Annotated in this window: 52 protein-coding genes and 3 tRNA genes (1 of these 55 running past the window's edge); 9 read left to right on the top strand and 46 right to left on the bottom strand. The window is 72.8% G+C overall.

What is annotated here, in order from left to right:
- The 8 genes from lepB to proS form a co-directional block, all read right to left on the bottom strand.
- Window positions 1-48 carry the beginning of a signal peptidase I gene (lepB, locus tag ACWGKU_RS12335; protein ID WP_452191421.1) on the bottom strand. It extends 969 nt beyond the left edge of the window, so 48 of the gene's 1,017 nt are visible here — the first part of the coding sequence; its start codon is at window positions 46-48; its stop codon lies beyond the left edge, outside the window.
- Window positions 49-125: 77 nt separating this feature from the next.
- On the bottom strand, window positions 126-476 hold the full coding sequence (gene rplS / locus ACWGKU_RS12330; protein ID WP_030306736.1) for a 50S ribosomal protein L19: 351 nt from the start codon (window positions 474-476) through the stop codon (window positions 126-128).
- Window positions 477-630: 154 nt separating this feature from the next.
- Window positions 631-1,449 carry a tRNA (guanosine(37)-N1)-methyltransferase TrmD gene (gene trmD / locus ACWGKU_RS12325; RefSeq protein WP_452180719.1) on the bottom strand — a complete coding sequence of 273 codons (819 nt, stop codon included), beginning with the start codon at window positions 1,447-1,449 and terminating at the stop codon, window positions 631-633.
- A 161-nt stretch (window positions 1,450-1,610) separates the two neighbouring features.
- Window positions 1,611-2,210 (bottom strand): ribosome maturation factor RimM, encoded by a 600-nt coding sequence (gene rimM / locus ACWGKU_RS12320; RefSeq protein ID WP_401048421.1) that lies wholly within the window; start codon window positions 2,208-2,210, stop codon window positions 1,611-1,613.
- 164 nt (window positions 2,211-2,374) lie between these two features.
- Complete coding sequence (locus ACWGKU_RS12315) at window positions 2,375-2,614, bottom strand: RNA-binding protein (RefSeq protein WP_030056773.1); 240 nt, start codon at window positions 2,612-2,614, stop codon at window positions 2,375-2,377.
- A 2-nt stretch (window positions 2,615-2,616) separates the two neighbouring features.
- Window positions 2,617-3,045 (bottom strand): 30S ribosomal protein S16, encoded by a 429-nt coding sequence (gene rpsP, locus ACWGKU_RS12310; RefSeq protein ID WP_045700219.1) that lies wholly within the window; start codon window positions 3,043-3,045, stop codon window positions 2,617-2,619.
- 341 nt (window positions 3,046-3,386) lie between these two features.
- The gene (locus ACWGKU_RS12305; RefSeq protein WP_049650398.1) at window positions 3,387-3,965 is read right to left on the bottom strand and encodes a hypothetical protein; all 579 of its coding nucleotides are present in this window, start codon (window positions 3,963-3,965) and stop codon (window positions 3,387-3,389) included.
- A gap of 571 nt (window positions 3,966-4,536) precedes the next feature.
- Window positions 4,537-5,949 (bottom strand): proline--tRNA ligase, encoded by a 1,413-nt coding sequence (proS, locus tag ACWGKU_RS12300; RefSeq protein WP_380543398.1) that lies wholly within the window; start codon window positions 5,947-5,949, stop codon window positions 4,537-4,539.
- A gap of 189 nt (window positions 5,950-6,138) precedes the next feature.
- Between proS and ACWGKU_RS12295 the strand changes: the two genes are divergently transcribed.
- Window positions 6,139-6,963 (top strand): class I SAM-dependent methyltransferase, encoded by an 825-nt coding sequence (locus ACWGKU_RS12295; protein ID WP_387736623.1) that lies wholly within the window; start codon window positions 6,139-6,141, stop codon window positions 6,961-6,963.
- Window positions 6,964-7,028: 65 nt separating this feature from the next.
- Here the strand turns inward: ACWGKU_RS12295 and ftsH are convergent, their stop codons facing one another.
- The 7 genes from ftsH to nsdA form a co-directional block, all read right to left on the bottom strand.
- Window positions 7,029-9,029 (bottom strand): ATP-dependent zinc metalloprotease FtsH, encoded by a 2,001-nt coding sequence (gene ftsH / locus ACWGKU_RS12290; protein ID WP_452180717.1) that lies wholly within the window; start codon window positions 9,027-9,029, stop codon window positions 7,029-7,031.
- Window positions 9,030-9,121: 92 nt separating this feature from the next.
- Complete coding sequence (locus ACWGKU_RS12285; protein WP_359900590.1) at window positions 9,122-9,646, bottom strand: GNAT family N-acetyltransferase; 525 nt, start codon at window positions 9,644-9,646, stop codon at window positions 9,122-9,124.
- Between the two features lie 125 nt (window positions 9,647-9,771).
- Complete coding sequence (gene ffh, locus ACWGKU_RS12280) at window positions 9,772-11,337, bottom strand: signal recognition particle protein (protein ID WP_380354239.1); 1,566 nt, start codon at window positions 11,335-11,337, stop codon at window positions 9,772-9,774.
- A 196-nt stretch (window positions 11,338-11,533) separates the two neighbouring features.
- Window positions 11,534-14,020, bottom strand: a complete 2,487-nt coding sequence (locus tag ACWGKU_RS12275) for a [protein-PII] uridylyltransferase (RefSeq protein WP_452191419.1) — start codon at window positions 14,018-14,020, stop codon at window positions 11,534-11,536.
- Window positions 14,021-14,251: 231 nt separating this feature from the next.
- Window positions 14,252-14,590: a P-II family nitrogen regulator gene (locus ACWGKU_RS12270; RefSeq protein WP_380543410.1), complete on the bottom strand. Its 339-nt coding sequence runs from the start codon at window positions 14,588-14,590 to the stop codon at window positions 14,252-14,254.
- Entirely contained in the window at window positions 14,587-15,993 is a 1,407-nt protein-coding gene (locus ACWGKU_RS12265) for an ammonium transporter (protein WP_401054360.1), read from the bottom strand. Before ACWGKU_RS12265 ends, ACWGKU_RS12270 begins: the two co-directional genes overlap by 4 nt.
- Window positions 15,994-16,318: 325 nt before the next feature.
- Window positions 16,319-17,773, bottom strand: a complete 1,455-nt coding sequence (nsdA, locus tag ACWGKU_RS12260; protein WP_380354225.1) for a transcriptional repressor NsdA — start codon at window positions 17,771-17,773, stop codon at window positions 16,319-16,321.
- A 637-nt stretch (window positions 17,774-18,410) separates the two neighbouring features.
- Here nsdA and ACWGKU_RS12255 point away from each other — a divergent pair.
- Window positions 18,411-19,103: a bifunctional DNA primase/polymerase gene (locus ACWGKU_RS12255; RefSeq protein WP_452179765.1), complete on the top strand. Its 693-nt coding sequence runs from the start codon at window positions 18,411-18,413 to the stop codon at window positions 19,101-19,103.
- Between the two features lie 200 nt (window positions 19,104-19,303).
- On the opposite strand, the gene ftsY is transcribed toward ACWGKU_RS12255, so the two are convergent.
- From ftsY to ACWGKU_RS12230, 5 genes are all read right to left on the bottom strand, one after another.
- Window positions 19,304-20,557: a signal recognition particle-docking protein FtsY gene (gene ftsY / locus ACWGKU_RS12250; RefSeq protein ID WP_452179764.1), complete on the bottom strand. Its 1,254-nt coding sequence runs from the start codon at window positions 20,555-20,557 to the stop codon at window positions 19,304-19,306.
- A gap of 47 nt (window positions 20,558-20,604) precedes the next feature.
- Window positions 20,605-24,231, bottom strand: a complete 3,627-nt coding sequence (smc, locus tag ACWGKU_RS12245) for a chromosome segregation protein SMC (protein ID WP_452179763.1) — start codon at window positions 24,229-24,231, stop codon at window positions 20,605-20,607.
- A gap of 155 nt (window positions 24,232-24,386) precedes the next feature.
- Window positions 24,387-24,590: a hypothetical protein gene (locus ACWGKU_RS12240; protein ID WP_045702518.1), complete on the bottom strand. Its 204-nt coding sequence runs from the start codon at window positions 24,588-24,590 to the stop codon at window positions 24,387-24,389.
- Window positions 24,591-25,014: 424 nt separating this feature from the next.
- Entirely contained in the window at window positions 25,015-25,314 is a 300-nt protein-coding gene (locus tag ACWGKU_RS12235) for an acylphosphatase (RefSeq protein WP_359900575.1), read from the bottom strand.
- Between the two features lie 148 nt (window positions 25,315-25,462).
- Window positions 25,463-26,806, bottom strand: a complete 1,344-nt coding sequence (locus ACWGKU_RS12230; protein ID WP_452179762.1) for a hypothetical protein — start codon at window positions 26,804-26,806, stop codon at window positions 25,463-25,465.
- Between the two features lie 320 nt (window positions 26,807-27,126).
- On the opposite strand from ACWGKU_RS12230, the gene ACWGKU_RS12225 reads away from it, so the two are divergent.
- Entirely contained in the window at window positions 27,127-28,047 is a 921-nt protein-coding gene (locus ACWGKU_RS12225) for a hypothetical protein (RefSeq protein WP_452179761.1), read from the top strand.
- A gap of 9 nt (window positions 28,048-28,056) precedes the next feature.
- Here the strand turns inward: ACWGKU_RS12225 and mutM are convergent, their stop codons facing one another.
- The 10 genes from mutM to ACWGKU_RS12175 all read right to left on the bottom strand — a co-directional run bounded on the left by mutM (window position 28,057) and on the right by ACWGKU_RS12175 (window position 37,940).
- On the bottom strand, window positions 28,057-28,935 hold the full coding sequence (gene mutM, locus ACWGKU_RS12220) for a bifunctional DNA-formamidopyrimidine glycosylase/DNA-(apurinic or apyrimidinic site) lyase (RefSeq protein ID WP_401053822.1): 879 nt from the start codon (window positions 28,933-28,935) through the stop codon (window positions 28,057-28,059).
- 54 nt (window positions 28,936-28,989) lie between these two features.
- Entirely contained in the window at window positions 28,990-29,781 is a 792-nt protein-coding gene (rnc, locus tag ACWGKU_RS12215; RefSeq protein WP_452179760.1) for a ribonuclease III, read from the bottom strand.
- A 20-nt stretch (window positions 29,782-29,801) separates the two neighbouring features.
- Window positions 29,802-29,975, bottom strand: a complete 174-nt coding sequence (gene rpmF, locus ACWGKU_RS12210; RefSeq protein WP_030056747.1) for a 50S ribosomal protein L32 — start codon at window positions 29,973-29,975, stop codon at window positions 29,802-29,804.
- Window positions 29,976-29,977: 2 nt separating this feature from the next.
- The gene (locus tag ACWGKU_RS12205; RefSeq protein WP_401053820.1) at window positions 29,978-30,622 is read right to left on the bottom strand and encodes a YceD family protein; all 645 of its coding nucleotides are present in this window, start codon (window positions 30,620-30,622) and stop codon (window positions 29,978-29,980) included.
- Between the two features lie 173 nt (window positions 30,623-30,795).
- Entirely contained in the window at window positions 30,796-32,010 is a 1,215-nt protein-coding gene (locus tag ACWGKU_RS12200; protein ID WP_452179759.1) for an ATP synthase F0 subunit B, read from the bottom strand.
- Window positions 32,011-32,196: 186 nt separating this feature from the next.
- Window positions 32,197-32,688 (bottom strand): pantetheine-phosphate adenylyltransferase, encoded by a 492-nt coding sequence (coaD, locus tag ACWGKU_RS12195; RefSeq protein WP_452179758.1) that lies wholly within the window; start codon window positions 32,686-32,688, stop codon window positions 32,197-32,199.
- 49 nt (window positions 32,689-32,737) lie between these two features.
- On the bottom strand, window positions 32,738-33,322 hold the full coding sequence (gene rsmD, locus ACWGKU_RS12190) for a 16S rRNA (guanine(966)-N(2))-methyltransferase RsmD (RefSeq protein WP_387693655.1): 585 nt from the start codon (window positions 33,320-33,322) through the stop codon (window positions 32,738-32,740).
- Window positions 33,323-33,412: 90 nt separating this feature from the next.
- Complete coding sequence (locus tag ACWGKU_RS12185; protein WP_359900557.1) at window positions 33,413-33,946, bottom strand: hypothetical protein; 534 nt, start codon at window positions 33,944-33,946, stop codon at window positions 33,413-33,415.
- Window positions 33,947-34,049: 103 nt separating this feature from the next.
- On the bottom strand, window positions 34,050-36,269 hold the full coding sequence (gene recG / locus ACWGKU_RS12180) for an ATP-dependent DNA helicase RecG (RefSeq protein WP_452179757.1): 2,220 nt from the start codon (window positions 36,267-36,269) through the stop codon (window positions 34,050-34,052).
- A gap of 39 nt (window positions 36,270-36,308) precedes the next feature.
- Window positions 36,309-37,940, bottom strand: a complete 1,632-nt coding sequence (locus ACWGKU_RS12175) for a DAK2 domain-containing protein (RefSeq protein ID WP_452179756.1) — start codon at window positions 37,938-37,940, stop codon at window positions 36,309-36,311.
- 282 nt (window positions 37,941-38,222) lie between these two features.
- Between ACWGKU_RS12175 and rpmB the strand changes: the two genes are divergently transcribed.
- Window positions 38,223-38,408 (top strand): 50S ribosomal protein L28, encoded by a 186-nt coding sequence (rpmB, locus tag ACWGKU_RS12170; protein ID WP_014138233.1) that lies wholly within the window; start codon window positions 38,223-38,225, stop codon window positions 38,406-38,408.
- Window positions 38,409-38,562: 154 nt separating this feature from the next.
- Here the strand turns inward: rpmB and thiD are convergent, their stop codons facing one another.
- The 3 genes from thiD to ACWGKU_RS12155 all read right to left on the bottom strand — a co-directional run bounded on the left by thiD (window position 38,563) and on the right by ACWGKU_RS12155 (window position 41,652).
- Entirely contained in the window at window positions 38,563-39,423 is an 861-nt protein-coding gene (gene thiD, locus ACWGKU_RS12165; protein ID WP_380543448.1) for a bifunctional hydroxymethylpyrimidine kinase/phosphomethylpyrimidine kinase, read from the bottom strand.
- A 24-nt stretch (window positions 39,424-39,447) separates the two neighbouring features.
- The gene (locus ACWGKU_RS12160; protein WP_401056421.1) at window positions 39,448-40,473 is read right to left on the bottom strand and encodes an ATP-dependent 6-phosphofructokinase; all 1,026 of its coding nucleotides are present in this window, start codon (window positions 40,471-40,473) and stop codon (window positions 39,448-39,450) included.
- 213 nt (window positions 40,474-40,686) lie between these two features.
- Complete coding sequence (locus ACWGKU_RS12155) at window positions 40,687-41,652, bottom strand: thiamine-phosphate kinase (protein ID WP_380543450.1); 966 nt, start codon at window positions 41,650-41,652, stop codon at window positions 40,687-40,689.
- Between the two features lie 209 nt (window positions 41,653-41,861).
- On the opposite strand from ACWGKU_RS12155, the gene ACWGKU_RS12150 reads away from it, so the two are divergent.
- The gene (locus ACWGKU_RS12150) at window positions 41,862-42,095 is read left to right on the top strand and encodes an Lrp/AsnC family transcriptional regulator (protein WP_359900545.1); all 234 of its coding nucleotides are present in this window, start codon (window positions 41,862-41,864) and stop codon (window positions 42,093-42,095) included.
- 82 nt (window positions 42,096-42,177) lie between these two features.
- The gene (locus ACWGKU_RS12145; protein WP_359900543.1) at window positions 42,178-42,696 is read left to right on the top strand and encodes a DUF3515 family protein; all 519 of its coding nucleotides are present in this window, start codon (window positions 42,178-42,180) and stop codon (window positions 42,694-42,696) included.
- A gap of 83 nt (window positions 42,697-42,779) precedes the next feature.
- Here the strand turns inward: ACWGKU_RS12145 and ACWGKU_RS12140 are convergent, their stop codons facing one another.
- From ACWGKU_RS12140 to ACWGKU_RS12130, 3 genes are read right to left on the bottom strand one after another with little or no spacing between them, the layout of a single operon-like run.
- Window positions 42,780-43,925: a D-alanine--D-alanine ligase family protein gene (locus ACWGKU_RS12140; protein WP_452179755.1), complete on the bottom strand. Its 1,146-nt coding sequence runs from the start codon at window positions 43,923-43,925 to the stop codon at window positions 42,780-42,782.
- A gap of 56 nt (window positions 43,926-43,981) precedes the next feature.
- Window positions 43,982-44,965 carry an NAD(P)H-dependent glycerol-3-phosphate dehydrogenase gene (locus ACWGKU_RS12135; protein WP_359900678.1) on the bottom strand — a complete coding sequence of 328 codons (984 nt, stop codon included), beginning with the start codon at window positions 44,963-44,965 and terminating at the stop codon, window positions 43,982-43,984.
- A 14-nt stretch (window positions 44,966-44,979) separates the two neighbouring features.
- Entirely contained in the window at window positions 44,980-45,810 is an 831-nt protein-coding gene (locus tag ACWGKU_RS12130) for a lysophospholipid acyltransferase family protein (protein ID WP_401054002.1), read from the bottom strand.
- Window positions 45,811-46,038: 228 nt separating this feature from the next.
- Here ACWGKU_RS12130 and cofC point away from each other — a divergent pair, with 228 nt between their 5' ends.
- Window positions 46,039-46,722: a 2-phospho-L-lactate guanylyltransferase gene (gene cofC / locus ACWGKU_RS12125; protein WP_401054001.1), complete on the top strand. Its 684-nt coding sequence runs from the start codon at window positions 46,039-46,041 to the stop codon at window positions 46,720-46,722.
- 108 nt (window positions 46,723-46,830) lie between these two features.
- Window positions 46,831-47,052 carry a hypothetical protein gene (locus ACWGKU_RS12120; protein ID WP_359900536.1) on the top strand — a complete coding sequence of 74 codons (222 nt, stop codon included), beginning with the start codon at window positions 46,831-46,833 and terminating at the stop codon, window positions 47,050-47,052.
- A gap of 211 nt (window positions 47,053-47,263) precedes the next feature.
- Here the strand turns inward: ACWGKU_RS12120 and ACWGKU_RS12115 are convergent, their stop codons facing one another.
- From ACWGKU_RS12115 to ACWGKU_RS12070, 10 genes are all read right to left on the bottom strand, one after another.
- Window positions 47,264-48,043, bottom strand: a complete 780-nt coding sequence (locus ACWGKU_RS12115; protein WP_359900534.1) for an HU family DNA-binding protein — start codon at window positions 48,041-48,043, stop codon at window positions 47,264-47,266.
- Window positions 48,044-48,176: 133 nt separating this feature from the next.
- On the bottom strand, window positions 48,177-48,524 hold the full coding sequence (locus ACWGKU_RS12110) for an SCO5555 family protein (protein ID WP_380354200.1): 348 nt from the start codon (window positions 48,522-48,524) through the stop codon (window positions 48,177-48,179).
- 182 nt (window positions 48,525-48,706) lie between these two features.
- Window positions 48,707-49,303, bottom strand: coding sequence for a 3-isopropylmalate dehydratase small subunit (gene leuD, locus ACWGKU_RS12105; RefSeq protein ID WP_401055301.1), 597 nt, complete (start codon window positions 49,301-49,303; stop codon window positions 48,707-48,709).
- A gap of 3 nt (window positions 49,304-49,306) precedes the next feature.
- On the bottom strand, window positions 49,307-50,731 hold the full coding sequence (gene leuC / locus ACWGKU_RS12100; RefSeq protein ID WP_380543465.1) for a 3-isopropylmalate dehydratase large subunit: 1,425 nt from the start codon (window positions 50,729-50,731) through the stop codon (window positions 49,307-49,309).
- A gap of 323 nt (window positions 50,732-51,054) precedes the next feature.
- Window positions 51,055-51,129, bottom strand: a tRNA-Gln gene (locus tag ACWGKU_RS12095).
- 66 nt (window positions 51,130-51,195) lie between these two features.
- Window positions 51,196-51,268: transfer RNA gene (locus ACWGKU_RS12090), tRNA-Glu, on the bottom strand.
- Window positions 51,269-51,305: 37 nt separating this feature from the next.
- Window positions 51,306-51,377: transfer RNA gene (locus ACWGKU_RS12085), tRNA-Gln, on the bottom strand.
- Window positions 51,378-51,615: 238 nt separating this feature from the next.
- On the bottom strand, window positions 51,616-53,115 hold the full coding sequence (gene gltX / locus ACWGKU_RS12080) for a glutamate--tRNA ligase (RefSeq protein WP_401055058.1): 1,500 nt from the start codon (window positions 53,113-53,115) through the stop codon (window positions 51,616-51,618).
- The gene (locus tag ACWGKU_RS12075) at window positions 53,108-53,908 is read right to left on the bottom strand and encodes a fumarylacetoacetate hydrolase family protein (RefSeq protein ID WP_359915358.1); all 801 of its coding nucleotides are present in this window, start codon (window positions 53,906-53,908) and stop codon (window positions 53,108-53,110) included. The genes gltX and ACWGKU_RS12075 overlap by 8 nt, the downstream gene beginning before the upstream one ends.
- Before the next feature lie 274 nt (window positions 53,909-54,182).
- Window positions 54,183-54,401 carry a hypothetical protein gene (locus tag ACWGKU_RS12070; RefSeq protein ID WP_359915360.1) on the bottom strand — a complete coding sequence of 73 codons (219 nt, stop codon included), beginning with the start codon at window positions 54,399-54,401 and terminating at the stop codon, window positions 54,183-54,185.
- 636 nt (window positions 54,402-55,037) lie between these two features.
- Here ACWGKU_RS12070 and ACWGKU_RS12065 point away from each other — a divergent pair.
- The coding region (locus ACWGKU_RS12065; protein WP_452181040.1) for a nitrate- and nitrite sensing domain-containing protein at window positions 55,038-55,937 on the top strand (900 nt) is incomplete at its 3' end.

The following is a 55,937-nucleotide window of genomic DNA, read 5'->3' as shown; positions in this document are numbered from 1 at the left end:
GGGTGCGGGACTGCCGTCGCGGTCCGCGGGTGGTTCGTGCGTGCTCATCGGGGGGTGAGCTTACCTTGCGGTCGTTCGGCCCCCTCGGAGCGTTCCGATCCCCGGCGAGGCCGGGGGCCGGTGGATCAGCGGTCGCGCTTCTCCTTGATCTTCGCGGCCTTGCCGCGGAGGTCACGCAGGTAGTACAGCTTGGCGCGGCGAACCGCACCGCGGGTCACGACCTCGATCTTCTCGACGACCGGGGTGTGCACCGGGAAGGTGCGCTCCACGCCGACGTTGAAGCTGACCTTGCGGACGGTGAAGGTCTCACCGATACCGGCGCCGTGGCGGCGGATGACGACGCCCTGGAAGACCTGGACACGGGAGCGGTTGCCCTCGATGACCCGGACGTGAACCTTCAGGGTGTCACCGGCGCGGAAGGCCGGAATGTCGCTACGCAGCGAGGCCGCGTCGACAGCAGCGAGCTTGTTGCTCATGTTGCTCTCCATCGCAGGCGCCACGGGCCGCCCACGGAAAATCGTCACAATGGGGTTTGCTGCGGGCCGCATCGGCTGACGACGATCCCCCCGTGGCGAGGGCGCCGGTCCACGTGTCCCCTAAGGAAGGGAACCAGCGACAGACAACAGCCGCCTATTCTTCCACATCACCGGCCACGGACCGAAATCGGCCGAGCCGCTCGTCCCAGGCCAGGCCGAGGATGCTCAGCGCCTCCCGCTCCTTCTTGTCGAAGGCTCCGTACTGCCAGCGCTCGACCAGGTCGGGCCGGTTCGCCAGGGTCCTGGCGAAGGCCTGCTCGCGGCGCCAGCGGGCGATCCTGCCGTGGTTGCCGCTGAGCAGCACGTCCGGCACCGTCCGGCCGCGCCACTCGGCGGGCTTGGTGTAGACCGGGCCCTCCAGCAGGTCGGCCATCGCGCCCGGCGCGAAGGAGTCGTCGCGGTGGGACTCGGCGTTGCCGAGCACCCCCGGCAGCAGCCGGGCGATCGCCTCGACCATCACCAGCACGGCGACCTCGCCGCCGGCCAGCACGTAGTCGCCGATCGAGGCCTCGACCACCGGCATCCGGGTGGCCGCTTCCTCGATCACCCGGCGGTCGATGCCCTCGTACCGGGCGGGGGTGAAGGCCAGCCACGGGCGCCCGGCCAGTTCCTGGGCGAGCTCCTGGGTGAACGGTCGCCCGCTCGGCGTCGGGACGATCAGGGTGGGCACCTGCCCCTCGGGGCCGCCGTCGATCACCGCTTCCAGCGCCTCGCCCCACGGCTCGGGCTTCATCACCATGCCGGGGCCGCCGCCGTACGGGCTGTCGTCGACCGTGCGGTGCACGTCGTGGGTCCACTCGCGCAGGTCGTGGACGTGCACGTCCAGCTGGCCGCGGGCGCGGGCCTTGCCGACCAGCGAGACGTCCAGCGGCTCCAGGTACTCGGGGAAGATCGTGACGACGTCGATCCGCATGCCGCTCCGCGCGCCGCCGGACCCGGCGTCGTCCGCCCCGGCGCCGCTCGTGACCGCACCGCTCGTGACCGCACCGCTCGTGACCGCACCGCTCGTGACCGCACCGCTCGACACGGCGCCGTCGGCCGCCGGAACGTCCGCCCCGGTGTTCTCCTCCGCGGTCACTGCGACTCCTCCGAGCCCTCGGCGTCGTCGGCACCCTCAGCGGTCTCAGCGCCCTCGGCCGAGGAGGTCCCCGCGACGTCGGCCTGCTCCGGGTCGATCAGCCCGGGCGGCGGGGTGATCACGGCGCGCTGGTTCTCCAGATCGATGGTCGGCACGATCTGGCTGACGAAGGGCACCAGCACCTCCGTCCCGTCGGCCTTCCTGACCGTGAGCAGGTCCTGGTAGGGCAGGTGGAGGACCTCGGTCAGCTCGCCGACCAGGGTGCCGTCCAGCAGCACCACGTCCAGGCCGATCAGCTGGTGGTCGTAGTACTCCTCCGGGTCCTCGGGGCTCTCCTCCGGGTCGACCTCGGAGATGAGCACGGTGCCGCGGAGGGCCTCGGCCGCGTTGCGGTCCTTGACGCCGGCGAAGCGCAGCAGCAGCCGGCCGCTGTGCACCCGGCCCGACTCGACGGTCAGCGGCCCGACCGACGCGGGGTCGGTGAGCACGACGGCACCGGGGCCGAGCCGGAGTTCCGGCTCGTCGGTGCGGACCTCGACACTGACGTCCCCCCTGATGCCGTGGGCACGGCCGATCCTGCCGACGACGAGCTGCACGGTGATCGTTCTCCTGGAGTTCCTGAGCCGAAACGAAAAGCGACGGCGACGGGCTGCGAAGCGATGATGCGAGGGAAATGCGGAGGGAAATGCGAAAAGGCCGACCGGGACGACATGCGTCCCGGTCGGCCTCACAAGCCCTGACGGCTGAACGAGCAGCAGCGTCAGCGAATGTTGTCCACGTCGACCAGGTCGACCCGGACGTTGCGACCGCCGAGGGCGCCGACCACGGTGCGCAGAGCGCGCGCCGTACGGCCGCCCCGGCCGATCACCTTGCCGAGGTCATCGGGGTGCACTCGCACCTCGATGGTGTTACCCCGACGCAGGTTGCGCGAGCGCACCTGCACCTCGTCGGGGTGCTCGACGATGCCCTTCACCAGGTGGTCGAGGGCGTCCTCGATCACGATCAGGCCTCGGCGGCGGCGTCGGCCTCGGCCTCGGCCTTGTCCGACTTCTTGGCCTTCGGGGTGATGGCGACACCGGTGGTGGCGTCCTCGAAGCCGGCAACGGCCTTCGCGAACAGGTGCGAGAAGTCCTCGACCTTCGGCTCGGCGACCTTCAGCGGCGCCGGAGCCGGCAGGCCCTTGAACTTCTGCCAGTCGCCGGTCAGCTTCAGGATGGCGAGCACCGGCTCGGTCGGCTGGGCGCCGACGGACAGCCAGTACTGGGCGCGGTCGCTGTCGACCTCGATCTTCGAGGGGTTGTAGGTCGGCTGGTAGATGCCGATCTCCTCGATCGCGCGGCCGTCACGCTTGGTGCGGGCGTCGGCGACGACGATGCGGTAGTGCGGGGAGCGAATCTTGCCGAGACGCTTCAGCTTGATCTTGACTGCCACGGGAGTGGATTCTCCTGGTGTTGACGTGGGTGAGCGGGCTCGCCATCGCGTGGGGTTGCGCGGCGGACCGTTCAAGGGACACGCCAGCCGTAGGAGAGAGGGGTCCTGCTCGGCTGCCGAGTACTCAGCTGTCCATTCTGCCACATCGGCGAGAACCGCCTGCACGCGGGACCGGGAGCCCGGTCAGAGCTCGACCGGGAGCCCCCGCTCCCGGTCCAACCCGAAGACGTCACCGCTGTCCTGCTGTACCGCTCATTCGGTACCGCTCACTCTGCTCGCCCGGTGTCGCTCATTCCGGCCGGACCGCTGCCCGCACAGCAGCCCGCCGGGACGTCGAACGACTAAGCGATCTTGAACGGCTGCTGGCACGCGCCGCAGACGATGGACGCCTGCGCGAGCACCGACGGAACGACCCGGACGTTGCGCCCGCAGCCGCAGACCGCCTTGACCCGCACGCCGCCCCCGGAGGAGCCGTGCCGGGCCGCCGGGCCGCGGAAGGCGCGCGTCGCGCCGTCGCCGGCCACCGCCTCCTGGTGCGCCCCGAGGGCACGGTCCAGGCGCTCGATGGTCTCGGCGTACCGCTCCTGCGTCTCCTTGAGCATGGTCACCTGGGAGAAGCCGCTGCTCGCGTGCGGCTCGACCGGGTGCGCCAGGCCCAGCTCGGAAGCGAGCATCAGGAAGCGCCGGTTGTGGTAGCGGCCGGCCCGCGAGGTGTCCCGGATGTCCCGGGCCGCGGCCAGACCGTGGGCGGCCTCGTGCAGGAGTCGCTCGAAACCGAGCCGTGTCCCGCAGGCCGAGGAGGACTCACCGATCAGCGCCTCGGGCGAGGCGAGGTCGGGGAGGTCCTGGTGGTAGGCCTGGATGTCACTCCAGGCGGCGGCCAGTTCGGCCGCGAGAACGAGGGGCTGTGTCGTGCTCACGCTAGACCAACGATGGAGTGCGAGCCGATGTTCCGCATGTTCTCGTTCCCGGGGAATTCACAGGGAACTCCCAGGAATGCAAGGCCGCGCGCGAATTGCGCGTTCCGGATCTGACGCAAGACCAACCCCCTGCCGGTTTCGGCCCGTCGCGAGGTCGGCGGGCCTGGTTAATTTCCGTCCGGGGAGCGGGCTGTCGCCACCCAGGACGTACGGCCCGTGGGCCTGCCGGATTGACAGGGCCACGGGCCGTACACCGTACCGCTATTCCGTTAATACCGGGAGTTGACCGGCCAGTAGGGATGTCCACCGCGGGGACGCACCGGAGGAGTTACCGGATTCTTACCCTTCCGCATTCCGGGCAAATGTCGCCGCTGTCGGTCATTACCCGCGGACGACGGACGTCCGGCGGACATCAACAGGACATCCACCGAACACCGAACGCCCGTCGGGGCGCACCCGTGACGGCCGCACGCCCGGAACGGACGCACGCCCGCAACAAGCGCGCCCCCGGAGCGGACCCGAACCCGGGACAAGCGCCCCCGGACGGACGACGGCGCGCCCCGGACGGACGTCAGTACGCCCGGGCGACGATCGCGATGTTGCCCTCCTGGTCGTCCGCCGCCGGCACCGAGCCGTCGGCCGCGACGATGCAGCGCACCGTGACGCCCTGCTCGGCCAGCTTGGCCTCGCCCTCCGCGCCGAGCTCGGCCCAGGAGATCCGGCCCCAGCCGGTCGCGGCGGCCTCGATGGCCTCGTCGATGGTCTTGACGTCGACCGTGCGGGACTCGCGGCGCTCGCGGGACTGGCGCAGCAGCAGCGCCTGGTCCTCCTCCAGCACGCCCGGGACCAGCGCGACGAGGGAGTCGATGGAGACCGGCTCCTTGCCGCCCGGGATGCGGCGGGCCAGCATCGCGGTGCCGTTCTCCAGGTCGCGCGGGCCGACCTCGATGCGCAGCGGAACGCCCTTGAGCTCCCAGTCGACGGCGCGGCGGCCGAACGGGGTGTCGGTGCGGTCGTCGACCACCACCCGGATGCCGGCGGCCTCCAGCTGGGCACCGATCTCGCGGACCTTGGCGATGACCGCGTCGTCGCCCTTGATGGCCAGCACGACGGCCTGGACGGCGGCCAGGCGCGGGGGCACCCGCAGGCCGTTGTCGTCGCCGTGGGACATGATCAGGCCGCCGACCATGCGGGTCGAGACGCCCCAGGAGGTCTGCCAGACGTACTCGCGCTCGGCGCCCTGCAGCTGGTAGGTGGTGTTGAACGCCTTGGCGAAGTTCTGGCCCAGCTCGTGGCTGGTGCCCATCTGCAGGGCCTTGCCGTCGCCCATCATGCCCTCGAGGGTGAGGGTGTTGATGGCGCCGGCGAAGCGCTCCTTGGCGGTCTTGCGGCCGAGCACGACGTCGATGCCGAGCACGTTGGTCATGAAGTCGCCGTAGACCTGGGTGTGGATCATCGACGCGTAGGCGCGGGCGTCCTCGTAGGTGGCGTGGGCGGTGTGGCCCTCCTGCCAGAGGAACTCGGTGGTGCGCAGGAAGACGCGCGGGCGCAGCTCCCAACGGACCACGTTGGCCCACTGGTTGATCAGCAGGGGCAGGTCCCGGTGGCTCTGCACCCACTTCGAGAAGTACTCGTTGATGATCGTCTCGGAGGTCGGCCGGACGACGACCGGCTCCTCCAGCTGCTTGCCGCCGCCGTGGGTGACCACCGCGAGTTCGGGGGCGAAGCCCTCGACGTGCTCGGCTTCCTTGGTCAGGTAGGACTGCGGGATGAACATCGGGAAGTAGGCGTTCTGCGCGCCGGCCTTCTTGATCCGCGCGTCCATCTCCTGCTGCATCCGCTCCCACAGGCCGTAGCCGTACGGTCGGATGACCATGGTGCCGCGCACCGGACCGTTGTCGGCCAGCTCGGCCTTGTTGATGAGGTCCTGGTACCAGCGCGGGAAGTCTTCCGCCTGAGGGGTGAGAACGGGTGCCTTAGCCATGGGGCGAATGGTACGGGGCCCGGGGCCCCGGTTTCGAATCGGTATCACCGGACGGGGGCGCACCACCGCGACACGCGCGCACCACCCTGCACCCCTCTGGACGCCGGGCCCGACCCGCTGTTCGCTGGTGTGGGGCGGGACTTTGGGGGAGCCGTAGCAGCACACCGAAGGACCGGATGGGAGGCCGCCGTGGCTTCAGCTCGGACGACCGGCACGACCGCACGACCGACGGGCGCACGCCCGCACCACCCGCGGACCGGGGCCGCCCGCCCCGCGCGGGCGCGCGACTGGGCGGAGATCCAGGAACGCATGCTGGTGCCGCTCTACGAGGCGGTCTACGACCGGCTGGAGGTCGGCCCGGCGAGCAGTGTGCTGGGCCTGGGCTGCCGGTCCGGGCTGGCCCTGCTGCTCGCCGCCGGGCGGGGTGCCCAGGTCGCCGGGCAGGAGCCGCGGGAGGAGCTGCGCGAGCTGGCCCACGACCGTCGGCTGCGGGTGTGCGCGGGGGCTCGGACAGCGTCCGCCGTCCCCCGCTCGGCCCATTCGCTGGTGACGGTTTTCGAGCAGCTGCCCGGTGCCGCCGGGTCCGGCCCGGTGGTCGCCGAGGCCGCCCGGCTCACTCTCCCGGGCGGGCACGTGGTGCTGGCCGCCTGGGGCCCGCCGGAGCGCTGCGAGAGCGCCGCGGTGCTGGACGTGGCCCGGCGGATGGCGGGCCGGACCACCGCGCGGGACCCGTTCGAGCTGAGCGCGCCGGGCGCCCTGGAGGACCTGCTCGCCCCGGCCGGGTTGCGCCCGGCCGGCAGCGGCCGGGTGAGCTGCCCGTTCGCGTACGCCGACCTCGACAGCGCCGTTCGCGGCCTGCTCTCCACCGGTCTGTTCGATCCGGCCGAGGAGTTCTCCGGCGCCTCGCTGGTGGCCAAGGAGTTGGAGGAGGCGCTCCAGCCGCATCTGCGCGCGGACGGCACGGTGCGGATGGAGAACCTGTTCCGCTACCTGGTCGCCGAGCGGCCGCGCTAGCAGGGGCGGGGAGACGCAAAACCGGGGGCGCTCGCCACTCTGGCGCGCGCCCCCGGCATCGGGCGTCACGCCCGGTCGATCGACTTCCCGTCGGAACCGTCGGAACCCTCGGAACCCTCGGAGCCTTCGGAACCCCCGGAAGACCCCGCCGAGCCCTCCGTGGCCGCCTCCCGCGGCACCCCCGCCGCCCGGTAGGCCGCCTCCTCGTCCAGTGTCTCCGCCTCCAGCAGCGCCGCCGCCAGCGCGTCCAGCCGGTGCCGCTGCTCGTTCAGGATCCGCACCGCGTCGCCGTAGCACTCGGAGACGATCCGCCGGGCCTCCTCGTCCACCGCGTCCAGGGTGGTCGGCGCGGCGGAGAGCCCGTACGCGCCCTGCGGGTCGGAGGGCACTGCGGTGAGCCGACCGACCCGCTCGCTCATCCCCCAGCGCCCGGCCATCCCGCGGGCGATGTTGGTGACCTGCTCCAGGTCGCTCTCCGCGCCGGTGGTGATCACCCCGTAGACCACCTGCTCGGCCGCCATGCCGCCGAGCGCGCCGATGATCCGGCCGCGCAGGTAGGGCTCGGTGTACGAGTAGCGGTCGTTCTCCGGGGTGGAGAGGGTGACGCCGAGCGCCCGGCCGCGCGGCACGATGGTGATCTTGCGGACCGGGTCCGCGCCGGGCTGGAGCATGCCCAGCAGCGCGTGCCCGCTCTCGTGGTACGCCGTCCGCTCGCGCTCCTCCTGCGGCATCACCAGCGGCCGCACCGCCCCGAGCTGGACCTTCTCCAGGGCGTCCGAGAGGTCCCGCTCGTTGACGGCGTCCTGCTCGCGCTTGACGGCCAGCAGCGCGGCCTCGTTGACCAGGTTGGCGAGTTCGGCGCCGGTCATCCCCGGCGTGACCTTGGCCAGCTGGTTGAGGTCGGTGCCGCCGGCCAGCGGGACGCTGCGGCTGTGGATGCGCAGGATCGCGGCACGGCCCTCCCGGTCGGGCGGGCTGACGGTGATCCGCCGGTCGAAGCGGCCGGGGCGCAGCAGCGCCGGGTCGAGCACGTCCGCCCGGTTGGTCGCGGCGATCACGATGACGCCCTCGGAGCCGGTGAAGCCGTCCATCTCGGTGAGGATCTGGTTGAGGGTCTGCTCGCGCTCGTCGTGCCCGCCCATGCCGCCGCCGGCGCCGCGCTGGCGGCCGATGGTGTCGATCTCGTCGATGAAGATGATCGCGGGGGCGACCTTGCGGGCCTCGGCGAACAGCTCGCGGACCCGGCTGGCGCCGACGCCGACGATCATCTCGATGAACTCGGAGGCGGAGGCGGAGAAGAACGGCACGTTCGCCTCGCCGGCCACGGCCCGGGCGAGCAGGGTCTTGCCGGTTCCGGGCGGGCCGCTCAGCAGCACGCCGCGCGGCATCTTGGCACCGAGCCGGCGGTACCGCTCGGGGTTCTTCAAGTAGTCGACGACCTCGGTGAGTTCGGCCTCGACCTCGTCGATGCCGGCCACGTCGGCGAAGGTGGTGCGCTTGCCCTCCTCGGCCATGACCGGCTTGGGCGGGGCCTTGCGGCCGAGCGGTCCACCGCCGAGTCCGCCGGCCATCCGGCGGGCGAGCAGCACCCAGATGAAGATCAGCAGCAGCATCGGGGCGAGCGAGAGCAGCAGGTTGGTGAGGAAGCTGCGCTGCTGGACGGGCGAGGTGGCGGTGACCTCGACGCCCTGCTGCTGCAGGGTGGCCCAGAGGTTGTCGCCCGCGAAGGAGGGCCGCTGGGTGTCGAACTCGGTGTAGTCGCCCTTGCCGCCGTCCGGTTTGGGCTGGGCGGTCTTGAGGGTGCCCTCGATCGCGTCGCCCTTGGCGTAGATCTTGGTGATGTTGCCCTTGTTCAGCTGGTTGTTGAACTCGGTGTACGAGATCGTGGTGGCGCCGGCGGGGCCGAAGAAGGACAGCAGCAGGTCCGAGATCAGGAACACCACGAGGGCGGTGAGGGCGAGGCCCACCCAGCCGCCGGGCATCCGGCGCTTGGGCGGCGGGGGCGGGGCACCCTCCGAACGCCAGGGCTGTTCGGGGGTCTGACGTGGCGGCACGGGTTCGGTCACCCATCGGACAATACGGACAGCTGCTCGGACGAGCCAATCGCAACGCCGCGCCCGGACCGCCGTACGCCCGCGCCAACCCCTCCCACCAGCGGCTATGCCGTTGCGCCCGGCCACTCCTCGGCGGTCAGGGCGAACCGCTCGTGGTCGCGCCAGTCGCCCTGGAGGAACAGCATCCGCGGGGAGAAGCCCTCGTGCCGGAAGCCCAGCCGCTTGGCCATCGCGACCGAGCGCTCGTTGTCCGGCTGGACGTTGATCTCCAGCCGGTGCAGCCCCAGCCCGTCGGCCGACTGCGGGGCGAAGCAGCGGTCCACGACCAGCCGCATGCCCTCGGTCATCCGGCCGGTGCCGTTGAACGGGAGGTAGGAGTCGTAGCCCAGCGTGGCGTTGCAGAAGCGGCTCATCACGATGTTGGCGACGTTCACCTTGCCGACCAGTCCGCCGGTCTCCCGGTCGAGGATCAGGAAGGTGCGCAGCCCGGAGCCCTGGCGCTTCAGCAGGTCGGGCAGTCCGTCCGGCTCGACCGGGTTCCACCGTCCGATGTGCTCGGCGGACCGCCGGACCGCCTCGGCGTACGCGGCCGTGTCGTCGGCCCTCGGGGCCCTGATCATCACTCGCATGTCCCCATCATCGGACACGCGATCGGCCCGCCGCCCGGAAACACCGGGCGACGGGCCGACCAGAATCGATCAGGGCCGACCACTGTTGATCAACGGATGACCAGAGGCGGCGGCACGTCCAAGGACTACAGCATGTCCTTGAACTCCTTGGGCAGCTCGAAGTCGGCCGGGCCCTTGCCCGCGCCGAGGCCGAACGCGCCGCCGTCCGCCGGACCCTGGCCGGCGCCCGGACCGAGCGCGCGGCGCTCGGCGGCCGCGGCCTCGTCCTGCGCCCGCTTCAGCGGGTTGCCGCTCTTGCGCTTGCCCTTGGCCTGCGGGGCCTTCTTGGCGGACTTCTTCCCGCCGCCGCCCATGCCGGGGATCCCCGGCATGCCGGGCATGCCCTTGCCGGAGGCCATCGCGGACATCATCTTGCGGGCGTCGAAGAACCGCTCGACCAGGTTCTTCACCTCGCCGACCTGAACGCCCGAACCCTTGGCGATGCGGGCCCGGCGGGAGCCGTTGATCAGCTCCGGCTCGGCGCGCTCGGCCGGGGTCATCGACTTGATGATCGCACCGACCCGGTTGACGTCCTTGTCGTCGATGTTGTTGATCTGGTCCCGGATCTGGCCCATGCCGGGCAGCATGCCGAGCAGCTTGGAGATCGAGCCCATCTTCTGGACCTGCTCCAGCTGGGACAGGAAGTCGTCCAGGGTGAACTGCTTCGGGCCGCCGCGCAGCTTGGCGGCGATCTTCTCCGCCTCGGCCTGCGAGAAGGTCTGCTCGGCCTTCTCGATCAGCGAGAGGACGTCACCCATGCCGAGGATGCGCGAGGCCATCCGGTCCGGGTGGAAGGCGTCGAAGTCGTCGACCTTCTCGCCGTTGGAGGCGAACATGATCTGCCGGCCGGTGACGTGCGCGACCGACAGGGCGGCACCGCCGCGGGCGTCGCCGTCGAGCTTGGAGAGCACCACACCGGTGAAGTCGACGCCGTCGAGGAAGGCCTGGGCGGTGGTGACCGCGTCCTGGCCGATCATCGCGTCGACGACGAACAGGACCTCGTCCGGGTTCACCGCGGCACGGATGTCGGCGGCCTGCTGCATCAGCTCGGCGTCGATGCCCAGGCGGCCGGCGGTGTCGACGACGACGACGTCGTACTGCTTCTGCTTGGCGTACTCGATCGAGTCCTTGGCCACCTGCACCGGGTCGCCGACGCCGTTGCCCGGCTGCGGGCCGTAGAAGGCCACGCCGGCGCGCTCGGCGACCACCTGGAGCTGGTTGACCGCGTTGGGGCGCTGGAGGTCGCAGGCGACCAGCAGCGGGGTGTGCTTCTGCGTCTTCAGCCAGTGGCCGAGCTTGCCCGCGAGGGTGGTCTTACCGGCGCCCTGGAGACCGGCCAGCATGATCACCGTCGGGCCGCTCTTGGCGAACCGCACCCGGCGGGTCTCGCCACCGAGGATCGCGATGAGCTCCTCGTTGACGATCTTGATGATCTGCTGCGCCGGGTTCAGCGCGCCGGAGACCTCGGCACCGAGGGCCCGCTCCTTGACCTGCTTGATGAAGGCCCGGACGACCGGCAGCGCGACGTCCGCCTCCAGCAGCGCGATGCGGATCTCGCGGGCGGTGGCGTCGATGTCCGCCTCGCTCAGGCGGCCCTTGCCCCGGAGGTTCTTGAACGTCGCTGCGAGGCGATCGGAAAGGGTGTCGAACACGTCGTCGCGGGTCCTCTGCGGCATCGGTATCAGTACGGTCGTCGCCCCCCAGGGTATCCGGCCGCCCCGGGTGAGGTCTCCACCCCCGGTCGGAACTCCTGCCCGTACCCGTGGCCGCACCCCTGCCCGCGTCCTTCCGCGGGCCCGGGCGGCCCGGCCCCGACCGGCCCCGACCAGCCCCGACCGGGCCCGGCACTCAGCCCAGCGCGGCCCGGACCGCCGCCGCCACCTCGCCGGCCCGCCCGGCGGTCAGCGGCCGCCCCGCCTCGTCGGTCAGGTAGAACGAGTCGACGGCCTCCGCGCCCAGCGTGGACACGTGCGCGGTGCGCACCCGCACGCCCGCCCCGTCCAGCGCCCGGCCGATCCGGTGCAACAGCCCGGGGGCGTCGTGGGCGCGGACCTCCAGCACGGTCGCGGTCGCCGAGGCCACCGCCGGCGCCACCGCGACCAGCGGCGGCGGGGTGGGGATGCCCCGGCGGCGCGGGGCGGCGGCGTCCCGCTCGGCGAGGCGGCGGGCGACGTCCAGCGAGCCGTCCAGTGCCCGGCGCAGGTCGGCCCGCAGCCGGGCCGCCTCCGGCAACTCGCCGTACTCGGCCGCCACCCGCCAGGACAGCACCAGCACCGGCCCGGCGCCCACCGGGTCCAGCTCGCGCAGCCCGGCCGAACGGACGGCCAGCCTGTGCAGCGCGAGCACCCCGGCGGCGGTGCCGAGCAGTCCGGGACGGTCCGGGACCGCCAGGTTCAGCTCGACGCCCATCGGCTCGGCGCCCGGCTCCGCCCCCTCCGACCGGGCCCGCAGCGACAGCGCCGGCTGCCCGGTCCGGGCGGCCTCGACCGCCAGCCGCTCCTGCTCGGCGGTCGGCGCCGCCTCGACCGGCGGGACTCCCGCCCCGGCCAGCCGGTCCGCCACCCGGGCCACCAGCCCGTCCACCAGCGAGGCCCGCCAGCCGCTCCACGCGGCCGGCCCGGTGGCCAGCGCGTCCGCCTCGGTGAGCGCGTGCAGCAGCTCCAGCTCCGGCAGGGTGGTGACCGCCTTGGTGATCGCCTCGACGGTGGCCGGGTCGTCCGGATCGCGCCGGGTCGCGGTGTCCACCAGGGTCAGGTGGTGGCGGACCAGTACCGCCAGGGTCTCGGTGTCCTCGGGGCCGAAGCCCATCCGGGCGCCGAGGTCGCGGACGATCACCTCGCCGGCCGCGCTGTGGTCCCCCGGCCAGCCCTTGCCGATGTCGTGCAGCAGCGCGGCGACGAGCAGCAGGTCCGGCCGGGCCACCCGGCGGGTCATCGCGGCGGCCCGCACCGCCGTCTCCACCAGGTGCCGGTCCACCGTCCAGCGGTGCACCGCGTTGCGCTGCGGACGGCAGCGCACCCGCTCCCAGTCCGGCAGCAGCCGGCGGACCAGCCCCTGCGCCTCCAGCGCCTCCCACACCGGGACGGCCGACTCCCCCGCGCCGAGCAGGGTGACCAGCTGCTCGCGCGCCTCGTCCGGCCAGGGCACCGGCAGCGGGCGGCACTCGGCGGCCAGTCGGCGCACCGTGGCGTACGAGACGGTCAGCCCGTTCTGCGCGGCGGCGGCCGCGGCGCGCAGCGGCAGCACCGGGTCGGCGGCGGGGCGGGCGCCCCGGGCGAGCACCGCCTCGCCGTCCTGCTCGACCACGCCCTCGGCGAGCGGCCGCCGCTCGACCGCGCCCCGGGCCACCGCGCCGGTGCCGCGTCCGGAGCCGACGAACCGGATGCCCGGCCGGCGCACCCGCCGGGCCCGGCCGCCGCGGGCCGCGAGCACCCGGTCCACCGCCCGCCAGGTGACGTCGCCCGCGTACGCGATGGTGCGGGCGGCCTCGTAGACCTGGCGCAGCAGGGTGTCGGCGTCCAGCACCCCGAGCCGCTCGGCGACCTGGTCCTGGTCCTGGAGGCTGAGCCGTTCGGTGGCCCGGCCGGTGACCAGGTGCAGGGCGTCGCGCACGTCGGCCAGCCGCTGTGCGGCGGCGTCCAGGCCTTCCCGGGGCGCGTCGGCCAGCCAGGTGGCGGCGATCGCGTCCAGCGCCACGACGTCGCGCAGGCCGCCGCGGGCCTCCTTGAGGTCGGGCTCCAGCAGGAAGGACAGCTCACCGTGCCGTTCGGCCCGCTCGCGGCCCAGCTCTCGAAGCTCCGGCAGGCGCGCGGGGGCACTCGCGCGCCAGTCGGTGAGCACCGCGGCGCGCAGGGCGTCGGTGAGCGCCCGGTCCCCGGCGAGGTGACGGGCGTCCAGCAGGCCGAGCTGGACCTTGAGGTCGGCGGCGGCGACCGAGCGGGCCTGGGCGACGGTGCGCACGGCGTGGTCGAGCCTGGCGCCCGAGTCCCAGACCGGGTACCAGATCCGCTCGGGCAGCTCCCGGGGGATCGGGCCGTCGTGCAGCAGCAGGACGTCCAGGTCGCTGCGTGGGGACAGCTCGCCCCGCCCGTACCCGCCGACCGCGACCAGGGCGACGCGGGGCGGGGCGCCGGCGGCCGCGAGCAGACCGGCCAGCCAGTCGTCGGCGAGCCGGGCGAGCGCCCGGCGGCGGGGGCGGCCGCCCGGGCCGGGGCCGGCCAGCAGCGCGGCCCGGGCGGCGGCCCTGCCCGCGAGGTCGAAGGGGTCCGCGGGGTCGCAGGAGCCACCCGGGACGACGGGGTCGGAGGGCTCGGAGGGGCTGGTCTCGGAGGTCATGCGCGTGGTCCCGTCCGTCGTGCTGCTGAGCCGTCGTGCTGGTGAACCGCCGTGCCGCGCGGGCCGCCGGTGCGGGCGAACCGTCGAGTCGCGCGGGCCGTCGTGTCGTGCGAACCGTCGTGCCGCCGCCCCGACCCTCCGGGCGGGCCGTTCGGCCGGCCGGAGGACGCCGTTGCGCCGTCGGGCGGACCCGCGCACCCGGGGGTGGCAGGTCCGCCGTCCGGCGCGGGGCTACAGGGCGTCCGGGCCGCGCTCGCCGGTCCGGACCCGTACGGCGGTGTCGACCGGAATGCTCCACACCTTGCCGTCGCCGATCTTCCCGGTCCGGGCGGCCTTCACCAGGACGTCGATCAGGTCCTCGGCGTCCTCGTCCTCGACCAGGACCTCGATCCTGACCTTCGGCACCAGGTCCACGGTGTACTCGGCCCCCCGGTACACCTCGGTGTGGCCGCGCTGGCGGCCGTAGCCGCTGGCCTCGGTGACGGTCAGGCCGTGCACCCCGAAGGCCTGGAGGGCGGCCTTCACCTCGTCCAGTCGGTACGGCTTGATCACGGCGGTGATGAGCTTCATCGGGCGTCGACCTCGGTCTTCTTCTCGGCGGGCTTCTCGGCGGGAGCCGCGGCGGCGGACCGCTCGGCGACGGGCTCCGCGGCGGCGGACCGTTCTGCGGCGGGCTTCGCGGCAGCGACGGCCAGGCCCGGCAGGGCCCGGGCCAGGCCCGCCCCCACGGCGCTGAAATCGTAGGCGGACTCGGCGTGTTCGGCCTGGTCGATACCGGCCACCTCGACCTCCCCGGCGACCCGGAAGCCGACCAGCCGGTCGACCGCCTTGGCCAGCAGCCAGGACAGCACGAAGGAGTACGCCGCGACCACCGCCACGCCCATCGCCTGCTTGCCCAGCTGCCCGATCCCGCCCCCGTAGAACAGGCCCTTGACGCCCTGACCGACCCCGCCGGTGGCGAACAGGCCGACCAGCAGCGAACCGATCGCCCCGCCGACCGCGTGCACGCCCACCACGTCGAGCGAGTCGTCGAAGCCCCAGCGGTACTTGAGCGAGACCGCGGCGCAGCAGACCGCACCCGCCACCAGCCCGATCGCCACCGCGCCGAGCGGGCTCACCGAACCGCAGGCCGGGGTGATCGCGACCAGCCCGGCCACCGCACCGGAGGCGGCGCCCAGCGTGGTGAAGGCGCCGTGCTTGAACCTCTCGTAGAGCAGCCAGCCGACCAGCGCCGCACCGGTGGCGACCTGGGTGTTGACCATCGCCATCGCGGCGACGCCGTTGGCCGCCAGCGCCGAGCCCGCGTTGAAGCCGAACCAGCCGAACCAGAGCAGCCCGGAGCCGAGCATCACCAGCGGCAGGCTGTGCGGGCGCATCGGGTCCTTCTTGAAGCCGATCCGCTTGCCCAGCACCAGGCAGAGCGCGAGGCCGGCGACGCCCGCGTTGATGTGCACGGCCGTCCCGCCGGCGAAGTCGATCACGCCGTTGCGGTCGCCCAGCCAGCCGCCGTGGCCGCCGTCGAAGAAGAAGACCCAGTGCGCCACCGGGAAGTAGACGATCGTCACCCAGAGCGCGATGAACAGGCCCCAGGCCGCGAATCTCGCCCGGTCCGCGACGGCGCCGCTGATCAGCGCCGGGGTGATGACCGCGAACATCAGCTGGAAGAGCGCGAAGGCGGTGACCGGGATGGAGCCGGTCAGCTCGTTGAGGCCGAGGCCGCGCATCCCGAGGTGGTCCAGGTTGCCGATCAGCCCGGCGAAGGAGTCGGACCCGAAGCTGAGCGAGTAGCCGTACAGGACCCACAGCACGCTGACGATGCCGAGCGAGAGGAAGCTCATCGCCAGCATGTTCAGCGTGCTCTTGGCCCTGACCATGCCCCCGTAGAAGAAGGCCAGCCCAGGGGTCATCAGCATGACCAGGGCCGCACTGATGAGCACGAAGGCGGTGTCGCCCGCGCTGAAGCCGTCCGGCATCGGCGTCTCCTCTGCGTCCAGGCCGACCCGCGCCCGGGGACCCGTCCCGTGGTGCCACCCGGGGTGTCGGCGTTGAGGAGGAGCGTGCCGAAGGCTGGTTTCGGCCAGTGCGACCGGTTGTTTCACCGCCGTGACGTGTGCGACGCAGGGGTTACGACTGCGTGAACCGCGGCCCCGCGTCCCCGCAGTCCGGCCGCGCGCCGTGCCACCGGCCGCCGGACATACCACCGACCGTGACGGCGGCGGCCGCCACGGTCGGTGGAGCATCCCTCGGAAGACCCTCGGCGGGGCCGGTCGGACCACCGACCGGCGGACCACCGACCGGTCAGACCACCGAGACGAACTCCGGGATGTCCTGGACCACCCGCTCCTTGAGCCGGCTCACCGCGTCCACGCCCTTGAACCGGGCCGCCGCGGCCTCAGTGGTCTTGCGCACCCGGGAGTTCAGCCGCTCCGAGCGCACCTTGGTGGCGATGTCCACCGCCTGCTCGGCCATCACCGCGGCCTGCTCGGCCTCCCTCTGCAGCAGGTGGACGCTGGCCATGCCGATCAGGTTGAAGGCGTACGAGCGCACGTGGTCGGCGTCCTGGCGGAACAGGTCGACCGCGCGCTCCATCACCGGCGCGGACATCGAGGCGTAGAGCTGCGCGTTGTCCGAGTGGTACGCGAGGTCGCGGAAGGAGTGCGCGTTCTCGGCGTTCAGCTCGGCCGGCGAGAAGAACTTCAGCCAGTCCGGCTCCTGGTCCCCGTCCCGGATGTCGGTGAAGGTGTCCTCGGCCAGCCGGACCGCCCGGGCGCAGCGGTTGACCTCGCCGATGGTGGCGTAGGCGCGCGCCTCCATCGCGTACAGCAGGGACTGCTGGCGCGGGGTGGCGGTGTCGCGGCTGCCGTACTGGGCCAGGTGGATGAGTTCCAGGGCGTCCTCGCCCCGGTTGAGGTGGATCATCTGGCGGCTCATGTCGGTGAGGATCAGCGCGCCGAACGGGCGGTCGCCCGCTTCCTTGGCCGCGTGCAGGGCGAGCACGTAGTACTTCTGCGCGCTCGGGTGCATCCCGACGTCGTACGACATCCACCCGGCCAGGTGGGCGAGTTCGGCGGTGAGCCGGAACAGCCGCCTGGTGGTGTCCTCGCTGTACGTCTCCTGGAGCAGGTCGGTGACCTCGTGCAGCTGGCCGACGACGGCCTTGCGGCGCAGCCCGCCGCCGTTCTGCGCGTCCCACTGCCGGAACATGACCGTGGTCTGCTCCAGCAGTTCGAGCTCGGGCTCGGAGAGCCGGCCGGTGAACGCCTCGCCGCCGTTGGCCGCGGTGAGGATCGGGGTGGGGACGCCGGTCGGGCCGGGGGTGAGCCAGCGCTGCATCGGCTCGATCAGCGCGGCGCCCGCGGTCAGCGCCAGCGAGGTGCCGAGGAAGCCCCGGCGGTTGAGCATGAGGTCGCTGCGGGAGTAGTCGCTGATCAGCTGGACGGTCTGCGGGCCGCTCCACGGCAGGTCGACGCCGCCGCCCACGGTCGAGACCGGGATCGCGGCGCGCAGGCCGAGGTCCTCGATCGAGACCACCGAGCCGAACCGCTCGGAGAAGAGTTCCGACATGATCTTGGGAATCGGCTCGCGGGGCTGTTCGCCGTCGAGCCAGCGGCGCACCCGCGAGGTGTCGGTGGACACGTGGTGGGCGCCGATCTGCCGGGCCCGGCGGTTGACCTGACGGGCCAACTCGCCCTTGGACCAGCCGCTGCGGGCGAACCACGTGGTCAGCTTCTCATTCGGTTGCTTCTCTGCCATGGGTAACGTCCCCATCCCGCCCGGCCCCTACCGGGGCCCCCGATCGTGACCGCCCGACGGTTGCGGGCTCTTGCCAGACGTGCCGTGCCTGAGGTGCTGCCGCGCCGCGGCGGCGCCGTACCACAGCGCCCTCGCACTGGTGTGCCATCGTTGCGGACGATCCGTCAGATTCCCAACTCCCGCTCCTCGACGGCCCGGGACAGACTCCTCGACGACATCCGCGTGCTGAACGTAATGCCCCGCGAGGGGCCCGCGGGAGCGGCCCTGGCGAAACGCCACCTTTCGCCACCCCCAGGAGTGAACCGAAGCCCGGGGGCACACGCTTCACTTAGGGAGTCCCGACGGCTCGGCATATGCGGGCCGCCACGTCCCCCGGCGCATCCCGGAGGACCCGGCGGACCTCGCAACCCACCGCAGCCACAGGCGAGTTCACCGTCCACTCGGGACGGCGACAGCCCCACGCACCCGACGATCCGGCATCGGCGCCGCCCCCACAAGGCGGCGCCCGAGGCGCACCGGCGGAACAGGCGCACACCACGCGCTGCGCGCCGCCACTGCACTACGCACCACAGAGCTGACAATCGACACACAGTCACCGTCCCGTAACCATCGGCAACGACAACCTGTTGGGGGAGGCATGGACAACCTGTTCGGCGAACTTCGACTGGGGCACCTGCGGCTGGCACCGCTGGGCGCGCGCCGCCGCACCAAGGTCACCGCGTCCCAGGCCGCCGCGGAGTACACCGGCCGCTGGGGCTGGGCGGTCGCCACCGGCGACCCGGTCACCGGTGCCCCGGTCACCGGCGCCACCGCCCCGACCCGCTGTCCCTGCGGCTCCCCCCGCTGCGCCGCGCCCGGCCCGCACCCCGTGCCCGGCCGCGGCGGCCGGGCCCGCGGCGGCCGCGCCGAGGGCTCGGTGCTGTTCCCCACCGGCCGCGCCTTCGACGTCCTGGACGTCCCCGAGCAGGCCGGGCTCCAGGCCCTGGTCCGGCTGGAGCGGATGGGGACCCAGGTGGGCCCGGTGCTCGCCGTCCCCACCGGCCGGCTCCAGTTCCTGGTCGCCGCCGGCACCGCCCGGCGCCTGCCCGACCTGCTGTACCGGATGGGCTGGGACGACGCCGCGCTCGACCTGGTCTGCCACGGCGAGGGCGGCTACGTCGCCGCCCCGCCCACCGTCCTCGGTTCCCTCGGCCCGGTCCGCTGGCTGCGCCGCCCCACCCGCGACAACGCGGGCTGCCCGCCCGAGGCCCGGCTGCTGCTCGGCACCCTCGCCTACGCCTGCCACCGCAGCCGCGAGCGCACCGCCGAGCCGGCCTGGATGGCCTCCTGACCCGAGCGGCCACCGCCGGGCCGCCGCGCCGGGGCCCGCTCCCCGGGCAGCCGTCCGAGCGGCCACCGCCGGGGCCACCGCGCCGGAACCGGCGCCCCGCCCGGATCCGGGCACGCGAAAGGGCCCGCCCCCCGAGAGGGGAGCGGGCCCTTCCTGCGCTCTTCGTACGCCCTTCGCGCCTTTGCGGCGCGCGCGGGGCGTCAGTCGCCGATCAGCGCGTCCACGAACGCCCCCGGCTCGAACGGAGCCAGGTCGTCCGCGCCCTCGCCCAGGCCGATCAGCTTGACCGGCACGCCCAGCTCGCGCTGGACGGCGACCACGATGCCGCCCTTGGCCGTGCCGTCCAGCTTGGTCAGCACGATGCCGGTGATGTCGACCACCTCGGCGAACACCCGGGCCTGGATCAGGCCGTTCTGGCCGGTGGTGGCGTCCAGCACCAGCAGCACCTCGTCCACCGGGCCGTGCTTCTCGACGACCCGCTTGACCTTGCCCAGCTCGTCCATCAGGCCGGTCTTGGTGTGCAGCCGGCCGGCGGTGTCGATCAGCACGGTGTCCACGCCCTCGGCGATGCCCTCCTTGACCGCGTCGAAGGCGATCGAGGCCGGGTCCCCACCCTCCGGGCCGCGCACGGTGCGCGCCCCGACCCGCTCGCCCCAGGTCTGGAGCTGGTCGGCGGCGGCGGCACGGAAGGTGTCGGCGGCGCCGAGCACCACGGTGCGGCCGTCGGCGACCAGGACGCGGGCCAGCTTGCCGGTGGTGGTGGTCTTGCCGACGCCGTTGACGCCGACCACCAGGACCACCGCGGGGCCCTCCTCGTGCCTGGTCGAGCGGACGGTGCGGTCGGCGTCCTTGCCGACCAGCTCGACCAGCTCCTCGCGCAGCAGCGCGCGCAGCTCGTCGGGGGTACGGGTGCCGAGCACCTTCACCCGGGTGCGCAGCCGCTCGACCAGCTCCTGGGTGGGGGCGACGCCGACGTCGGCGGTGAGCAGCGTGTCCTCGATCTCCTCCCAGGTGTCCTCGTCCAGGTGCTCCCGGGAGAGCAGCGAGAGCAGTCCCTTGCCGAGCGAGTTCTGCGAGCGGGACAGCCGCGAGCGCAGCCGGACCAGCCGGCCGGCGGTGGGCTCGGGAACCTCGACGGCGGGCGCCGCCTCGGCCTCGGCGGGCACGACCTCGGGGGCCTCGACGGCCTCGACGGCCTCGACGGCCTCGGGGGCCTCCGGCGCGCCGGCCTCCGCCGGGAGTTCCACCTCCTCGATGGTGCGGCGGGGCGCCTCGGTCGGCGGCGCGGACTCCTCGCCGACCTGGGGCTCCTGCGGGGTCGGCTTCGGCGCCGTGATGACCGGCGCCTGCGACTTCGGGGGCAGCTGCTGGCGTCGTCTGCCGGAAACGACGAGGCCGGCGATCGCGCCGACGGCGACCACGGCGATGACTACGGCAAGGATCACGTATTCCATAACTGCTCCAGTATCCGCGACCGGAGCCCGGATGGACCGCAGCCGCCCTACACCGACGCGGTTCGTCCGGCTCGCGGCCGGCGCTCCCGGTGCTCTTCGCGCAGCCGCTGGCTGATCACCTGCGAGATGCCGTCGCCCTTCATGGTCACGCCGTAGAGGGCGTCGGCCGACTCCATGGTGAGCTTCTGGTGGGTGATCACGATCAGCTGGGAGCTCTCCCGCAGCTCCTCCATGATCCCGATCAGCCGGCGCAGGTTGGTCTCGTCCAGCGCCGCCTCCACCTCGTCCATCACGTAGAACGGGCTGGGCCGGGCCTTGAAGATCGCCACCAGCAGCGCCACCGCGGTCAGCGAGCGCTCGCCGCCGGACAGCAGCGACAGCCGCTTGACCTTCTTTCCCGGCGGGCGGGCCTCCACCTCGACCCCGGTGGTGAGCATGTTGTCCGGGTCGCTCAGCACCAGCCGGCCCTCCCCGCCGGGGAAGAGCCGGGCGAAGACGCCCTCGAACTGGGCGGCGGTGTCGTGGTAGGCCGAGGTGAACAGCTGCTCGACCCGCTGGTCCACGTCCCGGACGATGTCCAGCAGGTCGCGCCGGCTGCGCTTGAGGTCGTCCAGTTGCTCGCCGAGGAACCGGTGCCGCTCCTCCAGCGCGGTGAACTCCTCCAGCGCCAGCGGGTTGACCTTGCCGAGCTGAAGGTAGGCCTTCTCGGCCGCCCGCAGCCGCTTCTCCTGCTCGGCCCGGACGTACGGGTACGGCTCCCCCGGCTCCTTCCCCTCCTCGGCGGCGACACTGGCGGCGACATCGGCGGACGGCGCCGCGGGCGAGGGCGGGACGGGCTGGTCGGGCCCGTACGAGGCGAGCAGTTCGCCGCCGTCGATGCCGAACTCCTCCAGCGCGCGGGCCTCCAGCTGCTCGATCCGCAGCCGCTTCTCGGCCCGCAGCACCTCGTCCCGGTGCCCGGCGTCGACCAGCTTGTCCAGCTCCTCCTTGAGCCCGCGGCCGTGCTCGCGGTGCTCGCGCAGCTCGTGCTCGCGCTCGGCCCGCGCCTGTTCGACGGCCACCCGCCCGGCGTCCGCCCGGGCCAGCGACACCTCCAGGCAGGCCAGCAGCTGCCGGGCGCCCGCCGCGACGGCGTTCGCCACCGAGGCGTCGTGCTCGGCGCGCCGGCGGCGCTCGGCGGCCCGGGCGCGCGCCTCGCGTTCGGCGTGGGCGGCGCGGTCCAGCTGGTCGGCCCGGCCGGCCAGGGCGCGGACCCGTTCCTCGTGGGTGCGCACCGCGAGCCGGGCCTCCAGCTCGGCCTGCCGGGCGGCGCTCGCGGCCTCGGCCAGGCGCTGCTGTTCGGCGGTGTCCGGCTCGTCCTGGCCCGCCCGGGCCGAATCCTCGGCGGCGGCCAGGCGCTGTGCCAGTTCCTCGGCGCCGTCGAGCAGTTCGGTCAGCCCCTGCTCGGCCCGCGCGGCGGCGGCCGACAGCCGCTCGGCCTCCCCGGCGGCGGCGCGGGCCTGCCCGCCGAGCCGGCCGAGTGCCCCGGCGACCTGGGCCCGTTCCTTCTCTGCCTGCCGCCTCCGCTCGGCCAGTTGCTCCACCTCGGCGGCCGACTCCCGCCGCCGTTCGGCGAGTTCGGCCAGCCGCTCGGCCGACTCGGCGCAGCGCTCGGTGAGTTCCCCGATCGCCCGGGCCGCCTCGTCCACCGCCGCCTGGGTCTCCAGCAGGCTCGGCGCACCGCCGGACCCGCCCTGGGCGAAGCCGGCGCCGAGCCGGTCCCCGTCCGCGGTGACGGCGCAGACTCCGGGCTGCGCGGCGGTCAGCCGCAGCGCCTGATCCAGGTCCTCGACCACCGCCACCCCGGCCAGCAGCCGCCGGACCGCACCGAGCAACTCCTCGGGCCCGTCCACCAGTTCGGCCGCCCAGCGGGCTCCGTCCGGCAACTCCCCCGCCGCCTGCGCCACCTCGGCGGCGCCGGCGATCAGCAGCGCGGCCCGGCCGGCGTCCTCGGCCCGCAGCAGCCGCAGCGCCCCGGCGGCGGCGGACGGCGAGTCGACGGCCACCGCGTCGGCCACCGGGCCGAGCGCCGCGGCCAGCGGCACCTCGTACCCCGCCTCGATCCGCAGCAGCGCGGCCGCCGGGCCGAGCACCCCGCCCAGCCGCTCCCCCGCCTCCAGCAGCGCGCCGGTGCCGTCCTTGCGGCGCAGCCCGAGGGAGAGCGCCTCGTGCCGCGCGGTCAGGGCGGCCCGCTCGCGCTCGGCGGCGCCGGCCGTCTCCCGGGCCGCGGCCAGCCCCTCCTCCACGGCGGCCAGCCGCTCGCGCGCCCGCCGGTACCCGGCCTCGGCCTGCTCGTCGTCCCCGGTCGCGCCGTCCACCTGCTGCCGGAGTTCGTCCAGCTCGGCCCGGGCGGACTCGGCGCGCAGCAGCGCCTCGTCCCTGGCCTCGGCGAGCCGGCCGATCTCGGCCTGCGCCGCGGCGGCCCTGGAGCGGGCGGCGGCGGCCTGCCCCTGCAGCCGGGCCAGGCCTTCCCGGCGGTCGGCGATGGCCCGGGCGGCGTCGCGCAGCCGGCGCTCCTCGTCGGCCAGCTCCCGCTCCAGCCCGTCCTTGCGCTCGACCGCCTCGGCCAGCGCGTACCGGGCCTCCTCCAGCGCCCCGGTCAGCGCGGCCTCCTCCTCGCGGACCCGCCCGGCCTCCTGTTCCAGGTCCTCGGGGTCGCGCCCGCGCCGCTCCTCGCCCCGGTCCCCGGCGACGGCGTGCCGGGCGCGGGCCTCGGCCAGCCCGATGGTGCCGCGGGTGCGCTCGGCGAGCGCGGAGAGCCGGTACCAGGTCTGCCGGGCGGTCTCCAGGCCGGGTCCGAGCCGCTGGACCTGCGCCTCCAGGACGCTCTCGCGCTGCACCGCGCGGGCCAGTTCCTGCTCGACGGTGGTGCGGCGCAGGCGCAGCGCCAGTTCGTCCGCGATCTCGGCCTCGACGGCCCGGCGGAGCGTGCACAGGTCGTCGGCGAGCAGCCGCAGCCGGGCGTCGCGCAGGTCGGCCTGGATGCCGGCGGCCCGGCGGGCGATCCGGGCCTGCCGGCCGAGCGGCCCGAGCTGGCGGCGCAGTTCGGCGACCAGGTCCTGGACCCGGTTGAGGTTGGCCTGCATCGCGTCCAGCTTCCGCAGCGCCTTCTCCTTGCGCTTGCGGTGCTTGAGGACGCCGGCCGCCTCCTCGATGAAGGCGCGCCGCCCCATCGGGTCGGCGTGCAGCACGGAGTCCAGTTGCCCCTGCCCGACGATGACGTGCATCTCGCGGCCGATACCGGAGTCGGAGAGCAGTTCCTGGATGTCCAGCAGGCGGCAGGTCTCGCCGTTGAGCGCGTACTCGCTGCCGCCGTTGCGGAACATGGTCCGGGTGATGGTCACTTCGGCGTAGTCGATCGGCAGGGCGCCGTCGCCGTTGTCGATGGTGAGGCTGACCTCGGCGCGGCCGAGCGGGGCGCGCCCGCTGGTCCCGGCGAAGATGACGTCCTCCATCTTGCCGCCGCGCAGCGACTTGACCCCCTGCTCGCCCATCACCCAGGACAGCGCGTCCACCACGTTCGACTTGCCGGAGCCGTTCGGGCCGACGACGCAGGTGATGCCGGGCTCGAAGCGCAGGGTGGTACTGGAGGCGAAGGACTTGAACCCGCGCAGCGTCAGGCTCTTCAGGTGCACGCGGCCGGTCTCCTCGATCACTCAGGACAGGAACCGACTTTATCCGGCGCCGGACACGACGAAGGGACGCCACATCCGGGCGTCCCTTGCAAGCTGCGTCCCTTTCGGGGCGGCTCAGTGCACAGCGGCGTCGATCTGCGAGGACCGGGCGGGACTCAGGTGAGAGCCGGCTCCCGCTGATCCAGATCGATGCTGTTGAGCAGCGAGTGCTCGTCAGCGACAGCGGTCAGAGCGTCGTTCTCAGCCTGCATCCGAAGGAGCTCGGCTTCAAGGTCCTGGACGCGCTGCTGAAGCCGTCGCATCTCGGAGAGCATTCGCGGGTCGGGGCCGCCGACGTACCCGAGAAGCGCCTTTGCCATGATGAATGGTCCTCCACGCTGAGTGACCGAACCGGAACGGTCCAGGTCTAGGGGGAAGGGGGACGCACGCGCGGCGCGTCACCGGAAGTGCTGGCTGGGCACTACGGCACAACCACCGTGAGCTGGGCTCACGGGGGCATGCGCCTGCCGGGAGAACGCGGTCGTGTGCGCGGGCTTCCAGCGTCTCACCAAAGACGGAAAGGGTCAACACGATCACCGCACGCTACCGCGCCCCTGTCACCTGCCCGGCGGTGTCGTCACGCCTGGGGGGTCTCGGGACGGGTCCACCATGTGCTCGTGGATCATCGTTCGATGCGGAGTCAACCACGAGTCTGCCCGGATGGCAACCTCGTGACACCGCCGGTTCCGGATCTTTTCCCGGAACGCCGCACCCCGGTTCGCCGGAGCTCCGGCCCGGGGCGGCTCAGCGGATCTCGAAACCCTCGTAACCGGGGCCGACGGCCGTCCAGATCTCGGTGACCCCGCTGACGTTCCCCGGGGTCCCCGGGCCGCGCAGCCGGGCCAGCAGTTGCTCGCAGTCGGCCGCGAGTCCCTCGGCCACCACCTGCACCCGGCCGTCGCCGAGGTTGCCGGCGTAGCCGGTCAGGCCGATCTCCAGCGCCCGTGCCCTGGTCCACCAGCGGAACCCGACCTGCTGGACCTTCCCCCGGACCCAGGCGGTCACCCGGACCGGTTCCTCACTGTGGGCGTCGCGACCGTGCATGCCCCTGACCTTAGGACACGCCCCGGCGGCCCGCGCGCCCGGCCACCGCCCGGCCGACCCGCCCCGCGCACGCCGGCCGGGACGAGGACGTCAGCGGCCCCGCCGGTGCTCCGGCGGGGCCGCTGACGTGGACGGTCGGTGCTGCGGGTTACCAGTCCCCGCCGCCGAAGTCGCCGCCGCCGCCGAAGTCGCCACCGCCGCCGAAATCGCCGCCGCCGAAGTCGGCCGGGTTGAAGTCGGCGCCGGTGTAGTCGCCGCCCTCGTACTGGTCCTGGTAGCCGCCGCCCGTCATCGGCGCCGCCGCGTAGGCCGGGGAGCTCATCATCGAGCCGAGCATGGTGCCGACCAGCAGGCCGGGCAGCAGGCCGCCGCCGAAGCCGCTGTAGTAGCCGCCCGCGTACGGGGCGTACGCCGGGCCGGCGTTCCAGTACGGCTGCGGGCCCTGGTCGGTGTCGACGGTGCGGATCGCCGGGTCGAGGCCGGCCGCCACGCGGTCCGCGTCGGCCTGGCAGACCGGCACGGAGCGGGGGGAGCCGCCGGCCGGGGCCCAGTCCACGTCCTTGACGGACGGGCCGTGCCGCGGGTCCATGAAGCACGGGGGACGGCGCTCGGGCAGCGGCCGCCTGTCCCGCCGGGCGGCCAGGGTGGCCAGCGAGAAGCGGCCGTCCTCGATCGCCTCGGTGACCTGCTTGACGTCCTCGGGCTTCTTCGCCTCGTCCATCAGCCGCTTGGACTTCTCGTACGAGTCCAGGGCGTGGCTGTAGTCGGTGCGCTGGACGTCGTCGGCGTCGGCCGCGGCCGGGCTGAAGTCGAGCCGCTCCAGTTCGACGCCGAAGGCGGTGATGTCCTCGTCCACGACCCGGCGCAGCTGCTCCAGCTCGGCCCGGGCCTGCTCCTCCTTGCGCTTCTTGGCGCGGCGGAACAGCAGGAAGACGCCGGTGCCGGCGAGCGCGACCAGCACGAGCGGGATGACCACCCAGGCGATCGAGGTGCTGTGGTTGACCCCGGTGCCCTTGGTCTGCGGGGCGGCCTGGTCGACGAAGGAGTTCAGGGTGGCGTCGATGTCGCCGCCGTTCGACCGGAAGGCCGCCCCGGCGATGCGCTGCGGCTGGCCCGCGCCCATCGCGCCGCGGTCGCCGCCGGCGTCGAACTTGTCGCCGTGCCAGACCGCGTAGACGCCGTCGATGCCCACCAGGGTGCGGAGGTCCTGGAGGTTGCTCTTCGCGTAGGCCGGAGAGTCGGGGATCACCGCGATGAAGATCGGCTTGTCGGCCTTGTCGATCTTCTTGGTCAGGGCGTCGGCCCGGTCCTGGCCGAAGCGGCTCGTCATGGCCGGGTCGACGTAGACCCGGCCCTTCTTCAGGGAGGCCGCGGCGTCGCTCAGTCCGCCGGCCGCCGAGGCCGCGGGCGCCAGCAGGAGCAGCAGCCCGAGCAGCGCCGCCACCAGGGCAAGCGGCCCGGCGCCCCGGGAACGTCGTGCAAGGGTTCTCATGCCCCCGACGCTACCGTGACCGGCCCCGGAGCACGCCATACCCTTCGCATACTGGTACTGACAAGGCTCCCCGCCGTCCGCCGGGGCCGCTCCCCTCCTCGGGGATGATGTTTCCCCAGGCCGTCCCCGAGACAGGGCCCGCGCGGGAACCGGCTGCGGCCCCCGGACGTACGTTCCGGCAGGCCCGGCCCGGTTCCGGGGTACTCCGGGGGGCGTGCCGACCGTACCGTGCGAACGGGCATAGTGGTCCCGAACCACCGGCCCCATTGCCCTTTCTTTACTCAGCCAATCCTTGACTCGACTCCCGATCGGAGCACTCGGTGATCATCGGCCTCGTCACCGCCGTGGCGGCATCCGCCTGCTACGGCACCGGCTCGGTCCTCCAGGCCGTCGGATCCCGCCGCTCCGCCCGGGAGGAGGCCGCCAAGGGCGCCACCACCTCGACCACCGAGCACGGCGGCCCGAGCCTGTCCTCGACCGCGAAGGCCGCCGTCACCTGGGAGTTCATCCTCGGCACGGTGCTCGACCTGATCGGTTTCGGGCTCGGCGCGCTGGCCGCCCGGCTGCTGCCGCTGTTCCTCTCCCAGACCATCATCAGCGCCAACCTGGTGATCACCGCGGTGCTCAGCATCAAGCTGCTGGGCATCCGGCTCAAGCAGCTGGAGTGGGCCTCGATCGCCGTTCTCTGCTCCGCGCTGGTGCTGCTGGCCGTCTCGGCCGGACCGGAGGGCGGCCACCACGTGGCGATGTCCTTCCACTGGTGGCTGCTGATCATCACCACCGTGCTGCTGGTCGGCGGCAGCCTGCTGGTGCGGCGGATGGGCGCCAACGGCGCGATCGTCGCCGGCCTGCTCTCCGGCCTCGGCTTCGGCGCCCTGGGCGTCGGGGTGCGCATCCTCAACGGCATCGAGCCGTTCGACATCGGTTCGCTGCTCTCCGACCCGGCGCTGTACGCGGTCCTGGTCGGCGGCATCGGCGGGATGTACATCCACACCGTGGCGCTCCAGATCGGCTCGGTCAACGGCGCGACCGCCGCGCTGGTGGTCGGCGAGACGGTGCTGCCCGGCGCGGTCGGCGTGCTCTGGCTCGGCGACTCCTCCAAGGCCGGCCTGGGCTGGCTCGGCGTGATCGGCTTCCTGCTCGCGGTGGTCGCCGCGGTCGGGGTGGCCTACTTCGGCCAGGACACCCACGGCACGCCCGGGGAGCCGGCCGCCGAGGAGCCCGAGCTCACCCGCAAGTAGCGCGGGGCCTCAGCCCCCGCTGCGGGTGCGCGGCACGCGCTGGCAGCGGGGGCAGAAGTAGCTGGAGCGGTTCATCCAGGCCGCCCGCCGGATCGGGGTGCCGCAGCGGCGGCAGGGCTCCTGCTCGCGGCCGTAGGCGTCGAGGTCCCGGGAGAAGTAGCCGCTCTCGCCGTTCACGTTGACGTAGAGGCTGTCGAAGCTGGTGCCGCCGACGGCGAGCGCCGCGGTCATCACGTCCCGGGCGTCGGCCAGCAGCAGCAGGGCCTGCGGGCGGGTGAGCGTCGCGGTCGGGCGGTCGTAGTGCAGCCTGGAGCGCCACAGCGCCTCGTCGGCGTAGATGTTGCCGACGCCGCTGATCAGGGTCTGGTCGAGCAGGGCGCGCTTGACGGTGGTCCGCTTGGCGCGCAGCGCGGCCGCGAAGGCGGCGTCGTCGAAGCGCGGGTCGAGCGGGTCGCGGGCGATGTGCGCGATCGAGACCGGGGTGCCCTCGGGGTCCCCGTCCTCGGCCTCCTCGACCGCCAGGCCGCCGAAGGTCCGCTGGTCGACGAAGCGCAGTTCGCGCCCGCCGTCGGCGAAGCGCAGCCGCACCCGCAGGTGCGTCTCGTCGGGTACGGACGGGTCCTGGACGAGGAGTTGGCCGCTCATCCCGAGGTGGCCGATCAGCGAGAATCCCGCCCCGGTGCCGGCCAGCGGCACCCACAGGTACTTGCCGCGCCGCTGCGCGGTGCCGAGGGTGGTGCCGGTCAGCCGGGCGGTGAAGTCGGCCGCGCCGGCCGGCTGGCGGCGCACCGCGCGCGGGTGCAGCACCTCGACGTCGGCGACGGTCCGCCCGGCGACCCAGTTGGCCAGACCACGGCGGACGACCTCGACCTCGGGAAGTTCGGGCACGGGAAGACGCCTCCTGCTCGGTACGGTTCGGCAGGAGTGAAGGCTACTCGGAGGTCACGCCCCGGCGGGCAGCCGGTCGGCGTACTTGTCCTTGATCGCGCGCCAGGCGCTCTCGGCGGCCTTCTGCTCGGCTTCCTTCTTCGAGCGGCCGACGCCGCTGCCGAAGTCCTCGCCGGCCACCCGGGCCGCCGCGGTGAAGGTCTTCTCGTGGTCCGGACCGGATTCCATGACCACGTACTCGGGCACTCCGATGCCCACCGAGGCGGTGAGCTCCTGGAGACTGGTCTTCCAGTCCAGGCCGGCGCCCAGCTGGGAGGACTCCTCGATCAGCGGGTCGAACAGTCGGTGGACGAACTCGGTGGCCGCGTCCAGGCCCTGGTCCAGGTAGACGGCGCCGATCACGGCCTCGACGGTGTCGGCGAGGATCGACGACTTGTCGCGGCCGCCGGTGCCCTCCTCGCCCTTGCCGAGGCGGATGAACGTGCCGAGCTCCAGGCCGCGGCCGACGTCCGCGAGCGCGCGGGAGTTGACCACCGCGGCGCGCAGTTTGGCGAGCGTGCCCTCCGGGACGTCCGGGTGGACGCGGTAGAGGGTGTCGGTCACCACGAGGCCCAGCACCGAGTCGCCGAGGAACTCCAGGCGCTCGTTGGTGGGCAGCCCGCCGTTCTCGTACGCGTACGAGCGGTGGGTCAGGGCACGTACCAGAAGGGCGCGCTCGAGCGTGTACCCGAGGCGCCCTTCCAGGACGTCGTATTCGGTCGAAGCCGGCCCGCCGGCCTTGCCGCCGCCCGAAGAGGAACCCTTCGGGGTGGTGGACGCCTTGCGGGTGGAGTTACCGTCCGACATCGATCCGTACACCCCGCCGATCAGACCGAGAGGACCTGGCGACGGTTGTACGTGCCGCAGCTCGGGCACGCGATGTGGCCCAGCTTCGGCTCGTGGCAGCGGTCGCACGCCACGAGGGCCGGGACAACGGCCTTCCAGTTGGACCGACGGTGGCGCGTGTTGCTGCGCGACATCTTCCGCTTCGGAACAGCCACGGCTACTTCTCCTGGTTCTCGGCGAGACCCTCACGGGTGTCGCTGTTCTTAGATCCGTCACCCTCGTCGCCGGGGGCGGCGGAGAGTCCCTGCAGAGCCGCCCACCGGGGGTCGACGGCATCGTGGTGGTGCGCCGGGTCGTCGCTCAGGCGCGCTCCGCACTCGGAGCACAGGCCCAGGCAGTCTTCCTGGCACACCGGCTGCAGCGGCAGTGCGAGCACCACCGCGTCACGCAGCACCGGCCGGAGGTCGAAGAAGTCGCCCTCCAGACGGTAAGTCTCTTCTTCCGAGTCCTCGTCGAGGTCCTCGGCCCCGGCGGTCCGGGCGCGGTGGCGCTCGTCGGACTCCGGGTAGTAGTACAGCTCCTGGAAGTCCACGTCGATGTCGAACTCGACGGGCTCCAGGCACCGGACGCACTCGCCCTCGACCCGGGTCTCGGCGGTGCCGGTGACCAGCACGCCCTCGACCACGGACTCCAGGCGGATCTCCAGCTCGATCGGGCTCTTCTCCGGCACGCCGATCACGTCGATGATCCCGAAGCCCTCCGGGGCCTCCAGGGTCCGGCTCACCTTGCGCATCGAGCCCGGACGCCGACCGAGCTCGTGCGTGTCGAACACGAGGGGGTCGCGGTGGTCGAGGCGGTTCAAGGTGTCCTGACTTCCATAGGAATCAACGAGGGAGTCCCCATACAGGTCGGCTTTGCGAGGGCAAGCCAACGGCCGGACATGGGGAGGCCGGAGTGGTCAGACTACCGGAGTCTCCCGTCAGGCCCAACTTCGGTCCCGTCGGGAGACTCCGCCGCGGCCGTGCCGGGGCCGGTTCAGCGGCCTCCGAGCTCCCGCAGCCTGGTCATGTCGATCATGCTGGTGTCGAAGAAGCTGGTCTCGTCCAGACCCTGCCCCTGCGCCTGGCCCTGGCCCTGCTGCTGGCCCTGACCCTGGCCCTGGCCCTGCTGCTGGTGCGGCACGGCCGGCGGGGTGGCCGGCGGCTGGGGGTAGGCGTAGCCGTCGTACGACTGCGCGGCGTAGCCCTGCTGCTGCTGGGGATATCCGTAGCCACCCTGCTGCTGGTCCGGGTAGCCCTGCTGCTGGTAGCCGTCCTGCTGCCCGCCCCACTGGGCGTTGTACGGGTCGCCCTGGCCGGCCGGGTCGTAGCCGCCGCCGTACACCTCGGCGTACTGCCCGCCGGGCTGCTGGGCGGCCGCGTACTGGTCGGTGCCGGGGGCCTGCCAGCCGGCCGCGGCCGGGGTCTGCTCCGGCCAGGTCTGCTGCTGCGGGACGTCCTCGCGGTACCAGGCGATGTCCCCGCCGTCGGGGTCGTGGGCGAAGCCCGCCGCCACCGCCTCGGCCCGCTCCTTGGCCTCCTGGGCCTGGTCGGCGGCGGCCAGGTAGGCGCCCAGCTCGTCGATGGGCCGCTTGCCGAGCAGCTTGTCCCGGCCCTTGCCGACCGCCTCCAGGGTGGCGCCGAGCACGTTCTCCAGGGTGGCGAGCTTCACATCGACGTACTCGTCCACCTCGGGGCTCGGGCTGATCCGCTGCGGGCGGAACTCCTCGCCGTCGCCCTCGCCCTCGGACTCGGTCTCGAAGACGCTGGAGTCGCCGCGCAGCTTGGTGCGGCCGCGGCCGACCGCGCCGAGCGTCTTGGTCAGCACGACCTCGAAGTTGGCGAGCTTGCTGTCCACGTAGTCGTCGGCCTCGGCCCGCTTGGCGTCGACCTCGGCGCGCGCCTCGGCGAGGATCCGCTCGGCCTGGGCCTGGGCCTGGCGGACCACCTCGGTGTCCGAGATCAGCGAGCCGCGCTCGGCGTGCGCGCCCTGGATGATCCGCTCGGCCTCGGCCTGGGCACCCGCCACCACCTGCTCGTGGTCGGCCATCACCGACTGGGCCTGGGCGAGTTCGGCGGGCAGGGCCGACCTGAGGTTGTTGAGCAGGCCGATCAGCTCGGCCCGGTTCACCACGCAGGAGGCCGACATCGGCATCGAGCGGGCGTTCTCGACCGCCGCCACGATCTCGTCGACCTTGTTCTGCACGTCCACGGGGCTTCGTCTTTCCGTGTGCCGCCGACGGTCCGGCGGAGGCAGGCCCGACGCGGTGAACCTCACCGCGGGGCAGGAGTACAGACTGTACGGCCCCTGCCGGGCGGGGTCACAACGCCTGCGCCGAACCGGTCTGCCGCCCACGGGACAATCCATGACGAACCGGCAGAAGCGGACAGGCGGCGCCTACTGCTCGGCCTTGCGCTCCGCGATCCGCTCCACCAGTTGGCGGTGCACCGTCTCCGGCAGCAGGTGCGAGACGTCGCCGCCGTACGAGGCGACCTCCTTGACCAGCGTCGAGGAGAGGAAGCTGTACGTCGGCGAGGTCGGCACGAACAGCGTCTCCACCCCGGTCAGGCCGTGGTTCATCTGGGCCATCTGGAGCTCGTAGTCGAAGTCGCTGACCGCGCGCAGGCCCTTGATGATCGCGGGGATGTTGCGCTCCCGGCAGAAGTCCACCAGCAGGCCGTGGTGCGACTCGACCACCAGGTTCCCGAAGCCGGAGGTGACCTCCTCGATCAGGCCGATCCGCTCCTCGACGGTGAACATGCCCTGCTTGTTCCGGTTGATCAGGACCGCGACATGCACCACGTCGTACAGCTTCGAGGCCCGCCCGATGATGTCGAGGTGGCCGTTGGTGATCGGGTCGAACGACCCAGGACAGACGGCTCGGCGCATGGCGTGTGTGCTCCCTCGTGGGGTGACGGCTGCTGCGGGCCGCGGCCCGCTACTTCTGCTCACCGGCCGCGGCGGCGGCGCGACCGTACCAGAGCGTGCCCTCGCCGTAGCGGCGGGAGCGCAGTTCCTCGAAACCCCCGGGCCAGTCGAACCCACCGCCGCGGGTGCTGCGCTCCACGGTGACGAGTGCGTCGTCCGCGAGCCAGCCCCCGGCCAGGAGTGTGATCAGCATCTCGCGGACCTCCTCGTCCGTCACCACGTACGGCGGGTCGAGGAAGACCAGGTCGTACGGGCTCTGCGGGGGCGGTCCGGCGATCACCTTCTCCGCCCTGGCGGCCCGCACCTCGGCCCCGGGCAGGCCGATCGTCCGGACGTTCTCCCGGATCACCCGGGCCGCCTGGCCGTCCGCCTCGACCAGCAGGACGTGCTCGGCGCCGCGCGACAGCGCCTCCAGTCCGACCGCGCCCGATCCGCCGAACAGGTCCAGCATCCGGATCCCCTGCAGGGTGCCGCGCAGCGCCTCCAGGGTGGAGAACATCGCCTCGCGGGCCTTGTCGGAGGTCGGGCGGGTGCCCCGGCCGGGCGGTACGGCCAGTCGGCGGCCGCCGGCCGCCCCGGCGATCACGCGGGTCATGGTGGTGGGAGGTCCTTTCGTCGCTGCCCGACCACGCTATACGGCGCAGGCCCCGCCGGGCTTACCGGCGGGGCCTGCGGGGAGTACGGGTCAGCTCGCCTCGGAGCCCGCCGCCTGGGGCGGCAGGGCCGCGCCGAGCAGGGCCGGCGAGGCGTAGCGGGACCAGGACAGGCAGCCGTCGGGCGGGCAGAACTCGGGGCGGCGCGGGTCGTGCCCGAGCTCGCGCAGCTTGGTCCGGACGGAGTCGGGCGTGCGGCCGAACCGGGCGGCGATCCGGGCGATGGTCTCGCCGTCGTGGAAGCGCCGGACCAGTTCCTCCTCGTGCTGCGGCACCCAGGGGGCGCCGTGGCCGGGGTACAGCTCGCGCAGCACGTCGCGGTCGGGGATGGGCTCGGAGACGTCGGCGACGATCGCCAGCGCCCGCAGCGCGCGGTTGAGTGCGATCCGCAGCGAGGCGACGTCCTCGACCGGCAGGCGGAGCTTGCCCGAGGCGAGCGGTGCGGCGGCCGCCCCCTCGCGCCAGCCGGTCAGGGTGAGGGTGACCTCGCGGTCGTCGTCGCTGGCGAGTTCGATCCGGAAGACCTTGTCGCCCAGCGGGAGCTCGTTGAGATGACGGAATGCCATGGCATGACCCCCAAGTGTCGTGCCAGGTACGCACCTTGGAGGTGCGTCCTGAACAACTCCATTCTCTCCCGGGGGTCTGACAATCCGACCCTCGAAGGGCCGCTCAGCCCTTCTCCATGTAGGCCGCGCGGTCCTCGTCGAGCAGGCTCTCCAGCGCGGTGCGCAGCTCCGGGTGGGCGGCCAGGTCCGGGTCCTCGGCGACCAGCCGGGTGGCCTCGGTGCGGGCGGTGAGGATGACCTCCTCGTCCTCCAGCACCGAGAGCACCTTGAGCGAGGACTTCACCCCGGACTGGGCCTGGCCCAGCACGTCGCCCTCGCGGCGCTGTTCGAGGTCGATCCTGGACAGCTCGAAGCCGTCCAGGGTGCCCGCCACCGCGTCCAGCCGGGCCCGCGCGGCGCTGCCCCCGGGCATGTCGCTGACCAGCAGGCACAGGCCCGCCGCGCTGCCGCGGCCGACCCGGCCGCGCAGCTGGTGGAGCTGGGAGACGCCGAAGCGGTCGGCGTCCATGATGACCATCGCGGTGGAGTTGGGGACGTTGACGCCGACCTCGATCACCGTGGTGGCGACCAGCACGTCCACCTCGCCGGCCGTGAACCGGCGCATCACCTCGTCCTTGGCCTCGGGCGCGAGCCGGCCGTGCAGGATCTCCACCCGCAGGCCGCTCAACGGGCCCTTCGCCAGCTTCTCGGCCGTCTCCACCACCGAGAGCGGGGGCCGCCGTTCGTCGCTCGCCGCGCCCTCGTCGCCGACCTCCTCGAAGTCCTCCACGGCGGCCTTGCGGCGCTTCTTCCCCGGGCCCGCCGCCGGCTCCTCGTCCCCGATCCGGGGGCAGACCACGTACGCCTGGTGGCCCTTGGCGACCTCCTCGCGGACCCGCTCCCAGGCCCGGGTGAGGAAGTTGGGCTTCTCCAGCGCCGGGACGACATGGGTGGAGATCGGCGAGCGGCCGGCCGGCAGCTGGTCCAGGACGGAGGTCTCCAGGTCCCCGAAGACCGTCATCGCGACGGTGCGCGGGATCGGGGTGGCCGTCATCACCAGCAGGTGCGGCGGCTGATCGCCCTTGGCACGCAGCGCGTCCCGCTGCTCGACGCCGAAGCGGTGCTGCTCGTCCACCACGACCAGGCCGAGGTCCTGGAACTGCACCTTGTCCTCGATCAGCGCGTGGGTGCCGATGGCGATCCCGGCGTCCCCGCAGGCCATGTCGAGCAGCGCCTGCCGGCGGGCGGGGACGCCCATCGAGCCGGTCAGCAGCACCACCCGGGTGCCGAGGTCGGAGCCGCCGAGCATGCCGCCCTCGGCGAGGTCCCCCATCATCTCGACGATCGAGCGGTGGTGCTGCTGGGCGAGCACCTCGGTGGGCGCCAGCAGCACCGCCTGGCCGCCCGCGTCCACCACGGCGAGCATGGCGCGCAGCGCGACCAGGGTCTTCCCGGACCCGACCTCGCCCTGGAGCAGCCGGTGCATCGGGTGGTCGGTGGCGAGGTCGGCGGCGATCTCGGCGCAGACGGACCGCTGGCCCTCGGTGAGGGTGAACGGCAACCGGGCGTCGAAGGCGTCCAGCAGGCCGCCCTCGCGCGCCCGGCGCGGCTTGGCGGGCAGGGCGGAGTCGGCGGCCCGGCGCTGCGCGAGGGCGACCTGGAGCACGAAGGCCTCGTCCCAGCGCAGCCGGCTCTGGGCGCGCTCGCGGTCGGCGTGGCCGCGCGGGCGGTGGATCAGTTCCAGCGCCTCGGGCAGCGGGATCAGGTCGTGCCGCTCGCGCAGTTCGGCGGGCAGCGGCTCGCCGACGTCGCCGAGGTGCTTGGTGAGCGCGGTCTCGATGCAGATCGACAGCTTCCAGCTGGGCATCTGCGCGCTGGCGCCGTACACCGGGATGAGCCGGCCGGCGAACTGCCGCGCGGCGTCCGACCCCGTGTCCTCGTCGAGCAGCTGGTAGTCCGGCGAGACCAGCTGGCGGGTCCGGTTGAAGACCCCGACCTTTCCGGCGAACAGGCCCTGGGCACCGGCCTTGAGCTCCTTCTGCCGCCAGCCCTGGTTGAAGAAGACCAGCGAGAGCCGGCTGCGGCCGTCGGTGACCACGACCTCCAGCCGGTCGCCCTTGCGGCCGCGGAACGGGATCAGGGTGACCTTCTCGATCCGGGCCAGCACCGTGACGTGCTCGTCGACCTCCAGCTCGTCCAGGCTGGTGAGCTGGCCGCGTTCGACGTAGCGGCGCGGGTAGTGGTGCAGCAGGTCCCCGACCGTGCGCAGCTTGAGACTGTCGGCGAGCACCTTCGCGGTGCGGTCGCCGACGAGCTTGGTCAGTGGTTCATCGAGAGCGCCCATCAGGCCCCTGTTTACACCAAGGGGCGGACAGAACGGCGGCTACTCCACCCCGATGAGCAGCGGCGCCGGTTCCTGCCCGCCGTGGAAGACCACCGCGTCCACCTCGGGCCGGCGGTGCCGCACGTGGGCGACCAGCCGCTCGGCGAGCGCCTCCTCGGTGCCCTCGCCGAGGATCAGGGTGACGAGTTCGCCGCCCGCCCCGAGCATCCGGTCCAGCACGCTCTCGCCGACCTCGGCCAGCCCGGCGCCGATCACCGCGACGTCGCCGTCGATCAGCCCGAGCACGTCCCCGGCCTGGCAGACCCCGGCCATCGTCCAGGACTCCCCCTCGGCGACGGCCAGTTCCGCGTACCGGGTGGCCCCGGCGGCGGAGGTCATGGCGACCACGTCCTCGTCGAAGCGGCGGCCGCCCTCGTGCACCGCGAGCGCCGCCAGTCCCTGCACCGGCGAGCGGGTGGGCAGGACGGCGATCCGCACCCCCTCCTCGCGCAGCTGGTCGGCGGCGGCGCCGGCGGCGGCCCGCAGCTCCGGGTCGTTCAGCAGCAGGACGACCTCGCGGGCGGCCGAGCGGCGCACCGCGGCGGCGAGTTCGGCGCTGGCCGGCGGGCGGTCCGGGTCGGCGTGCAGGACGACGGCGCCGGCCTGTTCGCAGAGCTCGGCCAGGCCCTCGCCGGAGACCACCGAGAGCACCGCCCGGGCCCGCTTCTCGCGCTCGCCGGGCTCGGCGACGGTGCCGGAGCGGGCGGCGGCCTCGGCGAAGTGGGTGATCCGGATCTGGTGCGGGCGCCCGGCCCCGACGCCGGCCTCCACGGCGGCGCCCGCGTCGTCCACGTGGACGTGCACGTTCCACAGGCCGTCGCCGCCGCCGACCACCAGCGAGTCGCCGAGCTCGCCGAGCCGCTCGCGCAGCGCGGGCAGCGCCTCGTCGGGGGCGTCCAGCAGGTAGATGACCTCGAAGGCGGGGTGGCCGGGGCCGGGCGGCCGCAGGTGCGTCTCGCAGCTCTCGACGGCCCGGACGTCCCCGCGCAGCGCGACCGGCCCCATCGGCTGCTGCCCGGCGACGGCGTCGGCGAGCGCGCCGAGGACGGCCACCAGGCCGCGCCCGCCGGCGTCCACGACCCCGTTCTCGGCCAGCACGGCGAGTTGCTCGGGGGTGTGCCGCAGTGCGTCCCGGGCGGCCCGGTGGGCGGTGTCGGCGACCTGCGCCAGCCCGTCCCCGGCCCGGACCGCCTCCCGGGCGGCGACCCGGGCGACGGTCAGCAGCGTCCCCTCGACGGGCTCCGCGACGGCCTGGTACGCGGAGTCGGCGGCCCGTTGCAGGGCGGCGCGCAGCTGGTCGGCGCCGCCGCCCTCGGCGAGCGTCTCGGCGGTCCCGCGCAGCCACTGGGCGAGGATCACCCCGGAGTTCCCGCGGGCGCCGACCAGCGCGCCGCGGGCCATCGCCCGGACCGTGTCCGCCAGCCCGGGGGCCGTCCCGACGGCGGGGTCGGCGAAGCGGCTCTCCACCTCGGCGGCGGCGGACTCGACGGTCAGATAGAGGTTGGTGCCGGTGTCGCCGTCCGGGACGGGGTAGACGTTGAGCGCGTCGATCTCCTCGCGGGCCTGGCCGAGCGCCCGCAGGGCGAGCTGGCACCAGGTGCGCACGGCCGGGGCGTCGAGCGTGTGCAGCACCAGGTCTCCTCCGGATGGGACGCCGCGGTGGCCCGAGGGGCGGCGGCGAGGGGTGATACCGGCAGGTTATCGGGGGTCGGGCGGGGCCGTCCGGGCCGACGACCGGAGCGATCACTCGGCCGGTCATGGTAGTTTCGTGGGACGGAAGCAAGCGTTGTATGCTCTTCCGGTTGCCTGGAACCGTCCAGGCTCACCCCCTCGTCCAGTCTGGTCCACGCGAGTGTTCTGGTGGTCGAGCGGGGTTTTCGAAAGTATCTGATCTGAAGTCTTGGAGTGACTCCTGTGGCTGCCAACTGCGACGTCTGCGGCAAGGGGCCGGGCTTCGGCAACAGCATCTCCCACTCTCACCGCCGTACCCCCCGTCGTTGGAACCCCAACATCCAGACGGTGCGCGCTGTGATTGGGCGGACGCCGAAGCGGCTCAACGTCTGCACCTCGTGCATCAAGGCCGGTAAGGTCTCGCGCTGACGCGCAGACCGGCAAGCCGGTCCTCCAGTGAAGCCGGTTCATCCTCGGATGAACCGGCTTCACTGTTTCCGTGGCCGGCTCTGCCGTTTTCCGGACCCACCGACAGTGGGCGGACTCCTCCCAGGAGCCCGCCCACTGTCGTCTTCCGGGGTCCTCAGCGCCAGCGCCAGGCGTGGTCGACCGGGCCGATGCCGGCGCCCAGGGCGAAGCCCCCGGCGATCGCGCCGGTGATGTACTCCTTGGCCGAGGCCACCGCCCGCGGCAGCGGCTCGCCCTTGGCCAGTCCGGCCGCGATCGCGCTGGCCAGGGTGCAGCCGGTGCCGTGGGTGTGCCGGTTGTCGTAGCGGGGCGCCCGGAACCAGTGCACCTCGTCCGGTCCGCCGTACAGCAGGTCGGCGGCCTCGCCCGGCAGGTGGCCGCCCTTGACCAGCGCCCAGCGCGGCCCGAGGTCGACCAGCGCCCTGGCGGCGTCCAGCATCTGCGACTCGTCCTCGACGGTCAGCCCGGTGAGCTGGGTCACCTCGTGCAGGTTGGGGGTGGCCAGGGTGGCGACCGGCAGCAGCTTCTCGCGGACGGTGGCGACGGCCTCGGCGACCAGCAGCGCGTCCCCGTGCTTGGAGACCCCGACCGGGTCGACCACCACCGGGGCGTCCACCCCGGCCAGCAGCTCGGCGACGGTCTCGACGAGTTCGACCGAGGCGAGCATGCCGGTCTTCACGGCCTGCACCCCGATGTCGTCCACCACGCTGCGGAACTGCGCCCGGACGGCTTCCGCGGGCAGCTCCCAGTAGCCCTGGACGCCGAGCGAGTTCTGCGCGGTGACGGCGGTGATCACGCTCATGCCGTGGACGCCGAGGGCGAGCATCGCCTTGAGGTCGGCCTGGATTCCGGCGCCGCCGCCGGAGTCGGAGCCGGCGACGGTGAGCACCCGGGGAGGCGCGAGGCGGGCGGTGGCGTCGGAGGGGCCGTGCGAAGCGCTTCGGCCGGGGGCGGGGGTGGGAGACGGGAGGGCCATGGGCCCCAACCTACCGGCGCGCTCTCAGAGCACCGCCTCGGACTCCGCCCAGCGGTCCTTCGGCACCGTCTTCAGCCTGGTCACCGCGTCGCCGATCGGCAGCAGTTCGATGCCGGTCCGGCGCAGCGCGGTGAAGTGTCCGAACGCCCCCCGCTGGACGGCCTCCACCGCGTGCCAGCCGAACCGGGTGGCGAGCACCCGGTCCCGGGCGGTCGGGGTGCCGCCGCGCTGGACGTGGCCGAGGATGACCGGGCGGGCCTCCTTGCCGAGCAGGTTCTCCAGCTCGTGGGCGAGCCGGTTGCCGATCCCGCCGAAGGTCCGGTGGCCGTACTGGTCGACCTCGCCGTGGTCGAAGCGCATGGTGCCGGGCAGCGGGGAGGCGCCCTCGGCGACGGCGATGATGGCGAACTTCTTGCCGCGCGCGAAGCGGTCCTCGATTATCCGGGCCACCGCCTCGATGTCGAAGGGCTTCTCCGGGATCAGGATGCCGTGCGCACCGCCCGCCATGCCCGCGGTGAGGGTGATCCAGCCGGTGTGCCGGCCCATCAACTCGACCACCATGACGCGCTGGTGGGACTCGGCGGTGGTCTTCAGCCGGTCGATCGCCTCGGTCGCGACGTGCACGGCGGTGTCGAAGCCGAAGGTCACGTCGGTGGCGTCGATGTCGTTGTCGATGGTCTTCGGCACCCCGACCACGGGCAGTCCGGCGTCGCTGAACAGCTTGGCGGCGGTCAGCGTGCCCTCCCCGCCGATCGCGATCAGCGCGTCGATGCCGATCTCCCGGGCCAGCGTCTTGGCGTTCTCCACCGCCCAGGCGATCCGGTCCCGCCGCACCCGGGCCGAGCCCAGGATGGTGCCGCCGAGGGTGAGCAGGCCGGTGACGTCGTCGTGCGAGACCGTCCTGGTGCGGCCCTCGATCAGTCCGAGGAAGCCGTCCAGGATGCCGACGATCTCGTGCCCGTGGACGTCGGTGCCCCGGTGCACCACCGAGCGGATCACCGCGTTGAGGCCGGGGCAGTCGCCGCCGCTGGTCAGTACACCGATGCGCATGTCTGGTGTGCTCCCGCTCGCAGTGGGTCGGGCCACCCGCGCCGGGCGGGTGGGCTGGGGTGTCGCAAGCCTACGCACAACGCACCCTCGACACCCGTTCCCAGCGCACCGGAGCGTCACGCGCCGCCCGCCGTACGGGGATCGGCGCGGACCGCCCGCCGGGGCCCCGCCTCCCGGGTCCTCGCCGGGGCCGACGCGATCCGGGGGCGGGCCCTACTCGGCGAAGTGGTCCCAGCCGCCCACCCGGTCCCAGGGGGCGCCGTCCACCGTGACCCGGCCGCTGCGGCTGCCCGTCGGGCGGCCGGTCACCTCGCCCACCACCCGCCAGCGGGCCGGGAGTTGGACCCCGCGCGGGAAGGTGGCCACGATCGCGTGGTCCTCGCCGCCGGAGAGCACCCAGACCAACGGGTCCACGCCGACCGCCTGGCCGATGTCGGCCATCTGCGCCGGGACGTCGAAGTCGGCGGCCTTCAGGTCGATGTCCACCTCGCTGGCCCGGGCCACGTGGCCGAGGTCGGCGACCAGCCCGTCGCTCACGTCGATCATCGAGGTCGCGCCCAGCTCGGCCGCCGCCGGGCCCGCGTGGTACGGCGGTTCGGGCCGGCGGTGCGCCTCGACGAAGGCGCGCGGGGAGCGGAAGCCGCGCTGGAGCACGGTCAGGCCGGCGGCCGACCAGCCGAGCCAGCCGGTCACCGCGACCACGTCGCCGACCTGCGCGCCGGCGCGGGTCACCGCCGCACGCCCCTGGAGGTCGCCGAGCGCCGTGATGGCCAGCATGACGGTGTCGCCGCGCACCACGTCGCCGCCGACCACCGTCGCCCCGGCCACCTGGCACTCGTCGCGCAGCCCGTCCATCAACTCGGTGGCCCAGGTGGTCGGCAGGTCCGCGGGGGTGACCAGACCGAGCAGTATGGCGGTCGGCACCGCCCCCATCGCGGCCACGTCGGCGAGGTTCTGGGCGGCGGCCTTGCGGCCCACGTCGTAGGCGGTGGACCAGTCCCGGCGGAAGTGCCGGTTCTCGATCAGGACGTCCGTGGTCGCCACCACCCGGCCGTCCGGAGCCCGCACCACCGCGGCGTCGTCACCCGGGCCGAGGTCGACCGCGTCGGTGAGCGGTACCCGGGCGGTCAGCTCCCTGATGAGGCCGAACTCGCCGAGCTCGCCCACGGTCCCCTGCATCTGCCGTCCTCTCGCGTTTCCATCCGTCTTCGGCCCCCGTCGCGCTCCCCCGCGCGCAGCGTACGCCCTTCCGGGGCCTCGGGGTCTCCCCTCCCCGGCCCGCTGCGAGGTAGCGTGGTGATCAGACTGCCGGTGAGCCCACCCACCCATCCGCCTGACCGGGCGATCACGGCGGCGATCCCCCCTCAACCGGCCGCCGGGAGGTCCCCGTGGTACAGGCATACATCCTGATCCAGACCGAGGTTGGCAAGGCCACCGCCGTGGCCCGGACCATCGCCGAGGTCCCCGGCGTACTCACCGCCGAGGACGTCACCGGCCCCTACGACGTGATCGTCAAGGCCGAGGCCGAGACGGTGGACGAACTGGGCCGGCTGGTGGTGGCCCGGGTCCAGAAGGTCGAGGGCATCACCCGCACCCTCACCTGCCCGGTGGTGCACCTGTAGGCCGGTGCATCGGTGCGCCCGGGCCCCGGTGGCCCGGCGCACCGGCGCGTCCGGCCACCCGGGCCCCGGTTACCATCGGCGGGTGGCCAGAGAACTCCGCGTCCCCGAGGCGCTGACCGCCCTGCCGGCCCCGGTCCGCTGGCTGGCCCTGCCCGTCGCCCTGACCTGCACCGTCGTGGCGCTGGTCGGCAGCTGGGGGCCGGCCGACCCGAAGGTCGAGGTCCCGCAGCCGGGCGGCCGGGCGGCCGGGTACTGCCGGTCGCTGGCCGCCGCGCTGCCAGCCGACCTGCTCGGGCACGCCCGCAACGACCCGTCGCCCGCCTCCCCGTACGTGGCCGCCTGGGGCGATTCCCCCCGGACGGTGCTGCGCTGCGGCATCGACCGGCCGGAGGAGTTGGACGGCGACCACGCCGCGGACTGGTCCCCGAGCGTCGACGGCGTCACCTGGTGGTCGCAGAAGCTCGCCGACGGCGGCTACCGCTTCGTGACGACCATGCGGGCCGCCTACGTCGAGGTGACCGTCCCGGCCGGGGCCGCGCAGAACCCCTTCGACCCGGCGGCCGCCCTGACCGGCGCGGTCAAGGCCAACGTCCCGGGCTGAGCCCGGCGGCGGGAGCCGTGACCCGGGGGACGCACCGAGGGCGGGCCGGGAGCTCCCCGGCCCGCCCTCCGCGGCAGGACCCGCTAGCGCAGCCCGGTCGAGCGGCGCAGCGCCGTCCCGAGCAGCCGGTCGATCAGCTCCGGGTACGCGACCCCGCTGGCCTCCCACATCTTCGGGTAGGCCGAGATCGGGGTGAAGCCGGGCATGGTGTTGATCTCGTTGATCATCCAGGTGCCGTCCTCCAGCAGGAAGAAGTCCACCCGGGCCAGGCCCTCGCAGCCGAGCGCCTCGAAGGCCTCGACCGCCTGGCGCTGGATCTCGGCGAGCTCCTCGGCGGTCAGGTCCGCCGGGATCTTCACGTCCGAGGAGTCGATGTACTTGGCCTCGAAGTCGTAGAAGTCGAAGCCCTCGCCGACCAGGATCTCGCCGGCCACGCTGGCCCGCGGGCCGTCCTCGAACTCCAGCACGCCGCACTCGATCTCGCGGCCGGTCACGCCGGCCTCGATGATGAGCTTGGGGTCGTGCCGGCGGGCCTCCTCGATCGCGGCGTCGAGGTCGGCCAGGTCCTTCACCTTGGTGATGCCGATGCTGGAGCCGGCCCGGCAGGGCTTCACGAACAGCGGCAGACCCAGCTCGGCGGCCCGCTCGCGCACCGCCGCGCGACCCGCCTCGGACTCCCAGTCGCGCGGCCGCACGATGGTGTAGCGGCCGACGTTCAGACCGTGCGAGGCCAGGATCCGCTTGGCGAACTCCTTGTCCATGCCGGCCGCGCTCGCCAGCACGCCGTTGCCGACGTACGGGACGCCGGAGAGCTCCAGCAGGCCCTGGAGCGTGCCGTCCTCGCCCCACGGACCGTGCAGCAGCGGGAACACCACGTCGACCTCGCCGAGGGCCTTGGGGGCGCTGCCCGGCTCGGTCAGGACCACCTCGCGGCTGCCCGGGGCGACCGGCAGCGCGACCTGGCCGTCGACGCCCTCGGCGACGTGCGCCACGTCCGGCAGCCGCCCGTCGGTGATGGCCATCCGGGCCGGCTCGTCGCTGGTCAGCGCCCAGCGGCCCTCATGCGTGATGCCGATCGGCAGCACGTCGTACTTGTCGCGGTCGATCGCCCTGAGCACACTGCCCGCGGTGGAGACCGAGATCGCGTGCTCGGAGCTGCGCCCGCCGAAGACCAGCGCGACGCGCGGCTTCCGGTCGGGCCGGTTCGGGGAGGACTGTTCGATGCTCATATCGGTTTTGAGACTACCGTGCGAGACCCTGCCGGAAGGCAGGCGCCACCGGGGACTCAGCGCCGCTCGGCCTTCGCCGAACGCGACATCAGGGTCTGCAGCGCCTCCTGGGTCGGCCGCCCGTTGTGCACCACGTCCACCACGGCCTCGACGATCGGCATGTCGACCCCGTTGCGCCGGGCCAGGTCCAGGACCGACTCGCAGGACTTGACGCCCTCGGCGGTCTGCCGGGTGGCCGCGATGGTCTCCGCGAGCGACATGCCCCGGCCCAGGTTCATGCCGAAGGTGTTGTTGCGCGACAGCGGCGAGGAGCAGGTGGCCACCAGGTCGCCCATCCCGGCGAGTCCGGCGAAGGTGTGCGGGTCCGCGCCCAGCACCTCGCCGAGCCGGGTGGTCTCGGCCAGCCCGCGGGTGATCAGGGTCGCCTTGGTGTTGTCCCCGAGCCCCATGCCGGCCGCCATGCCGACCGCCAGGCCGATCACGTTCTTGACCGCGCCGCCGAGTTCGCAGCCCACCACGTCGGTGTTGGTGTACGGCCGGAAGTACGGTGTGTGGCAGGCCGCCTGGAGCCGCTTGGCGACCGCCTCGTCGGAGCAGGCGACCACGCTGGCCGCGGGCTGCCGGTTGGCGATCTCCTTGGCCAGGTTGGGCCCGCTGACCACCGCGACGCGCTCCGGGCCGACCCCGGTGACCTCGTCGATCACCTCGCTCATCCGCTTGGCGGTGCCGAGTTCGATGCCCTTCATCAGGCTCACCAGCACGGTCTGCGGCTCGATCAGCGGCGTCCAGGCGGCCAGGTTGTCGCGCAGCGTCTGCGAGGGCACCACGAGCACCGCGAAGTCGGCGCCGGCCAGCGCCTCGGCGGCGTCGGTGGTCGCACGCACGGTGTCGGGCAGCCGGACGCCCGGGAGGTAGTCCGGGTTCTCGTGGGTGGAGTTGACGGCGTCCACCAGTTCCTGGCGGCGGGCCCACAGCACGACCTCGCAGCCCGCGTCGGCGAGCACCAGCGCGAACGCGGTGCCCCAGGAGCCGGTCCCCATCACGGCGCAACGGATCACTTGCCGGCCTCCTCGGTGCCCTTGCCCCGCTCGCCCTTGGCGCGCCGGCGCTCGGCCAGCGCCGCCGCGGCACGCTCCCGGGCGGCCCTGCGCATGTCGTAGCGCTCGGCCGGCGGCTCCTCGCCGCGGACCTCCGCCAGCACGGCGGTGATCGCCGTCATGATGTCCTCGGTCGCGTCGGCGAGCACCTGGGCGGTGAGCTCCTGCCCCCGGTACTTGCTCAGGTCCACCGCGGGCCCGGCCGCGACGGTGACCCTGTGCCGCGGGAACAGGTTGAACCTGCCCTTCCCGAGACCGGGCCGGCCGTACGGCGGAATGATCTCGTGGGCGCCCCAGTGCGCGACCGGGATGACCGGCGCACCGGTCATCAGCGCGACCCGGGCGACACCGCTCTTGCCGGTCATCGGCCACAGGTCCGGGTCCCGGGTGAGCGTGCCCTCCGGGTAGAACTGCACGCACTGGCCGCTGTTGACCGCGTCGATCGCGGCCCGGAACGCCTGCGCGGCGTCGGTGGACTCGCGGAACACCGGAATCTGACCGGTCTTGCGCAGCATGAATCCGATGAAGGGGATCGAGAACAGCGAGGACTTGCCGAGAATGCGCGGCGGACGTCCGCTGTTGTACTGCCAGTGCGCGTAGATCACCGGATCGATGATCGAATTGTGGTTCACCGCGGCGATGAAGCCGCCGTTCTTCGGAATGTGCTCCCAGCCCCGCCAGTCGGGCTTCACCAGGGCGGTCGTCACCGGCTTCACCAGCACGGCCGCGAAGCGGTACCAGATGCCGTAGTCGGCGTTGCCGAACTTGGCGTACGAGCGGCGGGCCACCCCAGCTCCTTCTCATCCGATGCGGCACGGATTACCGCGGTCATGGCGTCCCGGTGCCGCGCACCGATTCCACCGGTGCCCGGGCCGCGGGCGCGGAACAGTGTCGCCCGCCCGATCACCGGCTGTCGAGCAACCGCGCCAACCCGCCCGGCGGGCGTGATCAAACGCACGTCCGCACAGCTCGGACGGCCTGGCGAGGGCTCCGGGACCGGCGTCAGAATGACGCCGATGACCCAGGACACCGTACGCCCCAGCGGGGCCGTCGCGCCCCCCGCACCCACCGCCGGCTGGTCGCTGGTGCTTCCGCTCAAGCCGCTCACCATGGCGAAGAGCAGACTGGCCCCGTACGCCGGACCGCACCGGGCCGACCTGGCCCTGTCCTTCGCCCTGGACACCGTCACCGCCGCCCTGGCCACCCCCGGGGTCGGCCGGGTCCTGGTGGTCACCCGCGACGCCGCGGCCGGCGCCCGACTGACCGCGCTCGGCGCCCTGGTGGTCGCCGACGAGCCCGACGGAGGCCTCAACCGGGCGCTGGCGCACGGCGCCGAGAGCGCCCTGGCCCTGGCCCCGCGGGCCCCGCTGGCGGTGCTCTCGGCGGACCTCCCGGCGCTGCGTCCGGCCGAACTGGCCCGGGTGCTGGGCGCGGTGCCGGCGGACGGCCGGGCCTTCCTGCCGGACACCCCCGGCCTCGGCACCACGCTGCTCGCCTGCACCCCCGGCCGTCCGCTCTCCCCCGCCTTCGGGGACGGCTCACGGGCCCGGCACGCGGCCGGCGGGGCACTCGAACTGCGCCTCGCGGACGTGGAGTCGGTGCGCCGGGACGTGGACACCGGGACGGACCTCGGCGAGGCCGCGGCGCTCGGCCTCGGCCCGCACACCAGCGCGCTGTTCGCCCGGCTGAGCCTTTCCTGAGCCCTCCCGGTCGCCGCCCGGGCACCGCCCGGAGCCGCCCCGGCGCGTCCCGGCCCGGGCGTCGACCTGCTCCCGGGCCGGGGCCGGCCCGCTCGCTATGCTGCTCGCATGCAGGCCACCTCGTTCACCTTCGACCCCGCCACCCGGGCCGGCTCCGTGCTGCTCGACGACGGGACCCCGGTGCCGTTCGACGCGGCCGCCTTCGACGCCGGCGGCCTGCGGCTGCTGCGCCCCGGCCAGCGGGTGCGGATCCGCACCGAGGGCACCGGCGAGGCCCGCCGGGTGGTCTTCGTGACGCTCCAGACCTTCCCGGACCCCGCCGAGGGCTGACGGCCCCGTCCGGGGCCGTCGGGCCCGGCCGGACCGGCCCGCGGACCATCCCGCCGTACCGCCCGGAACTCCCCCGTGCCACCGCACGCCGTCGATTCCTGACTAAGCGCCCGGAAATCGAAAGAGCCGCGGCGACCCGTCTCCGTGAATTCACGGAAGGGGGGTGCCGCGGCTCTGAGCCGAAGGCCGTCCTGGGACGGTCGCGCGGGACTTACTTGGCAGAGGTCTTGCGCGCGGTGGTCTTGCGGGTGGCGGTCTTCTTCGCCGGCGCCGTCTTCTTGGCCGTGGCGGTCGCCTTCTTGGCGGTGGCCGTGGTCTTCTTGGCGGCCGCCGTGGTGGTCGCCTTCTTCGCCGCGGCCGTCTTCTTGGTCGCGGCGGCCTTGGTCGCGGTCGCCGTGGTCTTCTTCGCGGCGGTGGTCTTCGCGGCCGTGGTCTTGGCGGCGGTGGCCTTGACGGCCGTGGTCTTCGCGGCGGTCTTCTTGGCGGTCGCCGTGGTCTTCTTGGCGGCGGCCGTGGTGGTCGCCTTCTTGACGGCGGCCGTGGTGGCCGTCTTCTTGGCGGCGGCCTTCTTGGCGGCCGGGGCGGCGGCGGCAGCAGCGGCGGCACGCTTGGTGGCGGCACGCTTGGCGGCCGGGGTGGCGGCCACGCCGCTCTTGCCCGGGGTGAGGGAGCCCTTGGGGGCCTTCTTCACCGAGGGGCCTTCCTTCGGCAGCTTCTTGCTGCCGCTGACCAGGTCCTTGAAGCCCTGACCCGGACGGAAGCGCGGGACCGAGGTCTTCTTGACCTTGACCCGCTCGCCGGTCTGCGGGTTGCGGGCGAAGCGCGCGGAGCGCTCCACCTTCTCGAAGGTGCCGAACCCGGTGACCGAGACCCGGTCACCGGCCACAACGGCACGGACCATGGTGTCGAGCACTGCGTCGACGGCCTCTGCGGCAGCCTTGCGACCGCCCAGCTGCTCGGCCACCGCTTCGACAAGCTGAGCCTTGTTCACGTCTTCCCCTTCGGAAACGGGCGCCGGATGATTCCATCCGTTCTTTTCGCACGTTAGGTATGTATCTGCGGACTTTCAATTACCAAACGCGCGAATCACCCTAGTGTCGCAATGGATTTGCGCGTCGGCGACCTCAGTCGAGCGGCGGGGGCCGCTCGTCGAGGTCATGTACAAAGCGACTCAACCGCCTTGCCGCCTCCGGAAGATCGCGCTTGGCGGCCTCGGTGACGATGAGGAGTTGACGGGTGAGAGCGGTCTTTGCATCGGCAGACACGTTCAGCGCATGCACGCGGGCGTGAGCTTGCTTCAACCGCTCGGCCACAAGCGCGTAGAGCGCTGCGACTTCCTGGTCGTCCGGCCCCTCAGCTGGTGCGGAGGTGACGTCCGGCCGATCGTCAATTCGGCGTTCGGATGGCCGGCCCATGGAGTCCTCAGCCGCGGGTTCGCCGCCCGCGTACGGAGGTTCATGGTGCCGGTGCATGTACTGATTGTGCCATCTACCCGCAGTTGTACTTGCGCGGGCCCCTCTTCCGCAAAGCCAAATGGGCAATCCGGGGCGGGCCGCGGCGCTAACTCGTGCTCCGGAACGACGGATGGCCCGGCCCCCCCGAGGGGGGCACGGGCCATCCGGTGGATCGTCAGAATGCTTGTTCTGAGGGGAACTCAGGCGACCGGCAGAGTACGGGGCTTGAAGGCCGGACGGGTCTCCTCGAAGGCCGCGATGTCGGCCTCGTTCCGCAGGGTGATGCTGATGTCGTCCAGGCCGTTGAGCAGCCGCCACCGGACGTTGTCGTCCAGTTCGAAGGCCGCGACGACGCCCTCGGCACGCACTTCGCGCGCCTCCAGGTCGACGGTGATCTCGGCCGAAGGGTCACTCTCCGTGAGCGCCCAGAGCCGTTCCACGGTCTCCTGCGGCAGGACGACCGTCAGCAGGCCGTTCTTCAGGGAGTTGCCCCGGAAGATGTCGGCGAAGCGCGACGAGATGACCGCGTGGAAGCCGTAGTTCTGGAGCGCCCAGACGGCGTGCTCCCGGGAGGAGCCGGTGCCGAACTCGGGGCCGGCCACCAGGACCGTGGCGCCCTGCCGCTCGGGCCGGTTGAGGATGAACGACTCGTCCTTGCGCCAGGCCTCGAACAGGCCGCCCTCGAAACCGGATCGGGTGACCTTCTTGAGCCAGTGGGCCGGGATGATCTGGTCGGTGTCCACGTTGCTGCGGCGCAGCGGCACGGCCCGGCCGGTGTGGGTGGTGAACTTCTCCATGGCTCAGGCCTCCACGGCAGCGACGTCGGCGGACAGGTCGGAGGGGGCGGCGAGACGGCCCAGGACGGCGGTCGCGGCGGCGACCTGCGGGGAGACCAGGTGGGTGCGGCCGCCCTTGCCCTGCCGGCCCTCGAAGTTGCGGTTCGAGGTGGAGGCGCAGCGCTCCCCCGGGGCCAGCTGGTCGGGGTTCATGCCCAGGCACATCGAGCAGCCCGCGTGGCGCCACTCGGCACCGGCCGCGGTGAACACCTTGTCCAGGCCCTCCTCGACGGCCTGGAGGGCGACCCGGACGGAGCCGGGGACCACCAGCATCCGGACGCCGTCGGCGACCCGGCGGCCCTCCACGACGGCCGCGGCGGCCCGCAGGTCCTCGATCCGGCCGTTGGTGCAGGAGCCGACGAAGACGGCGTCGACCTTCACCTCGCGCAGCGGGGTTCCGGCCTCCAGACCCATGTACGCCAGGGCGTTCTCGGCGGCCAGGCGCTCCTGCGGGTCGGCGAAGGACGCCGGGTCCGGCACCTCGGCGCCCAGCGGGGCGCCCTGGCCCGGGTTGGTGCCCCAGGTGACGAACGGGGTCAGCTCGCTCGCGTCGATGAAGATCTCGTGGTCGAAGACCGCGTCCTCGTCGGTGCCCAGGGTCCTCCAGTACGCGACGGCGGCGTCCCAGTCCTCGCCCTGCGGGGCGTGCGGGCGGCCCTGGAGGTACGCGAAGGTGGTCTCGTCCGGGGCGATCATGCCCGCCCGGGCGCCGGCCTCGATCGACATGTTGCAGACGGTCATCCGGGCCTCCATGGACAGGCTCCGGATCGCCGAACCGCGGTACTCCAGGACGTAGCCCTGGCCGCCGCCGGTGCCGATCTTCGTGATGACGGCCAGGATCAGGTCCTTGGCGGTGACGCCCTCGGGCAGCTCGCCCTCGACGGTGACCGCCATCGTCCGGAACGGCGCCAGCGGCAGGGTCTGGGTGGCCAGCACGTGCTCGACCTGGCTGGTGCCGATGCCGAACGCCAGTGCGCCGAAAGCGCCGTGGGTCGAGGTGTGGGAGTCACCGCAGACCACGGTCATGCCGGGCTGGGTCAGGCCGAGCTGCGGGCCGACGACGTGCACGACGCCCTGCTCGACGTCGCCGAGCGAGTGGATCCGGACGCCGAACTCGGCGGCGTTCCTGCGCAGGGTCTCCAGCTGCACCCTGGAGACCGGGTCGGCGATCGGCTTGTCGATGTCCAGGGTGGGGGTGTTGTGGTCCTCGGTGGCGATCGTCAGATCGGTGCGGCGGACCGTGCGGCCGGCCAGCCGCAGCCCGTCGAAGGCCTGCGGGCTGGTGACCTCGTGGAGCAGGTGCAGGTCGATGAAGAGGAGGTCGGGTTCGCCCTCCGCGCGCCGCACGACGTGGTCGTCCCAGACCTTCTCTGCGAGTGTCCGTCCCATCGGATTCCCTCCAGCCGGCCGCGTTGCCGGCCTTCTCGTGTCGTCGAGGTCAAAGCGTGTGCGCCGCCCTGAGACTCCCGGGCCGCTCCCGTCCAGAGTGGCGCTTTTCGCCGGAGATTGAACTTGTGTCTCGCGGAGTGAGACCGCAGTCTTAGCGCATGGACAGCGCTCCGTCCCCCTCCGCCGCCGGGCGGCAGGGCCCGCGGAAAGCCGGAAGGGCCCCGTGGAAAGCCGGAAGGGCCCCGCTCGGAACGGAGCGGGGCCCTTCGGGGCATTTCCGGGGAAAGCAAAAAGACCCCGGGGACCGGGGTCTTTCCAATTTCTGGCTGGGGTACCAGGACTCGAACCTAGACTAAATGAACCAGAATCACTCGTGCTGCCAATTACACCATACCCCAACACAAAGCAAGGGCCGATGGGCATGTTCCTCGAAAGAACACAGCCACCGGCTTCCTGCTCTGAAGTACCCCCGACCGGATTCGAACCGGCGCTACTGCCGTGAGAGGGCAGCGTGCTAGGCCGCTACACAACGGGGGCTTGATCTTCTTTTGTGGTGCTGTACTCATGTACTGCGCTGGGGTACCAGGACTCGAACCTAGACTAAATGAACCAGAATCACTCGTGCTGCCAATTACACCATACCCCACCAGAGTTGAACCCTCGCGGGCCCTTCTCAGGCGTTGCGCCTCTCGGTCGGTCCCTTCCGAGGGGCTTTCGTTCCCTCGTCCGTTCCCTCCCGGGCGGCGCAGAAAGAACATTACCCGACGTCGGCCCCGGGTCCAAAATCGATAACCCCAGGCAGCGGCCGGGAGGCCTGCGGACGGCCTCCGGGTACGCCGCGGGCCCGGCACGAAGCCGGGCCCGCGGCCTGCTCGGCGCCCCGCTCAGGCGGCCGGCAGGGCGTCCAGGGCGGCCCGCAGCCGCCGCAGCGTCTCCGGGCGTCCCAGCAGCTCCATGGACTCGAACAGCGGCGGGGAGACCCGGCGGCCGGTGACGGCCACCCGCAGCGGCGTGAAGGCGAACTTGGGCTTGATGCCCAGCCCCTCCACCAGCGCCTCGCGCAGCGCGGCCTGGATCGGCTCCGGGGTGAAGTCCGCGAGCTCCTCCAGCGCCTTGATGCTGGCCTCCAGCACCGGGCGGGCGTCCGCGGTGAGCACCTTGGCGGCGTCGTCCGGGTCGAGGGCGAACTTCTCCGGCGCCACGAACAGGAAGCCGGCCATGTTCACGATCTCGCTCAGCACGACCATCCGCTCCTGGGTGAGCGGCGCCACCTTGGCGAGCAGGTCCAGCTGCTGGGCGGTGGGCTCGGCCGGCAGCAGCTCGGCGCCCTGGAGGAAGGGCACCAGGCGGCGGACGAAGTCCTCCGGGGCCAGCCGGCGGACGTGCTCGGCGTTGATCGCCTCGCACTTCTTCAGGTCGAAGCGGGCCGGGTTGGCGTTCACCTTGGTGACGTCGAAGGCGGCGACCATCTCGTCCATGTCGAACAGGTCGCGGTCCTCGGCCAGCGACCAGCCCAGCAGGGACAGGTAGTTGAGCAGGCCCTCGCGGATGAAGCCGCGCTCGCGGTACATGTTGAGCGAGGACTGCGGGTCGCGCTTGGAGAGCTTCTTGTTGCCCTCGCCCATCACGTACGGCAGGTGGCCGAAGCGCGGGGTGGTGCCGTTGCCGACGCCGATCTCGGCGAGCGCGGCGTACAGCGCGATCTGCCGCGGGGTGGAGGAGAGCAGGTCCTCGCCGCGCAGCACGTGGGTGATGCCCATCAGGGCGTCGTCCACCGGGTTGACCAGGGTGTACAGCGGGGCGCCGTTGGCCCGGACGATGCCGTAGTCCGGCACGTTCTCCGGCTCGAAGGTGAGCGTGCCGCGGACCAGGTCGTCGAAGCTGAGGGTCTTGTCCGGCATCCGGAAGCGCAGGATCGGCTCGCGCTTCTCCAGCTTGTAGACCGCCACCTGCTCGTCCGTCAGGTCGCGGCAGTGCCCGTCGTAGCCGGAGGGCTTGCCGGCCGCGCGGGCGGCCTCGCGGCGGGCGTCCAGCTCCTCGGTGGAGCAGTAGCAGTAGTAGGCGTGGCCGGCCTCGTACAGGCGGCGGGCGACATCGGCGTAGATGTCCATCCGCTGCGACTGGCGGTACGGCGCGTCCGGGCCGCCGACCTCCGGGCCCTCGTCCCAGTCGAGGCCGAGCCAGCGCATGGCGTCGAGCAGCTGGTTGTACGACTCCTCGGAGTCGCGGGCGGAGTCGGTGTCCTCGATCCGGAAGACCAGCGTGCCGCCGTTGTGGCGGGCGTAGGCCCAGTTGAAGAGGGCCGTGCGGACCATCCCCACGTGGGGGTTGCCGGTCGGGGAGGGACAGAAGCGAACCCGGACGGCCGGGTCAGTGTTAGCCACGCTTGATCACCTTGTTGGTGAGAGTGCCGATGCCTTCGATGGAGACGGCGACCTCGTCGCCGACGTTGAGCGGGCCCACCCCTGCGGGCGTGCCGGTGAGGATGACGTCGCCGGGCAGCAGCGTCATGGCCTCGGAGATGTGGACGATCAGCTCGGCGACCGAGCGGACCATCAGGGAGGTGCGGCCGGTCTGGCGGAGCTCGCCGTTGACCGTGCAGGTGATCGCGAGGTCGCTCGGGTCGAGGTCGGTCTCGATCCACGGGCCCAGCGGGCAGGCCGTGTCGAAGCCCTTGGCCCGGGCCCACTGGCCCTCGCGCTGCTGGACGTCCCGGGCGGTGACGTCGTTGGCGCAGGTGTAGCCGAGGATCACCTCGGGCACCCGGTCCAACGGGACCTCGCGGCACATCCGGCCGATCACCACGGCCAGTTCGGCCTCGTGGTGGACGTCCGAGGAGAACGGCGGGTACGCGATGCTCTCGGTCGGACCGATCACCGAGGTGGACGGCTTGAAGAAGGTGAGCGGGGCGTCCGGGACCTCGTTGCCCAGCTCCGCCGCGTGCGCCGCGTAGTTGCGGCCGACCGCCACGATCTTGTTCGGGAGCATCGGGCTGAGCAGCCGGACGTCCTGGAAGCGGTAGCTCTCACCGGTGGGCTGGGGCTGGCCGAACGGGTGGCCGGCCAGCGCGTGGACGACCAGCGAGTCGGGCCGGGAAGGGTCGCCCTCCACCACGCCGAAGGAGACGCTGCCGGCGGCAGGGCTCCCTTCCCGGACGGAAAACCTGGCAATGCGCACGGCTGGGACACCCCTCGCTTCGTCGGCCGCCCGGGGCGCGCCCGGGCGCTGGTGGGCGCCCCGCCCGCAGTGGGCGCGGCCCCGTCAATCGGGCTCCAGGCTATCGCGTGGGGGCCCGGCCGACCGCTTTGCCCCTGTTCAGGAGGGTCGGGGCCGAATGCCCCGCGAGGCGCGCGGGCGGGTCGCCGCCGCGGGCCGCGGGGGCGCCGCACAACGGCGAGGGCGCCGCCGCCACCGGGGTGACGACGGCGCCCTCGTCGCGGCGCTGCGGCGGTCAGTCCTGCAGGACGACGACCGGGGCGACCATCAGCCGGGTGCGGCGCGGGTTGGCGGTGGCGGCCGGCAGCTCGGTGCCGTAGGTCACGACGTCCTCGGGCTTGCGGGCACCCGGGATCTTGCTGAAGTCCTCGACCGAGGCCAGCGTCGTCCGGCGGGGGTTCGCCGTGGGGCGGCAGGACAGCGTGGACTTGGTGGCGTTCTTCGCCTGGGACATCGAGAGCACCTCGTGGTCATGGCCGGGTCGATCGCGGCGATCGGCACCGGCCTGATGGATTCCGATTGATTCGGAGGGGTTCTGGGCAGGCTGATCGGGGCCGTGCTCCGGAGACAGCCAGGTTACGAGATCTCATTCCACAGAGGCCGTGACCAAAGCTACACATTAGACTGTGATTTTGCTCACAAAATGCCGAGCAAAGTGCAGATATCCGACATATCGCCGCACCGGGATTTTCCGGCATTTCGCCGATAAGGGGCATTCCGGAAGGTCTATGACTCTTCCCGACCCCGGGTCCGCTTGGCATGTATCCGGCGAGTGTCCGAAAAAGGCGGTATTCCGGTCCTGTTACCGCACAGTCCGTGAGAAGACGCAAGCGGTCGGTAGCGCCGGGCGCCCGGTTCGTGCGGCCCTTGTTGGGATTCCCCGGCTGTGCTGGAATGCGACGGACCGTGGGTAGGGAGTGGTCCACCCCGGTGCCCGCTCTCCCGGACCGGCCGGGGTGCGGATGGAAACTCGACACCGTCCAGGCCGTGGCGACGCGGCGGGACGCCCGGTCCAGAGGTTGCGACGCCAGTGCAGGGACGTTTCAAAAGGGGTAGCGGCGCCGCGGGTAACCCGGAGTCGCGTGAGCCTGTGGCAGCCCCTCAACAGGCGGCGGCCCCCAGCGGCCCGGCCGAGCCGGTGACACCCGAGGCCGTCGGCCACCCGGAGGAGGAGGGCCAGGAGCGGAAGTCCGCCCGGGACAAACTCCGCACCTCCCTGACCCGGCGCCGCGCCACCGGTCTGAACCGGCTCGCGATGCGCAACTGGCGCATCCGCACCCGTCTGATCGCGCTGCTCGCCCTCCCCGTGCTGGTCTCGCTGGTCCTCGGTGGCCTGCGCATCCAGAGCTCGATGGAGAACTCGCAGCAACTCGCCCAGATGGCCAACCTCTCCGACCTGGCCAAGAAGGCGACCAACCTCGCGGACGCGCTCCAGACCGAGCGCGACATCAGCGCCGGCCCGATCACCCACGACCCGGCCGCGCCGCTGGACGACGACATCGTCGCGGCCCGCAAGTCCACCGACGACCTGAGCCGCACCTTCACCGCCTCCTCCGACAAGTTCGAGAACCTCGAACTGTCCGGCGGAAAGGCGCTGTTGCTCCAGATCCGCAAGGACCTGAACTCGATCGCGGACACCCGCAGCCTGCCGTACCAGAACAACCAGAACATCCAGTCGACGATCACCGCCTACGACGTGATCATCCGCGACCTGCTGTCCATCACCCAGGACATCGCGCTCGCGTCGAACAACAAGGACCTGGTCGTCTCCACCCGCGCGCTCCAGCAGTTCTCGCTGGCGAAGAATGCGACCTCGCAGCAGCGGGCCCTGATCAGCGCCGCGCTCGCCAACCCGAAGACCCCCGACCTCAGCCCCAGCGACGAGTCCTTCGGTATCCGTCTGCGCAGCTCGTACGACAACGCGATCGCGAGCTTCAACAACATCTACACCGCGCACGACCTGGACAACCTGCGCAGCCAGCTGAGCTAC

This window comes from Kitasatospora sp. NPDC054768 (assembly GCF_053612025.1).
This window is presented reverse-complemented; position numbering and strand designations above follow the sequence as displayed.

What these genes read in the sequence shown, in the direction of transcription:
- rplS (WP_030306736.1), bottom strand. Translation starts at nt 476, where the DNA reads ATGAGCAACAAGCTCGCTGCTGTCGACGCGGCCTCGCTGCGTAGCGAC.
- proS (WP_380543398.1), bottom strand. Translation starts at nt 5,949, where the DNA reads ATGGCTAAGGCACCCGTTCTCACCCCTCAGGCGGAAGACTTCCCGCGC.
- ACWGKU_RS12155 (WP_380543450.1), bottom strand. Translation starts at nt 41,652, where the DNA reads ATGCAGGGGACCGTGGGCGAGCTCGGCGAGTTCGGCCTCATCAGGGAG.
- cofC (WP_401054001.1), top strand. Translation starts at nt 46,039, where the DNA reads ATGACCCAGGACACCGTACGCCCCAGCGGGGCCGTCGCGCCCCCCGCA.
- ACWGKU_RS12275 (WP_452191419.1), bottom strand. Translation starts at nt 14,020, where the DNA reads ATGACCTCCGAGACCAGCCCCTCCGAGCCCTCCGACCCCGTCGTCCCG.
- nsdA (WP_380354225.1), bottom strand. Translation starts at nt 17,773, where the DNA reads ATGGCAGAGAAGCAACCGAATGAGAAGCTGACCACGTGGTTCGCCCGC.
- recG (WP_452179757.1), bottom strand. Translation starts at nt 36,269, where the DNA reads ATGGGCGCTCTCGATGAACCACTGACCAAGCTCGTCGGCGACCGCACC.
- ACWGKU_RS12255 (WP_452179765.1), top strand. Translation starts at nt 18,411, where the DNA reads ATGGACAACCTGTTCGGCGAACTTCGACTGGGGCACCTGCGGCTGGCA.
- ACWGKU_RS12230 (WP_452179762.1), bottom strand. Translation starts at nt 26,806, where the DNA reads ATGAGAACCCTTGCACGACGTTCCCGGGGCGCCGGGCCGCTTGCCCTG.
- ACWGKU_RS12135 (WP_359900678.1), bottom strand. Translation starts at nt 44,965, where the DNA reads ATGGGGACCGGCTCCTGGGGCACCGCGTTCGCGCTGGTGCTCGCCGAC.
- ACWGKU_RS12265 (WP_401054360.1), bottom strand. Translation starts at nt 15,993, where the DNA reads ATGCCGGACGGCTTCAGCGCGGGCGACACCGCCTTCGTGCTCATCAGT.
- thiD (WP_380543448.1), bottom strand. Translation starts at nt 39,423, where the DNA reads ATGGCCCTCCCGTCTCCCACCCCCGCCCCCGGCCGAAGCGCTTCGCAC.
- ACWGKU_RS12120 (WP_359900536.1), top strand. Translation starts at nt 46,831, where the DNA reads ATGCAGGCCACCTCGTTCACCTTCGACCCCGCCACCCGGGCCGGCTCC.
- ACWGKU_RS12185 (WP_359900557.1), bottom strand. Translation starts at nt 33,946, where the DNA reads ATGGCATTCCGTCATCTCAACGAGCTCCCGCTGGGCGACAAGGTCTTC.
- ACWGKU_RS12160 (WP_401056421.1), bottom strand. Translation starts at nt 40,473, where the DNA reads ATGCGCATCGGTGTACTGACCAGCGGCGGCGACTGCCCCGGCCTCAAC.
- ACWGKU_RS12240 (WP_045702518.1), bottom strand. Translation starts at nt 24,590, where the DNA reads ATGGCAAAGGCGCTTCTCGGGTACGTCGGCGGCCCCGACCCGCGAATG.
- leuD (WP_401055301.1), bottom strand. Translation starts at nt 49,303, where the DNA reads ATGGAGAAGTTCACCACCCACACCGGCCGGGCCGTGCCGCTGCGCCGC.
- ACWGKU_RS12140 (WP_452179755.1), bottom strand. Translation starts at nt 43,925, where the DNA reads ATGAGCATCGAACAGTCCTCCCCGAACCGGCCCGACCGGAAGCCGCGC.
- leuC (WP_380543465.1), bottom strand. Translation starts at nt 50,731, where the DNA reads ATGGGACGGACACTCGCAGAGAAGGTCTGGGACGACCACGTCGTGCGG.
- trmD (WP_452180719.1), bottom strand. Translation starts at nt 1,449, where the DNA reads ATGCGGATCGACGTCGTCACGATCTTCCCCGAGTACCTGGAGCCGCTG.
- rnc (WP_452179760.1), bottom strand. Translation starts at nt 29,781, where the DNA reads ATGTCGGACGGTAACTCCACCCGCAAGGCGTCCACCACCCCGAAGGGT.
- ACWGKU_RS12110 (WP_380354200.1), bottom strand. Translation starts at nt 48,524, where the DNA reads ATGCACCGGCACCATGAACCTCCGTACGCGGGCGGCGAACCCGCGGCT.
- ACWGKU_RS12235 (WP_359900575.1), bottom strand. Translation starts at nt 25,314, where the DNA reads ATGCACGGTCGCGACGCCCACAGTGAGGAACCGGTCCGGGTGACCGCC.
- coaD (WP_452179758.1), bottom strand. Translation starts at nt 32,688, where the DNA reads ATGCGCCGAGCCGTCTGTCCTGGGTCGTTCGACCCGATCACCAACGGC.
- ftsY (WP_452179764.1), bottom strand. Translation starts at nt 20,557, where the DNA reads ATGGAATACGTGATCCTTGCCGTAGTCATCGCCGTGGTCGCCGTCGGC.
- rsmD (WP_387693655.1), bottom strand. Translation starts at nt 33,322, where the DNA reads ATGACCCGCGTGATCGCCGGGGCGGCCGGCGGCCGCCGACTGGCCGTA.
- ACWGKU_RS12270 (WP_380543410.1), bottom strand. Translation starts at nt 14,590, where the DNA reads ATGAAGCTCATCACCGCCGTGATCAAGCCGTACCGACTGGACGAGGTG.
- ACWGKU_RS12285 (WP_359900590.1), bottom strand. Translation starts at nt 9,646, where the DNA reads ATGCGAGTGATGATCAGGGCCCCGAGGGCCGACGACACGGCCGCGTAC.
- ACWGKU_RS12070 (WP_359915360.1), bottom strand. Translation starts at nt 54,401, where the DNA reads ATGTCCCAGGCGAAGAACGCCACCAAGTCCACGCTGTCCTGCCGCCCC.